Source organism: Flavobacterium sp. (assembly GCF_046073885.1).
Classification (GTDB): domain Bacteria; phylum Bacteroidota; class Bacteroidia; order Flavobacteriales; family Flavobacteriaceae; genus Flavobacterium.
Genome location: NZ_JBJTND010000027.1, coordinates 1 through 57671, shown reverse-complemented (window position 1 = coordinate 57671; position 57671 = coordinate 1). Strand labels below are relative to the sequence as shown.

Below are 57671 nucleotides of genomic sequence, written 5' to 3'. Positions count from 1 at the left end.
GCAATTTATGGGTTGTTAGTTGCATTTGCATTTATGTTTCCAATGGCAGAATTAGGAATTATGTTCATTCCAATTCCAATTAAAGCCAAATATTTTGTTCCCGGATTATTGGCAGTTGATTTGTTTTTAGGGTTTAATGGGCAATCAATATTTGGTGCTGGAAGTACAGGTGTTGCTCACTTCGCTCATATTGGTGGCGCAATTACCGGATTTATCATGATGTGGTATTGGAAGAAAAATCAGTTCAAACACAACCGTTGGGATTAATTGTATTTTAGAATATGAATATAATTGACGATATAAAATTACAATATAAAATAGGTGGGGTGGCCAATAGATTAATCTATTGGAACGTTGCCGTATTTTTAATTTCGTTGATTTTTTTCTTTCAATTTAACTTAGGTGTTTTTACCTATCCCAATTGGATTTTGTTGTCTTCCAATCCAGATGAGGTATTACATTTTCCTTATACTTTATTAACTTATGCCTTTCTTCACAGCGGGTTTTGGCATTTGTTTTTTAACATGTCGGTGTTGAATTTTTCTAGTCGGTTGTTTTTAACTTTTTTTACCCAGAAGCAATTTTTAGGATTGTATTTATTAAGCGCAATTTTTGCAGGAATGGCTTTTGTATTGGGTTATTATTTTCTCCATCTAAACGCTACTTTGGTTGGTGCTTCTGCAGCGGTAATGGCAATTTTGGTTGCAGCAACTACCTATCAACCGTTAATGCAAATACGATTGTTTTTAATAGGAACGATCAAACTTTGGCATTTAACTGCTGTTATATTATTGCTAGATGCCATGCAAGTACTAACCGAAAATACAGGCGGTCATATCGCGCATTTAGCGGGTGCATTTTTCGGATTTTTATATATTAAGCTATTGGTAAATGGTATTGATTTAAGTACCAATGTGACCAGGGTGTTGGATTTTTTTGTTAATTTGTTTCAGCCGAGCAAAAGAACGCCGTTTAAAAAAGTTCATGTTAATCCGAAAAAGCCAGCAACAAAAACGGCTAGTAAGATTGTAATGAAAGATAAACACCAGCAACAGATTGATGAAATTTTGGATAAAATTAGTCAATCGGGTTACGATGCGTTAACAGCCGAGGAAAAAGAATTCCTATTTAAAGCGGGAAAATAGAAAGATATACTGTTTAAAGTTGTCAAAAAGAAAAACCTAGAAACTAAGTGCTTAAGCACCTTAGCATCTTAAAAAAAAATGAAAAAACTATCGTGGTTTAATAAAGTAATGTTTTCGTTCAATATAGTACTTACTGTATTGACGTTTCTTGCTTATGTTTTACCTTTTTTGGCTCCTAAGTTTTTTCCTTTACTTTCGGTGCTGACATTAATTCTGCCTTTGTTTTTAATCATAAATGCATTGTTCTTTATTTATTGGTTATTCCAATTAAAACGACAAATGATTCTCTCAGGTATCGTTTTGATTATTGGAATTACATTCATTAATAAATTTTACAAATTTGCTTCCAATCCACAGCCCGAAGAGGATAAAGATTTTATTGTAATGAGTTACAATGTACGCTTGTTTAATTTATTCAATTGGATTCCACAAGAACATATTGGAGATACCATCCGCCAATTTATTAACGATCAAAACCCAGATATTCTTTGTATTCAAGAATATTCTAAAACGGCTAAAGTGGACCTTCGGGTATACAAACACCGATTTATTTTTATGCAAGGAAAAAATATTAAGACCGGTCAGGCGATATTTTCAAAATTTCCAATTGTAGACGAAGGAAATATTGAATTTCCTGAATCGGACAACTTAATTGTTTATGCCGATATTCGAAAAGGAAAAGATACCATTCGAGTTTACAACATGCACTTGCAGTCGATAAAAATATCTCCAGATGTCAATGAAATTCAGGACAATGTAGATTCAATCAGTCAGCACAAATCGCAATTGATGGTGAAGCGAATCAGTCAGGCTTTTAAAAAGCAGCAGTTGCAAGCCGAAATTTTGAGAAATCATAAAAAAGAATGCAATTACCCGATGATTATCTGTGGAGATATGAATAACAGTGCCTTCTCTTACGTGTATCGAAGTATAAAGGGGAATTTGAACGATTGTTTTGAAGAAGCCGGAAACGGATTTGGGGAAACCTATAATTTTAAATACTATCCAGCGCGTATCGATTACATTTTTGCAGATAAGAAAATGAAAGTGAAAAGCTTTCAAAACTTTCCTTTATTTAAAAATTCTGATCATTACCCCATTCTTACTAGGTTGATGATGGAATAATTAGAGTGTTTGCCTTTTCAAATAATCCTTAGCATAACGCCCTTCGTTAAATAACAAATCCAAAATACTTAGGTTATTGATGAATCCGTGTTTTTCTCCAAAAACTTGTGTGTAGTGCTCCAATTGGGTTGCGTCTTTCTTTCCGTTTATTAAATGTCTTAAATCCTCGTGATTGGGAACTTCATGGAAATATTCGGTGGTTGAAGTGTAGTTGAAATCCATTCCCAAACATTTTGAAACGAGTTCCATGGTTTGAAGATTTAAATCCATTAAAAAAGTATGCTTGGTAGTGAAAATTGGCATTAAATCATCTTCGAAATATTCAAAAAATGGAGAAGTTCTATAAGCCGCTTCCAAGGATTTAAAATGTTGTTTTTGCCAATCAAAGGCCGTTTCCAATTTTACATCCTGAATTCTTTGATGCGCCGCTTTTGAATGTTTAATAGGAATATTTAAAAGCTGTATTCCATTCGGACTATAAATATACATCCGATTTCGGTTGGTTTGTTTTTGGAAGTTATCTTCCATTTCCAAAGTCACTGCACCGGCATTAACCATAGCGATATAGTGACTTATGGAAGGAAAATAACTTGGATGAATTATAATGGATTTCATTCAATTATAGTTTGAAACTAAACTTTTTTATCCGCTTTGCGTTTTTTCCAAAAGTGCTCTCCAACAAAATAAATTCCTAGTAAGAATAAGAAATATTTAAAATACGATTGCGGTTGGCCTTCACCACTTACTGTAGTAAATAATCTATTCCAACGGATTTTATTCATGATTCCTTTTCCATTTGAATCCCAACTCATCCAAATAAAAATTGGTTTTCCTACAATGTGATCTTCTGGAACATATCCCCAAAAACGACTGTCTTCTGAGTTATGACGGTTGTCTCCCATCATCCAGTAATAGTTTTGTTGGAAGGTATATGTTTTTGTTTTTGCACCATTAATGTAAATATCGGAACCTTTGATTTCCAATTTGTTTTTTTCGTACTCGGTAATAATTCGGCTATAAAATGGTAAGGTTTCCATGTTAATAGCTACTGTTTTCCCGGCTTGTGGTATGTATATTGGTCCGAAATTATCTACATTCCAATCTTTTGTATGAGGGAAAGTAGATCGGTCTGCTTCTTTATGAATGATTCGGGTAACTGATTTAATTCCAGCAACACCTTTAAAACGTTCCACACTAGCTGCTGGTAAGGCACTAAAATAAATGGTGTCTTTTGTGTTGTTAATTCCATATCGATCGGTGATATCCAATTCTTTAAACAACGATTCAAAATCAATCGAAGCCGAAGGATCGATGGCCATTTTGTAGGAATACTGAGGTTTTGCTCTTTCAGGTAAAATCAATTCTTTTCCGTTTACAAAAATAATTCCATCTTTAATTGCTAATGAATCTCCCGGAATTCCCACACACCTTTTAACGTAATTTGATTTTTTATCTACCGGTTTATCAGCTTTTCTTCCTGAGGTGTCGAAGAATTTTTCAACGGTATCTACTGGCCAATTGAAAACTACAATATCATTATTTTTTATTTTTTCAAAACCAGGAAATCTAAAGTAAGGCAATTGTGGCCATTTGCAATAGGATTTAGTATGAATCAAAGGTAAAGTATCGTGAACCATAGGCGCTGCTACAGTAGTCATTGGAGTTCTTGCTCCATAGTTCATTTTGCTTACAAATAAAAAGTCACCAATAAGCAATGATTTTTCTAATGATGCCGTAGGAATGGTAAAAGGTTGAATGAAATAGGTATGCACAAAAGTCGCCACAATAATTGCAAATAATAAAGAGCTTACGGTGTCTCCAGTTTTAGAAGTAGCAGTAGTTTCTCTGTTGGCATTATAGGTTACTTCTTGTGTAAAATTAATGTAGTAAATATAAAGTCCGAAAGTCGCAATTACTAAAAAGGTGTCTAGTGAAGATCTTCTTCCAAAACTGCGTAAGGTTTCTACCCAAATAACCGGAAACATTATTAAGTTGATGATTGGAATAAACAATAGAAATGTCCACCAAGTAGGTCGATTGATGATTTTCATCAATACAATTGAATTATATACCGGAATCGCAGCTTCCCAAGATTTTCTTCCTGCTTTTACATATAATTTCCAAGTTCCAAAATAGTGAATTGCTTGTACTGCTCCGAAAAATAGTAACCATTGATAAATGTTCATAGTTTTTTAGTTTAAGATTTGAAGTTTAAAGTTGTTAAACTTAAATATTGTTTTTTTAATTGAGATCTAATACGTCTTTCATTGTAAATACTCCCTTTTTTCCAACCAGCCATTCCGCAGCTATTACAGATCCTAAAGCAAATCCTTCACGGCTATGTGCGGTATGTTTTATTTCTATTGTATCCACTTCCGAAGTGTAAAATATACTGTGTGTTCCCGGTACATTTTCAATTCGTAAGGCTTCAATTGGGAGTTCTTTTTCATTTGGATTTGCATCCAAGGTCCAACTAGTATAATCGGTGTTTTCAATTATTCCTTTTGCTAAACTTATTGCAGTTCCGCTTGGAGCATCCAATTTTTGTGTGTGGTGAATTTCTTCCATTGAAACCGAATAAGTTTTGAATTTCGACATCATTTTTGCCAAATAAGAATTCAATTCAAAAAACAAATTCACGCCCAAGCTAAAATTCGAACCATAGATGAAACTTCCATTTTTATTTTCACAAAGCGCTACCATTTTTGGATATTCATCAAGCCAACCAGTAGTTCCAGATACAACAGGAATCCCCTTATTTAAACACTCGCTAATATTTGCAACAGCAGAAGCAGGAACACTAAAATCAATTGCTACATCGGCATTTTCAAGTCCAAGGTAACTGTCACTGCTTGATTTTTTAAGCACAATTTCATGGCCACGATCTAAAGCAATTTTTTCAATTACTTTTCCCATTTTTCCGTATCCTAAAAGTGCTATTTTCATATGAGATTAGTTGGAGATTGAATTAATTTGTTACAAATTAAGAAAACTTTATAATTTCCAAGTTAAGCTAATTCCTAAATTTTGGTTTGTAGTAAAGTCATTTCTATAAAAATCGGGTTTAACCGTAAGATTATCATTTACATTAAACTGCATTAGATGTGCATCAACATTAGCATCAACAATATTTAATATGTAGAATAAACCAGTTAGTAATGCAGATAAATCTCTGTTATTTTGGTAAAATTTTTGGGCTGCAATTAATCGTGAATTATCTAGATAAGTAAACTCATCGTCATTGAAACCTTCTAATCTTCGTTTGTAAGCATCTCTGTAGGAATGGTATTTATTGTTGTTTGTGATGTAAAAATAAATTGTAGTTCCTAATGCTCCATAAACTAACGGGAGTTTCCAATATTTTTTATTGTATACTTGGCCAAGACCCGGTAAAACAGCTGAATAAAATGCTGCTTTAGAAGGAGCAAGCATGTTTATTTCATTTTTTTTAATGGTGTCTTTTACACGTAACTCAGGAGCCAATTCGGTTTGACAAAATCCCGAAAAGCTTCCTAAAAAGAAAATAAAAAGTAGTATGTATAAAGAGCGATTCACTAACCGTTGATTAGTTTTATAATTCGATTAAAATCTTCTTCAGAATGAAACGGAATTGCAATTTTACCTTTCCCATTACCTGAAACAGTAACATCTACTTTCGCACCAAAAAAGCTAGTGATGGCTTTCTTTTGTGTTTCAGAAATTGAAAAAGAAGCACTTGATTTGGTTTTAGTTGCAGGCTTTTGTCCGTCTTGGTATTTTTTTACTAACGCTTCTGTATCACGAACGGATAAGTTTTGGCTTACAATTTTTTGGTAAATATCAGTTTGAACATTTTGATCTTCAATAGTAATCATTGCTCTTCCATGTCCCATGCTGATGAAACCATCACGAATACCAGTTTGAATAATCGGATCAAGTTTTAATAAACGAAGATAATTGGTAATAGTAGATCTTTTTTTACCCACACGCTCACTCATTTGTTCTTGAGTCAGTTGAATTTCATCAATCAATCGTTGGTAAGAAAGTGCAATTTCAATTGGATCTAAATCATGACGCTGAATATTTTCAACCAAGGCCATTACTAAAGATTCGTTGTCGTTTGCAATGCGAATGTATGCGGGAACGGTTTGTAATCCAACTAATTTAGAAGCTCGCAAACGACGCTCCCCCGAAATTAATTGGTATTTATTGAAAGCTAATTTTCGAACAGTAATAGGCTGAATTACACCAAGTTCTTTAATAGAAGTGGCCAATTCTTTAATAGATTCTTCGTTAAAGTTGGTTCTAGGCTGAAATGGATTGATTTCAATTGAATCAATATCTACCTCTAAAATATTACCAACAACTTTATCTGCATTTTTATCTTCAACCGATTTAATATCGTTCTCTGGATCTTTTAATAATGCTGATAATCCGCGTCCTAATGCTTGTTTTTTTATTGCTTTTGCCATAAATTATATGCTATTTTTTTGAATCACCTCTTCTGCAAGACTAAGGTAATTACTTGCTCCTCTGCTAGTTGCATCAAATGCAATTATACTTTCTCCATAACTTGGAGCTTCACTTAATTTAACAGTTCTTTGGATAATGGTTTTGAAAACCATATCGCTAAAGTGCTTTTGAACTTCTTCAACAACTTGATTTGAAAGACGTAATCGGGTATCAAACATGGTTAGTAGCAACCCTTCAATATCTAATTCAGCGTTGTGAATTTTTTGTACACTCTTAATGGTGTTTAATAATTTACCTAATCCTTCCAAAGCAAAATACTCACACTGAATAGGAATAATTACACTGTCCGCAGCAGTTAATGCATTAAGTGTAAGTAATCCCAAAGAAGGAGCACAGTCAATTAAGATGTAATCGTATTGATCTTTAATGCTTTCTAAGGCTTGTTTTAACATGTATTCTCTATTTTCCTTGTCAACCAATTCAATTTCAATGGCAACAAGGTCAATATGAGCTGGGATAACATCTACGTTTGGAGAAGTTGATTTTACAATTGCTTCTTCAGGAGTGTTACTGTGCTCTAGAATTTGATAGGTACCAATTTCTACACTTTCAACTTCAATACCCAAACCCGAACTCGCATTGGCTTGCGGATCGGCATCAATTAGTAATACTTTTTTCTCTAAAACACCAAGAGATGCGGCTAAATTAACCGAAGTAGTTGTTTTTCCTACACCACCTTTTTGGTTGGCAATTGCAATGATTTTACCCATTTATTTTAATCAAATTTTGAGTCGTAAAAATACAATTTATTATGGTTTATAAAAGTGTTATTTGTTAACATTAGTGTAAAGTTTTGAACTTGAAAACTTCAATAAAATGTTATTTATTGCCTTTGCTTTTTATCATCGCTTCGAGCATATCCCACATTTCGGAAGGGATTTTCTCCAAAATATTAAATTGTCCTGCACCTTGTAACCATTCGCCTCCATCTATGGTTATGACTTCGCCATTTATGTAAGCAGAAAAATCGGAAACTAAATAAGCCGCGAGATTGGCTAACTCTTGATGGTCTCCAACACGTCGCAAAGGGACTTTTTTAGACATGTCAAATTTATCCGCCAAGTCTCCCGGAAGCAAGCGCTCCCATGCTCCTTTGGTAGGAAACGGTCCGGGTGCAATAGCATTCATTCGAATGCCGTATTTTGCCCATTCTACTGCTAAACTTCGTGTCATTGCCAAAACTCCAGCCTTGGCAGTTGCACTCGGAACTACATATCCAGAGCCCGTCCAGGCGTAAGTGGTAACAATATTCAATACATTACAATTGGTTTGTTTTTTTTCTATCCAATGTTTTCCAAATGCTAAAGTGCAATTTTTAGATCCTTTTAAAACAATATCAATTATAGTGTCAAATGCATTTGCCGAAAGGCGTTCAGTAGGGGATATGAAATTTCCAGCCGCATTATTTAATAACACATCTACTTTTCCGAATTCTTTTAATACTTCCGCTAACATGTTTTCCACTTGGTCGTAATGACGCACATCACATTGTAATGGCAAGCATTTGCCGCCCGTTGTAGTTTCTAATTCGCTTGCAGTAGTTTTTAATTTTTCAAGATCTCGTGAAGTGATGGCCACATTGGCACCCAACTCTAAAAAATATTTGGTCATGGCTTTACCCAGTCCACTTCCACCACCAGTTACTACAATTACTTTGCCTTTAAGGGCGTCATCACGAAGCATTTTTGCTGAAAAATCCATAATTAATTTATTTGTTTTTCAAATATAATAAAAAAAGCACCAACTAGTGTTGCTGCTTTTTTTAATTGCGTTGTTATTTTATTGAGGTTAATCCTTTAGTAAAACTTCTAAGATGCTAATGGCCGCCTCACTAATTTTTGTTCCTGGGCCAAAAACGGCAACCGCTCCCGCATCAAAAAGGAATTGATAATCTTGCGCCGGAATTACTCCACCAACAATAACCATAATGTCTTCGCGGCCGTATTTTTTTAACTCTTCAATTACTTGAGGAACCAACGTTTTGTGTCCGGCAGCCAGTGAGGAAACGCCCAAAATGTGTACGTCGTTTTCAACGGCTTGTTTGGCCGCTTCGGCAGGAGTTTGAAATAACGGACCAATATCCACATCAAAACCTACATCGGCATAACCCGTTGCAACCACCTTGGCACCACGATCGTGGCCGTCTTGTCCCATGTTGGCAATCATAATTCGAGGGCGTCGCCCTTCTTTTAGTGCAAAAGCATCGGCTAATTGTTTTGCCTTTTCAAAGCTTTCATCGTTTTTAATTTCTTTACTATACACGCCGCTAAATGATCTAATTTGTGCTTTATATCTTCCAAAAACCGCCTCGAGAGCATCGCTTATTTCTCCAAGCGTCGCTCTGTTGCGTGCAGCTTCTACGGCTAAAGATAATAAATTATCATTGGAGTTTTTTGCAGCCTCGGTTAATTTGGCCAAACATTCTTTAACTTTCTCCGAATTTCGAGTGGCTTTAATTTGTCGCAAGCGTTCAATTTGTTGCTTACGAACCATATCATTATCCACATCCAAAATTTGAAGAGGATCTTCTTTCTCTAAACGGAATTTATTGATACCCACAATAATATCTTGGCTACTGTCAATTCGTGCTTGTTTTCTTGCTGCAGCTTCTTCAATACGCAATTTAGGAATCCCCGATTCGATGGCTTTGGTCATGCCCCCCAATTCTTCAACCTCTTCAATTAATGCCCAAGCTTTATCTGCAATTTCTTTGGTTAAACTTTCAACATAATAACTACCTGCCCACGGATCTACCGTTTTACAAATTTTGGTTTCTTCTTGTAAAAATATTTGGGTATTTCTAGCTATTCGTGCCGAAAAATCGGTTGGTAATGCAATCGCTTCGTCTAATGCATTAGTATGAAGGGATTGGGTTCCCCCAAATGCTGCAGCGGCAGCTTCAATGCAGGTTCGCGCCACATTATTAAAAGGATCTTGCTCGGTTAAACTCCAACCCGATGTTTGACAATGGGTTCGTAATGCCAATGATTTTTCATCTTTTGGATTGAATTGTTTTAGCAATTTTGCCCACAACATTCTACCGGCACGCATTTTAGCAATTTCCATAAAATGATTCATTCCAATTGCCCAGAAAAAGGAAAGGCGTGGAGCAAATTCATCAATTTTCATACCGGTGGCCAAACCCGTTCGTATGTATTCTAATCCATCGGCTAGGGTGTAAGCCAACTCAATATCGGCAGTTGCACCCGCTTCTTGCATGTGATATCCCGAAATAGAAATCGAATTGAATTTCGGCATGTTTTTGCTGGTATATTCAAAAATATCCGCAATGATTTTCATAGAAGGAGTAGGGGGATAGATATAAGTATTACGAACCATAAATTCCTTCAGAATATCATTTTGTATCGTTCCCGAAAGTAATTCGGGTGCCACACCTTGTTCTTCAGCAGCTACAATGTAAAAAGCCATGATTGGCAAAACCGCTCCGTTCATGGTCATGGAAACCGACATTTCGCCTAGTGGAATTTGGTCGAATAATATTTTCATATCCTCAACCGAATCAATGGCAACACCCGCTTTTCCAACGTCTCCAAATACACGCTCGTGATCCGAATCATAGCCTCTGTGCGTTGCTAAGTCAAAAGCAACTGAAAGTCCTTTTTGTCCTGCCGCAAGGTTTCTTCTGTAAAAGGCATTACTTTCTTCTGCAGTTGAAAATCCGGCATATTGACGAATGGTCCATGGGCGACGGACGTACATTGTAGCATAAGGGCCTCTTAAATTTGGCGCAAAGCCAGCACCAAAACCAAGGTGTTCTAAATTTGAAATATCTTCTTTAGAATAAGTTGGTTTAACTTCAATTCCTTCAGCGGTAATAAAATTACTGGAAGATGGAAGTTGGGTGATGGAAGATTTTTTACTTTCACTAACCGTAATATGTTGTATGTTTTTTCTCATGTTATGATTCTTGAGATAAACGTTCTTGTTCAATTTTTTCAGCCAATCGCTTTTCAATAATTGGTGTGATGATTGTTTTTCTTGGATTTTGTTTCAAGAATGGATACAATTCCAAATCGTTTTTCATGCGATCGTTTTTGTTTGGATATTTGGTAGTTCCCAATAAAACTTCTTTTCCGCTATCCAATAAATCTTGTTCTTTTTGGGCGCTTTCGCTGATTTTTCTTTGGATTACACCTTCTTTTAATAGTTCCAAAAACCCTCCTTTTGCTTCAATTTCCTTGAATAAAACTAGTGCTTTTTCTGCCAATTGATTCGTAAGTGATTCAATATAATAAGCTCCATCTGCAGCATTGGTAACCTTGTCAAAAAAGCTTTCGTGTTTTAATATCAACAATTGATTACGAGCAATTCGATCACCAAATTCATTGTCTTTATGGTACAATGCATCATAAGGTAAATTAGCTACTGCATTGGCTCCACCCAAAATGGCACTCATGCATTCGGTAGTGGTGCGCAGCATATTTACATTGTAATCGTAAATGGTTTTATTTCGTTTGCTCGGAGTTGCTATGATGTTGCAATCCAATTCGTGGTTGTATTCTTTCGCCAAACTATTAAAAAGCAAGCGCAAAGCGCGAAGTTTTGCAATTTCAAAGAAATAATTGGTTCCTACTGCTACTTCAATTGAGATGGGGTGGTTAATATTTGGAATTCGATTAAAATACTCATTACAATGTGCCAAAGTATAAGCCAATTGTTGCACCATGGTAGCGCCAGCATTTTGATAAAAGCCTCCCTGAATGTTAATAATAGCAACGCTTGAATTAATTGTACTATTTTGAAGTATTTCAAAATCGTTTTCAAGTGAATCAAACCAATTTCCATCTTTTGCTAAATGACCGATAGGATCAATTTGAATAGCACAAGTTACTTTGTTTTTAGCAGCATAATCTTCAATTTTTGCAAGGTACTCTTTTGATAAAAAAGGCAAATTAAAATAATAAGTAACATTCTCAGTTGGCAAACCCTGCATTAATTCGTCTAAATCTATGGTTTCGTTTTCAATCGTAAAACGAATGATTTCGGCACCTCTGTTTAAGGTGTCTAGCGCTCTATGATTGGATGGTTTTACCTCATGTACAAAAATATTTTGTACAATAGAAAACGGTCTAGATGATGTGCTATTTTGAAAAGATTTTACCTCTTCATCGTTGTGGTAAAAAGGCTTTACCTTAATTCCTTCAAGGCTTTCCCAAACTAGGGTTTCATTATAGTCAGCTCCCTTTAATTCGTATTGAATTTGTTGTTTCCATTGCTTGGAATTCACGCTTTCAAAATCTGAAAAAAGTGTATTTTTTGTATTCAAAATGATTTGCTTTTAGTACTTCAAATTTAGGATAAAATAATATTCTAAAACAGAATTTGAATTGATTTTTTGTAAAATAGATATACACACGTGTTACGTGCAAAATATTTAAAGGAAATTAAGGAATGAGATAGGTAAGTTAAAACTAAAATGAAGTACAATTAGTGTTTTGCATTTTCAATGCTGTCTTTTATTTTATCGTCTTCAATATCAATGATGTAAACGTCTTCGCTGTCGCGTTTCATATAGTATTTTTCACGTCCGTATCGTTCAATCATCCCCGGACTTTTTAGATTCTTAATACGTTGTTCATCTTTTTTAATTTCCTTTTTATAGTACGATTTGTTGTCCTCTAGTTCATCAATTTGCTTGTTTAAAACGCGTTGGTCTAGGTACGATTGATTATCTAAAAAAAGCATCCAAATGGTAAAAAATAATAACACCAAAGTATATCTACTCCCTAAAAATTTTAGGTAAGGGTGATTAAGGAGTAAATTTTGATACCAATTTTTCATTTAGGGAAACTGATTTAATTCAAACGTTGGTTAATAACAGCTCGAACAACATCTATGGCAACTGTATTGTATTTATCGTTCGGGATGATGATATCAGCGAAGGCTTTAGTTGGTTCTATAAATTGTTGGTGCATTGGTTTAAGAGTTGTTTGGTAGCGGTTCAATACCTCTTCCATGTCTCTACCACGCTCGGCAATATCTCTTTTTAATCTTCGTATTAATCGTTCGTCAGAATCAGCATGAACAAATACTTTAATGTCAAACATTTCTCTAAGTTCTTGATTCGTTAAGATTAAAATACCTTCTACAATCATTACTTTTCTGGGATGGGTAATTACGGTATCATCGGTTCTGTTGTGCGTAACAAATGAATAGACAGGTTGACTTATAGTTTTGCCACTTTTTAAATCCTTTAAATGCTGAACTAATAAATCAAAATCAATTGCTCTTGGATGATCAAAATTGATATTGCATCGTTCTTCATAGGTCATGCCATTGGTTTCTTTGTAATAAGAATCTTGCGAAATGATTCCCACTTCAGTTTCAGGTAATTCGTTCATTATTTGTTGAACAACTGTAGTTTTTCCTGATCCTGTTCCGCCAGCAATTCCAATAATTAACATAGATGAAGTGTTTAGGTTTGTACAAAAATAGAATAATAATTGGAAATTCTGAATTTAAAATCGCGAATTATTTAGATTAAAATTTCTCAAATACTCCCAGTCCAAATAAAGCAAAATCATATTTAACAGGATCTTTAGGATCTAATAATCGAAGATTGGAGTCCAACTCTGAAAGAGCTTTTCCATCGTTTTGAGTTCTAGTCAGTAAACCCAATTTTCGTGCTACATTTCCGGAATGTATATCCAATGGACAGCTTAATTTAGCAGGTGAAATATTTTTCCAGATTCCTAAATCGACGCCTTTTGAATCTTGACGGCAGTTCCATCTAAGCCACATGTTGATGCGTTTACTTGAGGAGTTTTTACTCGGATCGGATACATGCTTTTCGGTTCGGATGGAATGATCGAGTTCAAAAAATATCTTTTTAAATTCAGTTATTGCGCTTTGCAATGAATCCGATTCTTGGTGCTTCGTGAATATGTTCTCGAGTCCGCCATGATTTAAATAAATGTTTTTAAGGCTTTTAATAAAATAGGTAAAATCTTGTCCGTTGAAGGTTCTATGAACAAATTTTTCTAAATTTTCAAGGTCATTTTCGTTGTGGTTTAGGATGAAATCATAAGGGGAGTTGCCTAATAAATCCATCATTTTAATCGAATTCTGAATAATCATTTTTCGGTTTCCCCATGCAATGGTTGCTGCCAGAAATCCGGCAATTTCTTTATCTTCTTTTAAGGTATACCGATGCGGAATTTGAATTGGGTCACTTTCAATAAATTTCGGTCGATTGTATAGTTCGACCTTTTCGTCTAAATAAGATTTGAGTTCTAATTGATTCATTTAGTCGACTTTTTTTGAGTAAAAACCGTCTTTAAGATTTTGGGTTCTTAGTTGCGGAATGTAATGAAATTGATCCTTAAAATATTCCAGTTGTAGCGCATTCACGCATGGAAGAGCGCCTTCACCAGTTCCCCAAAAAAATGAAGTATCCATAGGGGAATTGAATTCTAAATTTCCAATTTTAGCCTTATAATATTGGTTTTGTTTTTTAGTATTTGAATGTGGAAAAACAAGTTCCGATAATTTGAAAGTGCTGTTTTCCGAAAGTAATTTATTTGAAGTGAGTAACGAGAAATTTATCGGAACCAAAACCATAACTAAAACCAAACTCGTGCTTACAAAAAGTAAAAGCAAAACAGTTTTTTTAGAATTGATTAAACACGAAACAATTAAGAATCCAAAAAACAATAAAAAGTGTATGAAAAAACGAAATTGAGGTGAGGTGAAAAGTAAGACGCCAAATTGAATTAGCATAACCAAATAGAGCATCCAAAAGGCTTTTTTATTTTGGAATTTGTAAACAAAAAAAGAACTGAAAATCACCATGAATAAACTGGTCAAATTGAATAGTGTATTGATCTTGTTTTTTGTGAGCCATTTGATGAATATTTGAATTGAATTTAGGGAGTCAAACTCTTTTTGGGAGCTATAAAAACCATAAAGTTTGGTTTCATTAAAATAAAATCCAATCAAGTCATTCGGAACCTTATAATCCAACTGATTTCCGCTAAAAAACGAAGTTGGGAATAGTGGATAGCCTGTAATCAAGAGGTTTTTGATAATAAATAGTGATAAAACAAAAATGCTAATTATGATGCTTGGAGCGAGTTTGTATTTAAGTGAATGATAATTTACAATAAAATAGATAAAAGGAAGAAGTATTAGTGCTATTGCAGTGGGTTTAATAAACAAAATAAACAAAACCAATACCACAAGTAAAGTAAAACTTTCGTTTGATGGATTTTTATAATTGGTAAAAAAATAATAGAACGCAATAAAGGAGAACACATAAACGGGTAAATCAGGGGAGGGGGCGCTAATGAATTGAAACAACAACACATTTGCAAGGGGTAACAAACCAATAATGAGATCTGTTTTTTCTTTGTTTAAGAAATAATTATTCAGTCGGATGACTGAAAATAGAGTTCCTAAAAGCAAACAAAAACCACTTAGATCATTGAAATTAGCATATAAAAAAGAAAAGTTAAATGCGCTTTGTGTGATGTGCCATCCGCTGGTTTGCCCAAAGAAAATATGCAAGTTGGCTAATCCTTTAACTAATCCATATTCATTGAGCCATTTTATGGTTTGGATATAGTAACTTTCATTATCAATTATAAAGGGTTTTGCAGCACATTGATCAATAATAAGGACAGTTATTCCTAATAAATACCACTTTAGGTTGTTGTTTAGTGCTTTTAATTCGGTTGTAAATGAATAATAAATGGCACAAATTTCTTTTATGTAAAACCAAAACAAAAGTAGGTTTATAGCCAATAAAAAAAAGTGAAATTCAATGTTTATTCTACCAAAGATAGCCCAAATTGAACCTAGCATCGTAGCGTTGAAAAGACCTAAAATAGAAGTTACAACAAAGTTTGTTGCATTTATTTTTAAGCATTTTTCTATGCCATATCCAAGATTTATGGAAGTAAATAGTATATAAATCCAAGATAAAATTAGTAGCAGCATGGTAATTAGTTCTTTATTCCTTTGGGCTAATAGCTTCCAATTTTACTTCGAAATCAATCCGTCTACCATCACCAATTTTCGGTCGGCCATATTGGCAAGTTCTTCATTATGGGTAACAATAACAAAGGTTTGCCCAAATTCTTCTCGAAGTTTGAAAAATAATTGATGTAAATTTTCGGCAGAAGCTGTATCTAAATTTCCTGAAGGTTCATCGGCAAAAATCACCAAAGGCTTATTGATTAATGCTCTTGCAACAGCAACACGTTGTTGTTCTCCGCCAGAAAGCGCATTGGGTTTGTGATCTATTCTGTGGGAAAGGCCTAAGTAGTCTAATAGTCTTTTTGCCTCTTTTTCGGTTTCTGATTTTTCCTTTCCGGCAATAAATGCGGGAATGCAAACATTTTCTAAAGCTGTAAATTCCGGAAGTAATTGGTGAAATTGAAAAATAAATCCCAAATGCTGATTTCTGAATTTTGACAGCATTTTATCATTCATTTTTAAAATGTCCTCACCATTAATATATAAAGAAGTTTCATCCTCAATTGAAGGTTTGTCTAATGTGCCCAAGATTTGTAAAAGTGTTGTTTTTCCAGCTCCCGAAGCACCAACTATTGAAACGATCTCTCCTTTTTCAATTTGTAAATTTACTCCTTTAAGTACTTGTAAACTATCGTAATACTTATGAATGTTTTGGGCTTTAATCATGCTTCAATTTTTCACAAAGTAACAAAGTATTTTGCTATTTATTGATTATATAGAAAATATTTATAGTTCAATAAAAATAAAAAACAGATTGTTTTGTTTTTTGTTTAACTTATTTAATATATTTGTTAAACAAAAAAAATAAAACATCTATCCTTGAAAACAACATTAGAAAAAGAAATTTACGATTTAATAGGTGATAATCACCAAATGACTTCTGCCGAAACTCCTTTAAGAGCCGATGCTTTTCATAAATCGGATGCACAAAAAATGGCTGTAATTGAAAATCATTTTCAAAGTATCATGGAAGCTATGGGCTTGGATATGACCGATGATAGCCTTCAAGGGACACCACATAGAGTGGCGAAAATGTTTATCCAAGAGATATTTTCTGGATTGAATCCTGCCAATAAACCTAAAATTTCTGTTTTTGAAAACAGTTATAACTACGATAAAATGTTGGTTGAAGCGAATATTAGTTTTAATTCTACCTGTGAGCACCATTTTTTACCTATTATAGGTAAAGCGCATATTGGTTATGTTTCTAGCGGAAAAGTAATTGGATTATCAAAACTAAACCGAATAGTAGATTATTATTCGCGTCGTCCGCAAGTGCAGGAACGATTAATTATGCAAATTTTCAACGAATTAAAATCAGTTTTAGATACTGATAATGTAATTGTAGTTATGGAAGCTACGCATCTTTGTGTTTCAAGTAGAGGAATTAAAGACGAATCGAGTTACACTTCTACAATACAATATGGTGGTGTTTTTAATGATAAAGCAAATCGGGATGATTTTTTCAATATGATCAATAAAGAAAAATAAAATTAAAAGGAGCTATTTAGTTCCTTTTTTATTTTCAAATAATTGGATGATAAATCCTAATTTCAATGCACGAAGTAGTTTCTTTTCAAAATTCCAAAAGAATTGAAATTGTCCAAAAAGAAATCCAAAGGATACAAGTAGGATTTGATATATTGGAAAAATAATTACAAAATAAAGTAGTATATATAGAACTATGTGATGCGTTTCTTTTGAAATTCCGAGCCAATGTAAAATAGGTTTGGATAACATTGCAGCAGTCGATCCGGTAATTGCAAACACTAAAATAATGGCTACAATTTGCCAATTACTTTTAAGATTCCAACGCTGTTTTAGATTTCCCATTTGATTTAATAGACTACAAAATTACTTAATTATTATTCGGTCTAGTAAATTAGAGCCATAAAAAAAATCCAAATTGTAAAATTTGGATTTTTTTGTAATTGATTTAGAAACTATTATTTCAAGATTCCTATTATTTGCTCCGCTAATTCTGTTCCTATTCGGTCTTGCGCTTCAAGCGTAGCGGCACCAATATGTGGAGTTAACGAAATTTTAGGATGCATTAAAATTTTGATTTCTGGAGTAGGTTCGTTTTCGAAAACATCCAAACCTGCAAATAATACTTTGTTATTGTCTAATGCTTCAATTAGGGCTACTTCATTTATTACACCACCACGAGCACAATTTACAATTCCCACATTGTCTTTCATTAGAGCCAATTCGGCAGTATCAATAACATATCCATCTTGCGCTGGAACATGAAGAGTGATAAAATCAGAATTCTTAAATAAGGTTTCAAGTGGTTCTGTGACAATGTCAATTGTAATGGATTGGCCATTGAAAAAATCAACTTTAATTTCAGCTTTGCTAACAAATTTATCCGAAGCAATAACTTTCATTCCAAGTCCGAGCGCCATTTTAGCCACAGCTTGACCAATTCTTTCAAAACCAATAATTCCGATTGTTTTACCACGCAATTCAATTCCGTTGGCATAGGCTTTTTTCAGTCCTTCAAAATCAGAATCGCCTTCAAGTGGCATATTTCTATTAGAATCATGTAAAAAACGAACGCCACTAAATAAATGTGCAAAAACCAATTCAGCTACACTTTCAGATGAAGATGCTGGTGTGTTAATCACATGCTTTCCATTGGCACGAGCATATTCAACATCAATATTATCCATACCAACACCACCACGACCAATAACTTTTAGGCCAGGACATGCATCAATAATGTCTTTTCTAACTTTGGTTGCACTTCTTACTAACAATACGGTTACATCATTATTATTAATAAAATTGGCAACTTGTTCTTGCGCAACTTTAGTGGTGATTACTTCAAAACCTCCTTTTTCTAAAGCGGTAATTCCACTTTTTGAAATTCCGTCGTTTGCTAATACTTTCATATTTATAGTGATTGTGAGGTTCGAATCAATCGTACCTCAATTATTATATTTGTTATATTGCTTTTTCTAATGCTTGCATTACATCTACCAACACTTGAACGCTTTCCAAAGGCAAGGCATTGTACATCGAAGCGCGATATCCTCCAACAGATCGGTGTCCTGGCAACCCAGAAATTCCAGCTTCTTTCCACATTTTGTCAAAAATAGGAGCGTGGCTTTCATCATTTAATAAGAAAGTAGCATTCATGCTACTTCTATCTTCTACGGCAGCAGCACCTTTAAATAATGGATTTCTGTCGATTTCTGCATAAAGTAAAGCTGCTTTGGCCTCGTTTATTTTTTCAATTGCAGCAATTCCGCCTAAGTTTTTCAACCATTGAAGCGTTAACAAGGAAGCATAAACTGGAAAAACAGGCGGCGTATTGTACATGCTTTCCGCTTTAATATGTTTTTCGTAATCCAACATACTCGGAATGTATCTTCCCGATTTACCTAATATTTCTTCTTTAACAACTACTAATGTAGCTCCTGCAGGTCCCATATTTTTTTGAGCTCCCGCATAAATCAAATCAAATTTTGAAAAATCTAAAGTTCTAGAAAAAATATCCGAACTCATATCGCAAACCACAGGAACATTCGTTTCTGGAAACGATTTCATTTCTGTTCCAAAAATAGTATTGTTGCTGGTGCAGTGAAAATAAGAAGCCTCCGTTGGGATGGCATATCCTTTCGGAATGTGGTTGTAGTTTTCTTCTTTTGAAGAAGCTACAATTACCGTTTCACCAAAATGTTTAGCTTCTTTAATTGCATTGTTTGCCCATGTTCCGGTGTCTAAATAGGCTGCTTTGCCCTCCGTTTTCATTAAATTATAAGGAACCATTAAAAATTCCAAACTAGCACCACCTGCCAAAAATAACGCTTGGTATCCTTTTCCTTCTAATCCCAATAATTCTAAAACTAAGGCTCTTGCCTCATCCATAACCGCAACAAAATCTTTGCTTCGATGTGAAATTTCTAAAATTGATAAATCCGAATTATTGAAGTTTAAAATAGCTTGTGCCGATTTTTCGAATACTTCTTGTGGTAAAATGCAAGGTCCTGCGCTGTAGTTGTGTTTTTTCATGGTAGTAGTTCCAAATTTTAAAAGTGCAAATTTCGGAAATACCATTTGGAATTGTAGTTATAATTTATCAAAAATCAGGGTATGTTATTAACGAAATCGTAATAGTTTATAACATATTTTATCAATAATGTAATGGGTAAATTTAAGAAAGATGCAATAAAAATTCTAAGGTATTTACATTGTCAGCATAGTCCCATAGTTTTGGTTTTTGGGTTTCCCCAAATGGGATGCTGTTTTCAAAATAATCCTTGCAAACGATACACTGAATTTGATCAGCATCGGCTTCCAGTCGATTTTTTAGGACTTGAATATCATCATAATATTCATAAAACAAAGAAGAAATAGGAGAGGAGTAGCTCGTATCTTCTTTTATGGTTAGGAATTCGTTATCCAATAATTTGAAATTACTCATTAAAAAAACCGCCTTATTGTAATCATAATTATTAGCGTATTTTTCATAATAAATCACCTCTTTTTGCTTGTATATGGCTTGAAAAAAGGCATCAAAATTATAGTCTTTTGGTACAAATAATTTAGATACATTTCGGCAGCCCAATCCAAAATATCTAAAGATGTCTTCTCCTAAATTTTCCAAATCTTCAATGGTTTCATTTCCCGTTAATACGGCTACGGAATTTCGGTTTTTTCGAATGATACTTGGTTTGTCTTTGAAGTAATATTCAAAATAGCGTGCGGTATTATTGCTTCCGGTAGCAATTACGGCATCAAAATTTTCTAATTTTTCTTCAGTGAACGTAATGTAGTTTTTGATTTCAGGATTAATAGAAATTAAATAATTTGCTAAAAAAGGCAATAACTTTTGATCGTTTGAGGAGGTTTTTACTAAAACTTTATGCCCCGAAATTACCACCGATAAAAAATCATGAAACCCTACCAAAGGAATATTTCCAGCCAAAATTAACCCAACCGTTTTTGGTTTTAAATTACTAAAATCATATCCGGATAACCACTCGTCTAGATGCTCTTCGGTTAAGGCTTCTGCCCAAGATTGTATAGCAAAAAAGACTTGTTCTGGAGTAAACCAGCCGTTATGCGATTGCGATAATTCAATCAAATTTAAAAATGAATCATAATACAAATCGTTATTTTTTACGGCAGCGTTTTTAGTAGAATTATCTAATGAAAATTGACTTAAAAACTCACCTAAAGCAATAAAACACTTTTTTTTATCGATTTGTAACATTTGCGACTTGTATATGAATGGTTTTGATTGTAATTTTGCACAAAATTAAACAAATCATTTAGTAAAATAGATTTTTAAATCTAATATCTAAATTTTAATATCAAAATAGAAAAATGGCGATTATAATTACAGACGAATGTATTAATTGTGGAGCTTGCGAGCCAGAATGTCCGAATACTGCTATTTATGAAGGAGCTGATGATTGGCGATATAAAGACGGAACCAAATTAAAAGGAAAAGTGATTTTGCCTGATGGAACTGAAATTGATGCCGATGCCGCTCAAACTCCAATTTCTGATGATATCTATTATATTGTTCCAGGTAAATGTACCGAATGTAAAGGGTTTCACGAAGAGCCTCAATGTGCTGCAGTTTGTCCAGTGGATTGTTGTGTACCCGATGATAATCATGTGGAAAGCGAAGAAACCTTATTAAATCGTCAATCGTTTTTACATAACGAATAAGTATAAATTCAATTTAATCCCGGAGCTGACTTCGGGATTTTTTTTGCACTCCTATTATAATAGAATGTGTTTCAAAAACTTTTAAACTTTCAATTAATAGAAGTATATTTGCACACTTTTAAAACAAATTCATAATGAAAGCAGGAATTGTAGGCTTACCTAATGTAGGAAAATCAACTTTATTTAATTGTTTATCAAATGCAAAAGCGCAAAGTGCAAACTTTCCTTTTTGTACTATTGAACCAAATATTGGTGTAGTAAATGTACCCGATCCAAGAATTGTCCGTTTGGAAGAATTAGTGAAACCAGAACGTGTTCAAATGGCAACTGTAGATATCGTAGATATTGCAGGTTTGGTAAAAGGAGCAAGTAAAGGAGAAGGCCTTGGAAATCAATTCTTAGGAAACATTAGAGAGTGTAATGCCATTATTCATGTTTTACGTTGTTTTGATAACGATAATATTGTGCATGTTGACGGAAATGTAAATCCGGTGCGTGATAAAGAAACAATCGACATCGAATTGCAATTAAAAGACCTTGAAACAGTTGAAAAACGATTGGAAAAAGTCAATCGTGCAGCCAAAACGGGAAACAAAGAAGCGCAAGTTGAAAAAGCATTGTTAGATCGAATTCGTGAAGCATTATTACAAGCAAAATCGGCTAGAACTGTGGTGCCTCAAAATAATGATGAGGAAGAATTAATGAAAGATTTTCAGTTAATTACAAATAAACCAGTACTTTATGTTTGTAATGTAGATGAAGCAGCTGCAGTAAATGGAAATAAATATGTAGATCAAGTTCGTGAATTAGTAAAAGACGAGCAAGCAGAAGTGATTGTGCTTTCTGTGGGAGCTGAAGCAGATATTACCGAGTTAGAAAGCTATGAAGAGCGTCAAGTTTTTCTTGAAGATATGGGTCTTTCTGAGCCAGGATCGGCGGTATTAATTCGTGCAGCTTATAAATTATTAAAATTACAAACCTATTTCACTGCAGGGGTAAAAGAAGTTCGTGCTTGGACGATTAACATCGGTGATACCGCTCCAAAAGCGGCCGGAGTGATTCACACCGACTTCGAAAAAGGATTCATCCGCGCAGAAGTTATTGCCTACGAAGATTTCTCAAATTATGGCTCTGAGGCTAAGGTTAAAGAAGCCGGAAAATTGCGTGTTGAAGGAAAAGAATACATCGTGAAAGATGGTGATGTAATGCATTTCCGTTTTAACGTTTAGTCATTGCGAGGAACAAAGCAAACACATAAAATAAATCAAAAACCGCAAAAGAAATTTTGCGGTTTTTTTATGTTTTATTTCTTCAAATTTCTCCCTTCTAGCTTCAAAAATTGTCAAAAACATTCTTAATAACTTCTCAAAATCTACTTTTAAATAGCATCGAAATTGACTAAATTAGCACACCCGAGCTTACTAAACAATATTAGCTAAGCGAAACGAAGTTAAATTCGATTTATTTAAAAATGGCAGAACAAGATCAATATACCGAAGACAATATACGCTCACTCGATTGGAAAGAACACATTCGAATGCGTCCCGGAATGTACATTGGGAAGCTAGGTGATGGTTCTTCTCCTGATGACGGAATTTATATTCTTTTAAAAGAGGTAATCGATAACTGTATCGATGAGTTTGTGATGGGAGCGGGTAAAGTAATTGAAGTTACGATTAAAGATAAATTAGTAACCGTTCGTGATTATGGTCGTGGAATTCCGTTAGGGAAAGTGGTAGATGTAGTTTCCAGAATGAATACCGGAGGTAAATACGATTCGAAAGCCTTCAAAAAATCAGTTGGGTTAAATGGAGTTGGTACCAAAGCGGTTAATGCTTTATCGAACTATTTCCGTGTTGAATCGGTAAGAGATAACCAACAAAAAGCAGCCGAATTCTCTGAAGGTAATTTAGTTCAAGAAGAGGAAATTGTAGAGTCTACCAAAAGAAAAGGAACCAAAGTGGCTTTCATAGCCGATGAGGTTATTTTCAAAAAATACAAATACCGTAATGAGTATGTCGTTAAAATGCTCAAAAATTATTGTTATCTAAATCGTGGATTAACAATATATTATAACGGAGAAAAATATGTTTCAGAATATGGATTGAAAGATTTATTGGAAGAAACAATCACTGAAGAAGACATGCAATACCCAATCATTCACTTGGAAGGGGATGATATTGAAATTGCATTAACGCACAGTAAATCACAATATTCAGAGGAGTATCATTCGTTTGTAAACGGACAAAACACCACTCAAGGAGGAACGCACTTAAATGCCTTTCGTGAGGCAGTGGTGAAAACCATTCGTGAATATTACAATAAAGGTTTTGAGGCATCCGATATCAGAAAGTCGATTGTTTCTGCGGTTTCCATTAAAGTAGAAGAGCCGGTATTTGAATCGCAAACCAAAACCAAATTAGGATCGAATGATGTAGGACCGGATGGACCAACTGTTCGTACTTTCATTCATGATTTTATCACCACCAAATTAGATAACTTCTTACATAAAAATCCGGAGACGGCCGATTTGCTTTTACGTAAAATTTTGCAAGCAGAACGCGAAAGAAAAGAACTTTCTGGAATTCGAAAATTAGCAAAAGATCGTGCTAAAAAGTCGAGCTTGCACAACAAGAAATTGCGTGACTGCCGAGTGCATTTAACGGATGCTAAAAACCCAAGAAGTTTAGAAAGTACGCTATTCATTACCGAGGGGGATTCGGCTTCGGGTTCGATTACCAAAAGTAGGGATGTGAATACGCAAGCGGTTTTTAGTTTGCGTGGGAAGCCTTTGAATTCGTATGGAATGACCAAGAAAATTGTATACGAGAACGAAGAGTTTAATTTGCTTCAAGCGGCATTAGATATTGAAGAAAGCATTGAAGATTTGCGTTACAACAACATTGTAATCGCTACCGATGCCGATGTAGACGGGATGCACATTCGCTTGTTGTTGATTACCTTTTTCTTGCAATTTTTCCCTGAAATGATCAAAGAAGGGCATTTGTATATTTTGCAAACCCCTTTATTTAGAGTTCGAAATAAAAAAGAAACCATCTATTGCTACAGCGAAGAAGAGCGTGTAAATGCTATTGAAAAACTAAAACCAAAACCAGAAATCACGCGATTTAAAGGTTTGGGAGAGATATCTCCTGATGAGTTCAAGAATTTCATTGGCGAGAGCATCCGTTTGGATCCGGTGATGTTAGATAAAGCAACATCTATCGAGACTTTATTGGAATTCTATATGGGTAAAAATACACCAGATAGACAAAACTTTATCATTAATAATTTGAAGGTAGAATTAGATAAAGCAGAGGAATTAGCCTAGATAAAAGATACTTTAAAATACTGAAATAGTCAGCATAAATGAAAGACGAAGAAGATAATATTGAGGATATTAACGACGAGTTGGAAGATTCGACTCAAGATGAAAGTCTTGACGAAGGATTTGACGACATCGTTTCAACTGGAAATCATTTTTATGAAAATGATGAAAATCCTGAAGACACCATTACCAAAGTTACAGGAATGTACAAGGATTGGTTTTTGGATTATGCCTCATATGTAATTTTAGAGCGTGCCGTTCCTGCTATTGAAGACGGATTCAAACCGGTTCAACGTCGTATTATGCACTCGCTTAAAGAGTTGGATGACGGGCGTTACAATAAAGTTGCCAATGTTGTAGGGCATACCATGCAATACCATCCACATGGAGATGCGAGTATTGGAGATGCCATGGTGCAAATTGGTCAGAAAGAATTATTGATCGATTGTCAAGGAAACTGGGGAAATATTTTAACTGGTGATAGTGCAGCTGCTTCGCGATATATAGAAGCGCGTTTGTCAAAATTTGCTTTAGAAGTTTTGTATTCTCCAAAAATTACCGATTGGGGAGTTTCGTATGATGGGCGTCGTGCAGAGCCAAATAATTTACCGGTAAAATTCCCTTTACTATTAGCGCAAGGTGCCGAAGGAATTGCCGTTGGACTTTCTACCAAAGTGTTGCCACATAACTTTAATGAGTTAATTGACGCTTCAATTAAAGTATTAAAAGGCAGATCATTTACCTTATATCCCGACTTTCAAACTGCCGGAATCGCCGATGTTTCCAATTATAATGACGGAATGCGTGGTGGTCGTGTGCGGGTGCGTGCCAAAATAGCGCAGCTAGATAAACAAACTTTGGTGATTACTCAGATTCCGTTTTCAACCAATACTTCCTCATTAATTGATAGTATTTTGAAAGCTAATGAAAAGGGTAAAATCAAAATCAAAAAAATTGAAGACAATACTGCGGCAGAATTTGAAATTCTGATTCATTTATTCCCAGGGGTTTCTCCAGATAAAACCATTGATGCCTTGTATGCATTTACGGCATGCGAAACTTCTGTGGCGCCACTAGGCTGCGTAATTCAAGATAATAAACCGCTATTTATTGGTGTTTCCGATATGTTGAAAATTTCTACTAATAGAACAGTAGATTTACTCCGACAAGAATTGGAAATCCAATTGGAAGAGCTTAAAAATAAATGGCATTTTTCTACATTGGAGAAAATATTCATTCGCGAAGAGATGTATATTGATTTCAAATTGTATGCCGACAGAGAATCGCTTTATGAGTACATGTACAAACGATTTGAGCCTTTTGCCAAATCATTTGTTCGATCAATTACTGATGAAGATTTGCAAAAACTGACTCAAATTCCGATGATTCGTATTACGCGTTTCGACTCAGATAAGGCAGATGATTTTATTGCTAAGTTGGAAGACGAAATGAAAGAAGTGCAACATCATTTAGATAACCTAATTGATTTTGCAATTGATTATTTTACCAAATTAAAAGAAAAATACGGTAAAGGAAGAGAGCGTCAAACCGAGTTGCGAAGCTTTGAAAATATTGAAGCAACCAAAGTGGTTTTAAGAAACACCAAACTCTATGTAAACAAAGAGGAAGGCTTCTTCGGTACGGGTTTGAAAAAAGACGAATACGTTGCCGATTGCTCGGATATTGATGATGTGATTGTTTTCTTGCGTGATGGAAAAATGATGATCTCTAAAGTAGACGATAAAAAGTTTGTGGGTAAAGACATCATTCATATTGCGGTATTTGATAAAAACGACAAGCGTACCATTTATAACATGATTTATCGTGATGGTAAAAATGGTTCCACCTTTATAAAACGTTTCAATGTTTCGGGGGTTACGCGTGATAAATTCTATGATTTAACCCAAGAAACAGCTGGTTCGCAAGTGTTGTATTTCTCTGCTAATCCAAATGGGGAAGCTGAGGTAGTGACCATTTTATTGCGCCAAGTAGGAAGTGTGAAAAAACTGAAATGGGATGTCGATTTTACGGATATCGCTATTAAAGGTCGTGCGTCTCGAGGAAATACGGTTACTAAATATCCGATTAAGAAAATCGAATTAAAAGAAAAAGGGATTTCGACTTTACGTCCAAGAAAAATTTGGTTTGATGACACGGTTCAGCGTTTGAATGTGGACGGTAGAGGCGAATTATTAGGTGAATTCAGACCTAATGACCGCTTGTTGATTATCAATCAATCGGGTAAATTAAAAACAATTATTCCGGAGTTGACCACGCATTTTGATGAGGACTTGATTGTATTAGAAAAATGGAATCCGAAGAAACCAATTTCTACCATTTATTATGACGGAGAAAAAGAACGTTATTTTGTAAAACGCTTCTTAGTTGAAAATGAAAACAAAGAAGAGCTTTTCATTACCGAACACGAAAAATCCCAATTAGAAATTGTTTCTACCGATTGGAGACCCGTTGCTGAGCTTGTTTTTGCTAAAGTAAAAGGAAATCAAAAAGAGAATCAAACGATTGATTTAGAACAGTTTATTGCTGTAAAAGGAATAAAAGCGCTTGGAAATCAATTGACTACTGATAAATTGAAACAAGTTAATTTATTGGAATCACTTCCATATGAAGAGCCTGTTGAAGAAGAGCCTGAAGAGATTGAAACTTCTGGAGAAGATTCTATTACGGAAGATATTAAAACCGAATTAGATGATGACGGCCAAATAACATTAAGTTTAGAATAATAAAATCTGCAAGGAACACCCTTGCAGATTTTCTTTTATATCCTACCTCAAAATTAATATAAAATGTCAAATTTCCCATCCGATATTGAAATAGCGCAATGCGCAACTTTACAGCACATTCGTGCCATTGCAGAAAAAATAAACATTACTGAAGACGATTTAGAATATTACGGAAAGTATAAGGCCAAATTGCCTTTAGAACTTCAAGTTGAAAATCCAAAAGGGAAATTAATTTTGGTTTCGGCACTTTCACCAACTAAATATGGTGAAGGTAAAACCACCATGTCAATTGGTTTGACAGATGGTTTAAATTACATTGGAAAAAAAGCAATTGCCGCATTGCGCGAGCCTTCGTTAGGACCTGTTTTTGGATTGAAAGGGGGAGCTGCCGGTGGTGGTTATGCTCAAGTGGTTCCTATGGAAGATATTAATTTGCATTTTACGGGTGATTTTTCGGCTATTGAAAAAGCCAATAATTTATTGTCGGCGGTTATTGATAATAACTTACAAAATCCTAAATATTCGTTGAATTTAGATCCGAAATCTATTGCGTGGAAGCGTGTAATGGATATGAACGATCGTTCCTTGCGTCAAATCATTATTGGAGTTGGGGCTAAAGCCAACGGAACGATGCGTGAAGATGGTTTTAATATCACTCCTGCTTCTGAGGTGATGGCAATTTTATGTCTTTCTAAAGATATGGAAGATTTAAAATTACGATTGGGAGCTATTTTTGTGGGAAAAACCATTGAAGGAAAAGCAATTTTTGCACGCGATTTGAATGTGGTTGGTGCCATGGCTGTATTACTAAAAGATGCCTTGAAGCCTAATTTAGTGCAAACTCTAGAAGGGAATCCGGCTATTTTGCACGGAGGTCCTTTTGCAAGTATTGCTCAAGGAACCAATACCGCAATAGCAACCAAAATGGGACTTTCTCTTGGGGATTACGTAGTTACCGAGGCAGGTTTTGGAGCTGATTTGGGTGCGGAGAAGTTTTTACATATTAAATGTGGTCAATCGGGGTTGAAGCCGGATGCGGCGGTTTTAGTAGCTACAATTCGAGCGATTAAACACCATGCGGGTTTGAGTGCCGATGAGTTTAAAACTGAAAATGTTCCGGCTATTGCTAAAGGATTTTGCAACCTTGAAAAGCATATTGAAAACATGCAAAAATTTGGATTGAATCCAGTGGTTTGTATCAATGCATTTCCAGATGATACCGAAGCCGAATATGAAGCATTGAAAGCGTTATGTTTGACAAAAGGGGTAACTGCTATTGTGAGTACCGCATTTTCTCAAGGTGGAAAAGGATCGGCGGAGTTGGCAACACAAGTAATTGCTGAAATAGAAAGTGGTAAAGCCAATTTTGAACCTTTGTATCAAAAGGAAGATTCAATAGAGCATAAAATAATAACAGTTGCAAAAGAGATTTATGGTGCTTCGGGGGTGGAGTTTTCGCCTAAATCAAAAACGCAATTGAAGATGATTAACGAATTGGGATTTGGGGATTTTTCGGTTTGTATGGCTAAAACACCAGCTAGTTTTTCGGATAATGAGAAATTAATTGGTCGCCCAACCGATTTTTCAATTACTGTTCGAGAATTTGAAATTGCGAGTGGTGCCCGTTTCATCGTGCCTTTACTTGGTGATGTGATGCGTATGCCTGGTTTGCCGGCGGTTCCTAATGCTGAGCGTATTGATATTGATGCAGACGGTAAAATTATTGGGTTGTCTTAAATTTTTATATAGAAACAATAGGTTAATTTACTAGCCCCGATAGTAATGAAAACAAAAATGTCCCGATTGTTTCGGGACATTTTTTGTTGTAATGTATAGCGGGAATTGCCATTGGTAATGAGCCCAATGATTCGCTGCTAATTATTAATATTGGTATCTTTTAGATTTTCATCTTTGATTTCGTTGTTGTGTAGCTTAACCGGTTTGCTGTTTTTGCGCACTTTGATGTTGAGGAATTCCACAAACAAAGAGAAGAAAATGGCAAAATACAAATAGCCTTTTGGGATACTTGAAACTTCTATATCGTTGCCAAAACGGAAGTGGGCCAAGTGCGACCCTTCGGCAAGCAACATCACTCCAATAAGGATTAAAAAGGATAAACCTAGAATTTGAATAGTAGGGTGGTCATTTACAAATTTTGATACCGGGCCAGCGAAAATCATCATAATCCCAATTGAAATTACCACTGCTAGAATCATGATTTCTATGGCGCCTGCAGGTCCAAAACCACCTTCGGCTGGGCTTTTCATGCTTATCATTCCGATAGCTGTTAAAATACTATCAAATGAAAATACAATGTTTAATAAAGCAATCTGAAGAATCGCTGCCGACAAGCTGTTGCTGGCTTTTCCGCTTGTGCCTTCTTCTTCGCCTTCCATTTTGTGATGAATTTCGGAAACCGATTTATATAAAAGGAATAAGCCTCCGCCAAAAATTATTAAGCTTTGACCGGTTACATGGGCTTCAAAAAAATCAAAATTGATATGAAATAAAGTTTCTTGTAAGCTTAATACCCAAGTGATTCCGAATAACAAAATAATTCGGAAAATCATTGCTAAAATTAAACCGATTCTGCGTGCTTTGGGTTGTTCTTTTTCTGGAAGTTTGCCTGAAACGATGGATAAAAAAACAATATTATCTATGCCTAAAATGATTTCTAGGAAGGTAAGAGTAAGTAATGCTACCCAAGCATTTGGGTTGGAAATTAATTCGATCATAATTAATTAATTTTTGTTACAGTTCCGATTTGTTTTTTGTTTTCTCCAACAAACGAATATTCGAAAGTGTAGGTTTTATCTTTGGTAGAAATAATTCGCATGCTGATGGCTTTTTTTTCTGCGCTATTTCTTGGTTTTAGTTTTTGTAGGATAAATTCGTAGTCGTTTACCCATCGTACCGAAGCAGTGTCTGTTCTTTCGTGATAGGTTTCGATTTGAAGGTTTTCCGTTCTTGTAAACGTAGTAATTTCTTTTCTGCCATTTACAACTTGTTCAAATACAAATTTTCCTGTTTTAAAATCTTTAGGGTTGCATTCTACTTGTTTTTGGCATGATAAAAATGCAAAAGGAATAAGAAAACACTTGAGTTTGATAATTGAAATGGTCATATTATTTATCATTAAATAAGGCATCGGTCATTGTTTTTAATCCTTTGAATGCAAGAAATACCGAGGTAATGCAAATGGCACAACCAATGGCTAAAACCAAATAATGCCAATTTGTATGTTTGTTCATAAATGCATTATAAATCACACTCGGCCCAAGAAACATAAGCGGTAAGGCGCCAAAAAGGTATTTAACTCCTTTTGCTAGTAACTCATTATTTGTTGCCATATAATTGTATTAAATTGAATTATAACTGTCTACTGCTTTTCTTACACTCCCAAATTCTTGTAACAATTCGCTTGCTTTTTCATAGCTAACAGGAATCTCACTCATAATCATTTTTACTCCGCGATCAACTAGTTTATCATTACTTAGTTGCATATCTACCATTTTGTTTCCTTTCACTTTTCCGAGTTGGATCATGGTGGCAGTAGAAATCATATTCAAAACTAATTTTTGAGCGGTACCTGCTTTCATTCGGGAACTTCCGGTTACAAACTCCGGTCCAACAACCACTACAATAGGTAGGTTTGCTAACAGTGCCAACGGACTTCCTTCATTACAGGTGATGCATCCGGTAAGAATGTTGTTTTCATTGCATTTGGTTAATCCACCAAGGACATAAGGAGTAGTACCAGAAGCCGCTATACCAATAACAACGTCATTAACTCCAATATTTTGCTCTTGTAAATCAATCCACGCTTGGGTGGTATTGTCTTCGGCATTTTCAACGGCACGACGAATGGCAGTGTCGCCACCAGCAATTATTCCATTTACCAAATCAAAAGGCACTCCAAAAGTAGGGGGACATTCTGAGGCATCTACAATTCCAAGTCTGCCCGAAGTTCCAGCGCCAATGTAGAAGATGCGTCCGCCCAATTTCATTTTCTCCACAATTTTTGTGACTAAAGCTTCAATTTGTGGTAACGCTTTTTCAACGGCTAAGGGAACCGTTTTATCTTCGTTATTGATGTTATGCAACAATTCGGAAACCGACATTTTTTCTAAATGTTCGTATTTGGAGGATTGTTCGGTGGTTTTAGTAAAATTCATTTTTTAAGTCTAAGATTCGGTGGTACTAAGATAACTAGTTTTTGGTTATTAATTAAACAAAACAAGCCAATACAATTCCGAGTACAATCATTGATATTTTGGCAATATTAAATTTGTGCCCTTCGCTGCTTTCAAAAATAATCGTGGATGAAATATGGAATAAAATTCCAATTACCACTGCTGTTAGTTCGGTGTAATAATCATTTAATACCGGTAAAGTATCTGAAATTAATGTTCCCATAGGCGTCATCACTGCAAACGATAACATAAACAAAAACAAAGCGGTTCTATTAAGTTCGGCCTGAATAAAAAAGGTAGTTAAGATAATAGCAATTGGCAGGTGGTGTATAGCAATTCCAATGGCAAGATTGTGATGGTGCCCAACAGGAAAACCTTCCAATAAAGCATGAATACACAAACTAATAAATAGGAGCCAAGGCATTTGAGTTAGTTTATCATGTCCGTGAACATGACCGTGTTCGGCTCCTTTAGAGAAAAATTCAAGAATGATTTGAAACAAAATCCCAACCATAATAAAAATACCCACTTTTACATTTCCGCTTTCATAAACATCGGGTAATAAATGCATCACCGTTAGCGAAAGCAAAAATGAACCACTAAATGCCAAGAGCAGTTTCAAATTCTTTTTTGCTTGTGGTTTTAACCAAATAGCAATAGAGAATCCAAGTAAAACAGATAATAAAGGTAAAATATAATTCATATTTTTTATAGTCTTTATTCTAAAGTCATCCTGAGCTTGTCGAAGGACTTATTTAAAAATCATTATTAATCGTTCGCTGTCTTTTTTATGGTATTTTTTTAATTTATAATCTCCAAAAGTATCCAATAAATAAATTCCGGCTTGCTCCATCATTTGTTTGAAATCATCAAGAGTCAATGCTCGAACCTTTTCGGTATAATGAAAATCTTGGCCTTTATCAGTAAAATTAATTTCCTTAATGATATAACCGTCTAATAAATAGCGCTTTAAATGAAAGTCTATTCCGTCAACCGATTTGGTTTCTTCGGCAACTAATTGATCTAATACATACGGTACATTCATAAAATCAATCACCGCAAACCCATATTCGGAAAGGTTTTCTTTGATTGAAACCAGTGTTTTTAGGTTGTCTTCATCATTTTCGAAATAACCAAAACTCGTAAACAAATTAAAAACTGCATCAAATTGCTTTTTGATTGGCTCGCGCATGTCGTGAACCTTGAAATTCAAAGTATCATTTGCATTTTTGTTCGCTATTTCAATGCTGTTTTCTGACAAATCAACTCCTAAAACTTTGAATCCCAATTGGTTTAAATAAATCGAATGACGCCCTTTGCCACAGGCTAAATCCAATACTTTGGCGTGTTCTGGTAGGTTGAGATAATGCGTTAAATTATCCATGAAAATTTGTGCTTCACGGTAATTTCGGTCTTTGTAAAGTATGTGGTAATACGGCGTATCAAACCAAGAGGCAAACCAAGACGATTCTGGATTGCTGATTTGAGCTTGCTGATTTGTGATTTTTGACATTAATTCTTGTACATAAAATTCGTAACGCACAAATTTAGTGTATTTTTGCAGAAATTGTCTCAAGTTTGCAATTCATATTGCATTAGACATTGAATTTTGATAGTGAAAAATGGAAAATTTTAAAATGGTAGCCAAAACCTTTTTTGGTTTTGAAGAAATATTAGCAAAAGAGTTGCAACAATTAGGAGCCCAAGAAGTAGAAATTGGAACCCGAATGGTGAGTTTTAAAGGGGATAAAGGGTTTATGTACAAGGCAAATCTTTCTTTGCGTACTGCCTTGAAAATTTTGAAACCGATATATTATTTCCGAGCTAAATCGGATGCTTTGTTGTATAAAGGAATTCAGGGGATTGATTGGAGTAAGTTTATGAATGCCAATCAAACTTTTGTGGTGGACACAACCATTCATTCCGAGCATTTTAAGCATTCACAATTTGTTTCTCAAAAAGCAAAGGATGCGATTGTAGATCAATTTAGAGAAAAAACAGGGCAACGACCAAGTATCGATAAAGATTTTCCAGACCTTCGAATTAACATCCATATCGATCGCGATCAAGTTTCGGTTGCTTTGGACACTTCCGGAGCCTCTTTGCATCATCGTGGGTATAGAACGGCCACCAATATTGCGCCAATAAACGAAGTGTTGGCTGCGGGAATGTTGTTATTGGCAGGTTGGGAAGGGAAAACCGATTTTCTTGACCCAATGTGCGGTTCAGGAACTATTTTAGTTGAAGCCGCTATGATTGCTTGTAATATTCCGGCTAACATCAACCGAAAAGAATTTGCTTTCGAAAAATGGAACGATTGGGATAATGACCTTTTTGATCAAATTATTGATGCCTTGATGAAGCGCACGCGCGAATTTCATTATTCGATAAAAGGCTATGATAAAGCACCAAGTGCTGTAGAAAAGGCCAAAGCCAATGTTATTAATGCCAATTTAGACGATTATATTACTGTAGAACTAAAGAACTTTTTTGACACCGAAAAAGCAACCGAAGGGCCGCTACAAATGGTTTTTAATCCGCCTTATGGAGAACGATTGGATATCGATTTAGAGCGTTTTTACAGAGAAATGGGTGATACCATGAAGCAACATTATCCAGGTACGCATGCTTGGTTTATAACGGCTAATTTGGAAGCGTTGAAATTTGTAGGATTGAAACCATCCCGAAAAATTAAATTATTTAACGGAAGTTTGGAGGCTCGTTTGGTTAAATACGAAATGTATGAAGGCAGTAAAAGAGCTAAATTTCAGGTAGATAGAACTTAAATTATTGAATTATTATGTCAAAAAGAACAAAATCATTCGTTTACAATCTTATCGGATTTGCCTTAGTTTTCATTCCGATGCAAGCTTTGCTTATTCGTTTTTCAAATCTTTCTGGAATATGGATTCCGATGACAGCTTTTGTAATTGGAACTATATTAGCACCTAAATTTCAGGCTGTTCGAACCAAAGACGGGGATAAGCTATTTATGAAATGGCTTTTCGTTAAAGGTGTAAAGGAGATTAAGTAATAATTAATCGAATTAATTATTCCAATATTTTATAAAAAATTCTACTATCAATTTTGATATTAATTTTATTGTCACCCGTTGGCTTGTTGAGCTCAAAATTTGCTGATTGAGGTGATGATTTTATTTTTTTGGATATTAATTTTTCACTGTCAATAGCCCATGAATCTGATAGAGTTGTAGTTAAGCTTCTTTCAATTTTGTTGCCAACTAATTCTGTTATTGCATGTGGATAAAATATTATTTTATCATTTTTTATTTTAAAATTTCCTGAAATTTTTACAATTCTATTTAAACCATTATATCCTGTTGGTTCAAATTCAAATTTATTATTAGATAGAAACCGATAAATATCGTGATAATTGGAGCTAATTTCACTGGTTTCTGCTTGCCAAACACCAATTATTTCATCATTATTATTTTTATTAGATGTTTGACAAATTGAGTTTATTGAAAATAATAAAATCAATAAAATTGCTATTTTTTTCATAACATTATTTGTGTTTAGTTATTAGTAGATAAGTAATAAATAACTAATTAATTAAATTCCTTTCAATCCATCAATTAAAGCATCAATATCTTCTTTAGTATTGTAATGACTAAAAGAGATGCGTAAACTCGGTTTTTTCAAATCTTCTTCGGCTAGAATCTCTGCTAATACGTGGGATGGTTTAACGCTTCCGCTTTGGCAAGCACTTCCGCGAGAAACGGCAATGCCTTTCATGTCTAAATTAAACAATATCATCGCTGTTTTTTCTTCCGAAAAGGGCAGTAAAACATTTAAAATATTGTAAAAAGTTACTTCTCCATTAATTTTGATTTCTGGAAAATGAGTTTGAAGCTCCGTAATACAATAGTTTTTTAATTCTGTGATGTAATTTCTCTCCGATTCTAAGTTTGTGGAAGCAAGTTCTAAAGCCTTAGCCATTCCGGCTACTTGATGCACCGCTTCGGTTCCTGCTCGTAATCCTTTTTCTTGTTCGCCTCCAAACAATAAGGGTTGAAGCACAATTCCCTTTTTTACATAAGCAAAACCAATCCCTTTTGGACCATGAAATTTATGCGCACTGGCTACAATAAAATCAACTGGAATATCTTGAAGATTATATTCGGTTTTACCAACCGCTTGCACGGTATCGCAATGGAAAAGCGCATGATGTTGGTGGCAAATTCTACCTATTTTTTCAATATCTAAAACGGTTCCAATTTCATTATTCACTTGCATCAAACTCACCAATGTATTCGGGCTTTTAGATAGTAAGTCTACTAAATGGGTAGCATCTACCGCCCCCGAAGGTAATATTTTCACATAGTCTACCTCAATACCGTACTGCTGCTGTAGGTTTTTTACAGTGTATAGCGTTGCATGATGCTCGATTTTACTGGTAATGATTCGTTGTATTTTTAAATCTTTAACAGCGCTGGTTAGAATCCAGTTGGAAGCCTCGGTTGCATTGGCAGTAAAAATAAGCTCTTGCGCAGCACAACCTAAAATTTTCGCAATAGATTTTCGGGATGACTCCAAGATGTTTTTAGCGCTTCTTCCAAAGCTGTGGGTAGAGGAGGGGTTGCCAAAATCATTTTGCAATACTTGAGTCATTTCGGCAATTACTTCATGACGAAGTGGAGTAGTTGCTGCGTTATCGAGATATATTTTTTTCATTTAGTTTTTGTTCTGTTTGAAATAAACTTCGGTGGCGCCCATTCCATATTTTTGATAATTGGCATCTTGAAAGGTAATTCCTTCTGTTCGATTGAGCATAAAATCGAGTTCTGCTTTTAATACTCCCTCTCCAACTCCGTGTATAAAAACGATCTTCGGAATGCGATTTCGAATCGCAAAATCAAGGTGTCTTTTGGCGGTTTCAGTTTGGAGATTTAGGATGTCAAAATTACTCATTCCTCTGAAATTTTTTACTAATTTTTCAATGTGTAAATCAAATTCTGGAATGCCACGTTCTACTTTATCTGTTTTAAAAGTTGGAATATTTTGCTTTTTTCTCGGCTGAATATCACTGCTTTTATGAACTAAAGTTTCACTTTTTATGATTTTATTTAAATTATTGGTATTGTTTATTTTAACTAATTCATTGACAAAATAAGTCAACACAAAATCATCGCTTGTTTTTATTGTGATTTCATTGTTTTTCACCGCAACAACTATTCCGTCGATTGCCTCATCAAGTACCGAAACACTATCGCCAATATCAAATTTCTTCGTGGTCATCTTCTGAATCTTTTGGAGGGATTTTGGCAGATAATTTTATCATACCATACATGAAAATCAGTAAAGCAATACAAGTAATAAAAATATTTGGTTCGGGAGTGTTTTGCTCATAGAATGCTACAAAAATTGCAGCAACCATAATTAGGAAAAATAACTTCTTCATCGGAATCGTTTTAAGTATCAAAAATAGAAAACTAAAATTAGAATGCCGACTTTTAAATAAATATTTGTAAAATTGTGCTTATTATTTTTGCGATGGAACACTACATGTTGCCTTGTTTGTTTAAGAAGTATTTTGGTATCGATTGTATCGGTTGCGGATTTCAACGTGCTTTAAATTTGATTTTGCATGGAGAATTTACGCAAGCTTTTCAAATGTTTCCGGCAATATACACTTCGCTTTTATTTTTCTTATTTGGAGCGATTTACTTTATTTTTCCTACTTCAAAAAATTCTAAAATAGTACTATTTTTCGCTATTAGTAATGCAATTATCATGATTGCTTCGTATGTTTACAAAATGAAATTTCTTTTTTAATTTAAATACTATAACCCATGGAAAACCATAAATTACCTAACGCTACCGCTGTTCTTGTTCTGGGAATCTTGTCAATACTAACTTGTTGTTGCTATGGTATCTTCGGATTAATATTAGCAATCGTAGGATTGTATTTAACGCATAAAGATTTGATTCTTTACAATGGATCGCCAGAAAAATTCATGAATTTCAGTCAATTAAATACCGGTAAAATACTTTGTATAATTGGGGTGGTACTGAATGCTATTTCAATTTTGTATTTTATTTGGGTGATTAAAATGATAGGATTGGATGCTTTTCAAGATCCTGCGTTGCTGCAAGAGCGACTGCAACATTTGCAAGATATGGCTCGATAACAAATAAAAAAAAACCGTCTCACGAGACGGTTTTTTTATTATGATCAATTGAAATTAATTTTCAAATTGCTTTAAGGTTTTGATAATGATATCCACGCAATCAAATAATTGCTCTTCAGTCATTACTAAAGGTGGTGCAAATCGAATGATATTGCCGTGTGTAGGTTTGGCTAATAAACCGTTATCTCGCAAAGCCATGCAAATATTCCATGCTGTATCGCTTTCTTCGGTATCGTTAATTACAATGGCATTTAATAAGCCTTTTCCTCGAACTAGCGTTGCAATGTTCGATGTTTGGATGTATTCCCCAAGTTTTTCTCTAAACAACCTACCTAAAACACGTGCGTTTTGAGATAATTTTTCTTTTTTCACGACTTCCAGCGCGGCTATGGCTACAGCTCCTGCAATTGGATTTCCTCCAAATGTTGAGCCATGTTGCCCGGGCTTAATTACGTTCATTATAGGATCGTTAGCTAAAACTGCCGAAACCGGATAGGCGCCTCCTGAAAGGGCTTTTCCTAGAATTAAAATATCTGGAGCTACATAAGTGCTTTGTTTTTCGCACGAATTTTCGCAAGTACAATTCCCGCAAACGGCTAATATAGAACCTGTTCTTGCGATACCTGTTTGTACTTCATCGGCAATGAATAAAACATTATTGGCTCCACAAAGTGCTTTTGCTTTCGCTAAATAATCTGAAGCAGGTACGTATACTCCAGCTTCCCCTTGAATAGGTTCAACAAGGAAGCCTGCGATGTTTTTGCTTGATTGAAGTGCTTTTTCTAACGCTTCAATGTCATCGTAAGGTATTTTGATAAATCCGGCCGTATACGGTCCGAAATTTTTTCTGGCGTTATCATCATTTGAAAACGAGATAATAGTAGTTGTTCTTCCATGGAAATTGCCGTCGCAAACAATAATTTGGGCTTCATTTTCTGAGATTCCTTTTTTCTCATAAGCCCATTTTCTACACAATTTCAAAGCGGTTTCAACCGCTTCAGCGCCTGTATTCATGGGTAAAACTTTATCAAACCCAAAATAGTTGGTTACATATTCTTCATACACCCCTAATTTATCATTGTAAAAAGCACGAGAAGTTAGCGTAAGTGTTTGAGCTTGTTCAATCATGGCATTTACAATGTCTGGATGACAATGTCCTTGATTTACAGCAGAGTAAGCAGATAGGAAATCATAATACTTTTTTCCTTCCACATCCCATACAAATACTCCATTTCCTTTGCTTAAAACTACTGGAAGTGGGTGGTAGTTGTGTGCTCCATATTTATCTTCTAAAGCAATTGCTTCTGCAGAGCTGATTTTTTCTAAAACTGACATATTTTTTCTGTTAAACTGCAAATTCGCAGCTATTTCTTAAAAAGCCATTCCTTCTTAATTGGGAGAGAAATCATCCTAGGATAGCAAAAATAGAAAAATATATTGCGAAAATCGAAAAAATACTGACTAATTTTTGGTGATTTATTAATAATTTCAATGTTGATTTATTCCGTTATTTGAAGGTAAATCAAAGTAACTGCTGCGGCAGTCATGATTACTAATGAGGCGAATCCGAGAATGTTGGTTTTCTTGGAGTTTGTGAATTCACCCATTACTTTTTTGTTGTTTGAAATATGCAAAATAATAGCAATTAAAACGGGTGCAGTCAGTCCATAAAGTATTGCTGTGTAAATTAAAGCTTTAACAGGAGAGATTCCGATGTAATTAATTGAAAGCCCCAAAATTAAAGAGAAGGCCATCACAATGTAGAACGCTTTTGCTTCGTGAAATTTTTTATCTAATCCTTGTTCCCAGCCAAATGTTTCGGCGATGATGTACGATAACGATCCGCTTAATACCGGAATTGCTAATAAGCCCGTTCCAATAACCCCGATTGCAAAAAGAAGGTAAGCAAAGTTCCCTGCTAGAGGTTTTAAGGCTGCCGCAGCTTGTTCAACCGTATCGATTTGGTGTATTCCAGCTTTGTATAAAACGGTACCAGTAGTAAGAATGATGAAAAACATTACAACCCCTGAAAATGACATTCCAAAATCAACATCCTGTTGCATGTTGTGAATTATTTTTTTGTTTACCATCAGGTGTCTTTTTTTATGTTTCATTTCTTCTACTTCCATTGAAGCTTGCCAAAAAAATAAGTACGGCGAAATAGTTGTGCCTAAAATCCCAACCAAAACACTAATGAAGTCTTTATTTAAATGAATTGTTGGAATAAACGTATTTTCAGCAACATCCATCCAATTTTGTTTGAATAAAAAAGGAACTATTAAATAAACTAAGAGCACAATGCATAAATATTTTAGTATGGCAGCAATTCTTTGGTAGGGTAAATAAATAATTAAAATTAACAGCATTAAAGTGAAAAATACACTAAAATAAATAGCATCAATTTTAGGAAATAATAAATTGCCCACAGCTCCCATTCCTGCAATATCGGCTCCAATATTCATAACAATAGCTGGAAAACTAAACAAAAGCATAACATATAAAAGTGGTCTGGGATAATTGGATTTTAAAGCTCCGGTTAATCCTTGCGAAGTAACGAGTCCGATTTTGGCACACATTTGTTGGATGGAAGCCATTAATGGAAACGCAACAATAGAGGTCCATAAAGTAGATAATCCAAAAGCAGCGCCTGCTTGCGAATAGGTCGCTATTCCGGATGGATCATCGTCACTTGCCCCTGTAATTAAGCCGGGACCCAGAATTTTCCAAAATTTTAGAAGGGGATTTGTCTTTTTCAATTCCAATTGATTTAGAAAATAAATTTAATCATTTGTTTCAAATAATTCAAATAATTTATTGACGGTATTCCAGTTTCGAATGGTAGAAATTACATTCAGATTTTTCTCAATGTAATTGTTGTCTAATCTCGTTTTAGCTGGTGATATGTCGTATTTGATGTAAATTCTACTTTGGTCGATGTGAACTTGATCGGGTTTAATTTTGCTGATTTTTAAATCATGAATGCGTTCGTTTTTTAATTCCATGGAAACAAACGAAACATACAATTTTTTGGTATCCACATCTTTTTCTTTTAGAAACGGATTATTTATAAGGCAAACTTCCAAATCAACTTTGCCAATTACTACAACCGGAACATCATGCCCGAAGGTTTTATAAATTTCTTGCTTAATTAAAAATCCCACTTTGGTAGGGCTTTCTTCGGGAGTTGTTACAAAAACATTACCCGATTGAATGTAGGTGCTAACATTTAAAAAACCAATTTGTTCTAATGCCGTTTTCAAGGCATCCATTTTTATCATGTTATGCCCTGAAACATTGATGCCGCGAAGTAAGGCAAGGTGTGTGGTCATGGAAGTTATTTTTTCAAATATACCATTTTCAAGACGAATAAATTATCGCATTAAAAAGATTTCTTATTTTTTTGCTAAACCAATATGAAAAACAAAGCAATAGTTTATTTTTGCGCTATGGGAAAAAAGAAAACAGATAAAGTTATTTTTGAAAATGTTACCGTGCTTGATGCGGGTGCAAAAGGAGTTTCGGTTGCTAAAGCACCAGAAGGTCAAGTTATTTTTCTTCCAAATGTGGTACCTGGCGATGTGGTTGATGTGCAAACATTAAAAAAGCGTAAGTCGTATTTTGAAGGAAGAGCTATAAAATTCCATTCTTTTTCAGAACATCGAATTGAACCTGTTTGCCAACATTTTGGAGCCTGTGGTGGTTGCAAATGGCAAAACATGAATTACGAGCGACAGTTGTTTTATAAAAATCAAGAGGTTTATAATAATTTAAAACGAATTGCGAAGGTAGACTTGCCCGAATTTGAGCCTATTTTAGGTTCTGAAAAACAATTCTTTTATAGAAACAAAATGGAATTTGGTTTTTCTGACACGAGATGGTTAACGGAAACCGAAATACAATCGGAGGATTCCAATTTGAGTAAAAATCCTGCATTGGGATTTCATATTCCAAGAATGTGGGATAAGATTTTAAATATTGATGAATGTCATTTGCAGGAAGATCCCTCTAATGCCATTCGGAATTCCATTCGAGAATTTGCTGTTCAAAACGGAATGACTTTTTTTAATGCCAGAAACCACGAAGGATTATTAAGGACTTTAATGATTCGTACTGCTTCTACAGGTGAAATTATGGTATTAATTCAGTTTTTTGAAAACGATAAAGAAAAAAGAGAATTACTATTAGATCATATTCAAGAGAAATTTCCACAAATAACTTCCTTGCAGTATGTAATTAATAGTAAAGCTAACGATACATTATACGATCAAGATATCAAATTGTATAAAGGAAGAGATTATATTTTGGAAGAAATGGAAGGCTTGCATTTTAGCATTAATGCCAAATCATTTTACCAAACCAATTCCGACCAAGCTTATGAATTGTATAAAATTACCCGAGATTTTGCTGGTTTAACCGGTAACGAAGTTGTTTATGATTTATATACTGGAACGGGAACCATTGCGCAATTTGTTTCAATAAAAGCCAAAAAAGTAATTGGTGTAGAAGCAGTGCCTGAAGCCATTGCCGATGCAAAAGAAAATGCCAAACGAAACGAAATTTTCAATTGTGAGTTTTTTGTGGGAGATATGAAAAATGTTTTCAATGAGGAATTTATTGCCCAACATGGAAAGCCCGATGTAATTATTACAGATCCTCCGCGTGATGGAATGCATAAAGATGTGGTGGAGCAAATAATGAAAATTGAACCACAAAGAGTGGTTTATGTTAGCTGTAATTCGGCGACACAAGCTAGAGATCTTGCTTTGATGGATGAAAAATACAAGGTAATTCGAGTGCGACCGGTTGATATGTTTCCGCAAACGCATCATGTGGAAAATGTTGTACTTTTGGAACTGCGATAGTTATTGCAATCTGTATCAAGTAAAAAGGAACTAAAATTTATGAAAAAAATAATTCTATTACTGCTTATTTCATTGTCATTTTTTTCTTGTGAAAAGGATGATATTTGTGATGCATCGACTGCTACCACTCCAAGATTGGTAATTGAGTTTTATGATAATTCAGTCGCAACACCAACATTAAAAAGTGTAACGAATTTAAAAGCGGTGGCTTCGGGAATGCAAGAGGGAGTAGTTTTTAATAATTCTTTGCCTGTTACAAATCCGTTACGTTATTTAACCAACAGTAACAAAATCTATTTACCTTTAAATCCATCGGGTACCACAACAACCTATTCGCTAAAATATGATTTTGGTGGTGCTTCCGAAAATGAAGATATTGTAACTTACAATTATGCTACCCAAGCAGTATATGTTTCTAGAGCTTGTGGCTATAAATACCTATTTAATCTTACCAATACAAATACCAATATTCTAACGGTAGATAGTAATAATTGGATTAAAAATATAATGATTGCAAAACCTAATCTAGAATCTGAAAATGAAGTACATATTAAAATGTTTTTTTAGTTTATTCTTGGTTTTGTGTTCGTTTTTTGCATCAGCACAAAAAGCTACGGTAAAAGACTCAACGTTAACGAAGAAAGATAGTGTGAAGCCTAAAACCGAGCGTTATGGCTTGCGAGTGGGGGTTGATTTGTCTAAATTAACTCGATCATTTTATGAGAAAGATTATAAAGGATTGGAATTGGTTGGAGATTTTAAATTTACTCGCAAACATTATTTGGCTGCCGAAATTGGAAACGAAAATAAAACGGTTGCCGACGATCAATTAAATTTTACAACTAACGGCACCTATTTAAAAGTAGGATTTGATTACAATTCTTATGAAAATTGGATTGGAATGAATAACATGATCTATGTGGGTATGCGTTATGGTGTAAGTGCTTTTAGTCAAACCTTAAACAGTTATTCTGTTTATTATGCGAATACTTATTTTCCAAAACCAATAATTGAATCGGGACAAAAATTTGATGGATTATCGGCTCAATGGCTTGAAGTAGTTGCAGGAGTTAAGGCAGAAATGTTTCAAAATTTATACGTTGGATTTAGCGTTCGTTTAAACCATTTGATAACCAATAAAACCCCTGACAATTTTGATAATTTGTACATTCCGGGTTTTAATAGAACCTATGGCGGAAACTTTGGTGCCGGATTTAATTACACCGTTTCTTATTTTTTGCCATTGTATAAAAAAACACTTAAAAACAAGGAGAATAAAACTAAATAATATTCTTCAGAGGCCTAGTTTATATCTTTGGTGAAATCCAAATCTTGAAAATCATAGCTAAAATCGGTTAGCGGAGAGATTGCTTCCATTTTAAAATGGGTAGCAATTCCATCTTCAGAGATGTCAAAATGGATGAAGGCATCTGCTTGGAAACTTCTAATATCCCATTTCACCGCATAGGTGTTGTCTTTGTAATAAAAAATATAGCCTTTTAATCGGGAAGATCGTTCCGATTGAAAGCGCAATGCTCCATTGCTTTGAAAAATCTTTATTTTGCCAAACCAATTATCGGTGTACGTTCCGATTAATTTTTTGGGCTCTAATTGGGTATTTGCAGCAATATTTTGATTTACTTTAATCCAAACTTCATCGGTAACTTTGTCAGCATCATCTTCAAATTGCTTTCTGCTGGCACTTAATGTAACCACATGATCAGGAAAATGAAAGCCCAAATAACTATCCTTTATTGTATTGGAAATTGCATTAAATGCTACTCCAACTTGTTGGTTGGTTAATACAATAATTCCTAATTGTATATCTGGGATCATTAAAGTTTGAGTAACAATTCCGTCCAAACCTCCTGTATGAGATACTTGAAGATGCCCATTAATATCTGTTAATTGCCACCCTAATCCATACGCCTTAAAATTACAACTGTACGGTTTCATATTGTTTAAAGGCAAAATTGTTTGTGATGTCCACATGTCTTTATGAACCGCTTCGCTAAACAATCTGTTTTCATTATTTGCTCCATATTTTCCATGATTTAATTGGGCAATAACCCATTTGCTTAAATCATTGGTACTTGTGTAAATTCCGGCAGCCGCATCAAAAATTGGGTTTGTGTATCGCTTAATTACTTCCAACTTACCATTTGTTGGTACATGCGGAACAATAGTATTGGTGGTGTCTTTTAATCTTCTCCAGGATGCCGCACTGTTGTTCATTTGAAGTGGCGCTAATATTCTCGTTTCCACAAAATCACACCAACTTTTACCTGAAACTCGTTCAATAACTTCACCTACAATAACATATAATAAATTATCGTAATCGTATTTTGTTCTAAACGCCGAAACCGGTTTTAAAAAGTGGATGTTTTTAATAATATCTTTTGGTGTAAAATTATGCCCGTCAGGCCAAATCATAAGATCTCCGGCACCTAAACCGAGTCCGCTTCTGTGGGTAAGTAAATCTCGAATAGTGAATTCTTTTGTCACATAATCGTTATACATTTTAAATTCAGGAAGGTATTGAATTACTTTGTCGTCCCAATTGATTTTCTTTTCGTCAACTAACATTGCAAGTGCAGCCGCAGTGAAGGCTTTACTATTGGAAGCAATTCCGAAAAGGGTATTTCCGTCTACTTTTTGTTGGGTTTTAATATTGGTTACACCATAGCCTTTAGAAACAACTACTTTTCCATCTTTCACAATAGCAACCGCAATTCCTGGCACGTTAAAGGTTTTCATAGTTCGTTGTACCAAATCATCAAGTTTGGCTTCGGTAATTTGGGCGTTACTAAAAATAGTGGTTAGTAATAGTGCAATAAGTAAGTTACTTTTCATAATTTATATTTATTTGGTTTCAAAACCGCGTTGTCTTCTTGCTTCAAATACTAGTATGGCAGCGGCAACCGATACATTCATGGAGTCGATTTGACCTTGCATCGGAATAATAATATTTTGAGTGGCATGGTCACGCCAGATTTGGGTAAGTCCTGTTGCTTCTGTTCCTACAGCAATTGCTGTGGCTTTGGTGTAATTTTGAGTATGATATGAATTTGAATTTTGTAAAGTGGCACTGAAGATTTCGATTTTTTTATTTTTCAAAAATGCGATAACTTCTTCGTTACTTCCGGTTGCAATTTGATTGGTAAAAATACAACCAACACTCGATCGAATTAAATTTGGGTTATATAAATCGGTTTTTGGATTGGTGAGAATTACAGCGTCAATATTGGCTGCATCACATGTGCGCAGCATGGCACCAATATTTCCTGGTTTTTCTATCGATTCCATAACTAAAATTAGCGGATTTTCAGGTAAAATCAAATCTTCTAAAGCAACCGACTTAGTTTTAGCTACAGCAATAATGCCTTCAGTAGAGTCACGGTAAGCGAGTTTCTGATAGACTTCTTTATTGATTTCGATGCAATCAATGTCATTTTTTTGACACAGATTTTTCAGTTCTTTTTCTGAAATTAATTCGGGAAGAAAAAGTAGTGTATTGAGTTCGTAACCTCCTTTTAATGCCAGCTCAATTTCACGTTTGCCTTCAATTAAAAAAGTTCCGGTTTGTTTACGTGCTTTGGCTTTTTCTTGCAATTGCACTAACGATTTTATGAATGGATTTTGTATGGAGGTAATTTGTTTCAAGGGAAATATTTTTTGCGAAGTTACTGAGATTTTTATAAAGAATCGAGTTACTTTCTAAAATACAACCACCCTGTAATAGGTTCAGGATAGTCTTTATCGTTTAAGTTAAGAATGTAATAATAAGTCCCTTCTGGTACCGCCGAATTATCTACACGAATTCCTTTGGTAGCCATTCCATCCCAATCGGGCGTGTTATTATTTCCGGTCCAAATTAATTTTCCCCAGCGGTTGTATATTTCCAATTCAAAATTTACAAACACATTTCTCAAGCCATCAATAAAGAAAGTGTCATTAGCTTGGTCATTATTACTTGAAACATAATTGTAAACGGTTGGAGGACAGTTTTTTGTATACAGCCAAAACGAACTAATAGAGTAACAATTTTGATTTTCGATACGGATAAAAATTTCTTTTGGTGTTGAAGTAGCAATGTAATTGGTTGTATTGGCTATGGCATTCGTCTCCGCTGAAGCATCTGCTGCCGATTCATAAAAACCAACAAAAGTATCTCCAGAATTCGTAAGTGACAAAGTACTGTAATCAAAGAAATTAAATGTTCCTTGTGTAAGGCCTTGATTGCAGGTATTTAAGGGTTGCATGGTGTTAAATAAAGGGGTGAACCACAAGGTAAGTTGGTTGCTAGATACTTGATTGTTGTTTTCAGATAATTCACTAACCGTGCCATTTCCTGTTCCATTATCATCTACAACAATTGTTATTATAAAGCTATTAGGGATACTACTCGGTAAAGAGATTGTGATTTGTTTATTTTCACTACCGTCTATAGGAATAAGAACTGAGGTTTGTGTTTGGCCAATTAATTGTCCGTTTGCGTAGATAGCTATTGGAGTTCCTGCAGGAAGTGAATTAGTGCAATTGTAATTGGTTACAGTAAAGTTGATTTGGATATCTCTAGAATCGCAGGTTTGATTCAATGAATTTAGTACTACACCTGCATCCGGTAATTGGCTGTTTAATTTAGTTACAATGGCATTAATTAACACCACATCTTGCCCGGATGAAAGTTGGATTTGCGCTGTAGTATCTCCAATGTTAATATTATTTTGAATGTTGTAAATATCCAAATCCATATTATAAAGATTGTTGGCTCCAGTGATACTGTTGGTGCCATTAAAAGCATTATTAGCAGGGTTTAATGGTGGGTTACTCAAAGTGTTGCCATTAATCTTTAAAGTTTCGTTTACAGCAAGATTGGAATCACCCTCCCAAGCAATAAATCCTATTTGAGCATTATTGTTATCTACAACATTTAGACTATTTAATGTAATGTTTAATGCACTTGGAATACTTTGTAATCCATCATAAATATTGATTTGATTTAGCGGTAAGCTCATGTCTTTAAATACAATAATTAGTGCCCAACCAGCAAAATTTGTTCGGTTGGTGCAATATCCAGAAATATCAATTAATGTTTGGGAAACATCTAAATCGGATAGCGTATAGTTGCCATTTCCTGTACTCATTACTTGAGAAGTAATATCCGAAAATGCACTAAAATAGGTAAGTCCTGAAGAGGAAGAAATATTTGAAAAAGTTCGCTGCGCCGAAATTTGAATATTATTTAATTTCACATCAAAATCACCAGAACCCGAACCCGCCCAATACAGGTATGCACTTTGAATAATTTGATTGGAGTTTAAATTTAGGCTGGCCGAAGAGGAGTTAATTAATAGATTTTCACAACCTGCAGTAATGTTGTTTTCACCCAAATTCATAGTATTTCCTATAAACGTAAAGTCATATCGACCATTAAATTGTTGATATAATGCTACGCTTTGTCCTTGAATTGAACAAGAAATGCTGAAGATTAATCCTAAAATAAGTATTTGAATCTTGATTTTCACCAGAATTAATTAATTTGGATGGTCTAAATTAGGTATTTATTTTTAGATAATTACATTTGTAATTGGAATTGCTAATAAATATTGTGTAATTTTCCAAAGTTTTAATACATCTCGTGAAACACTATCAAGTTAGATTATACCAACCGCAAGATTCTTCAATCTGGAATGCTTTTATAAGTGTTGCTAAAAATGCTACCTTTTTATTTGATCGAAATTTCATGGATTACCATTCCGATCGCTTTCAAGATTATTCTTTGATGGTTTTTGATGGTGAGAAATTGGTTGCTGTTTTGCCGGCTAATAGGGTAGATGACACCGTATTTTCTCATCAAGGCCTAACATATGGTGGATTGGTTTTAAGTAACAAAGCCAAGTTAAGTGCGGTGATTGCAATATTTAAAAGTATTTTGCAATTTCTTCATGAAAATGCAATTGAAAAATTAATAGTAAAATCCATACCTACAATTTATTCGGATTATTTTTCTGAGGAATTGGAGTATTGTTTATTTATTGTTCAAGCCAAATTAACACGAAGAGATGCCTTGTCTGTATTGGATTTAGTAAAAAAGAATGCGATTGATAGCAACCGAATGGAAGGCGTGAAGCGGGGAATCAAAAATGAATTAGTTGTAAAAGAAGAATCTAGTTTTGATTTATTTTGGAATACAATTTTGGTTCCCAATTTAGCTCAAAAGCACAATGCAAAACCAGTACATACTTTAGCTGAGATTACTAAATTGAAGCATTTATTTCCAAATAATATCCGTCAATTTAATGTCTATAAAAATGAAGAATTACTGGGCGGTACAACCGTTTTTGTAAATAAAAAAGTGGTGCATTCGCAATATATTTCAGGAAATGAAACCAAAAATGTGAGTGGAAGTTTAGATTATTTACACCACCATTTAATTAAAGAAGTTTTTAAGGATTATCATTTTCATGATTTCGGAATATGCAATGAATATGATGGTAGAATGATAAACAAAGGGTTGCTGTTTTGGAAAGAAAGTTTTGGAGCCAAAACCGTTATTCAAAACTTTTATGAAGTGGAAACTAGAAATTTTTCAATCTTAGATACTGTTTTTAAATAGTTATTAAATGGGAACATTAAAACATTTCATCTTTGTCACTCTACGCGTTTGGAAATACCAATTTCTTTCTAATTGCAGTAAGGTTATTGGTTCGCCAAAACGCTTTCATCCTTTATTGTTAAGAGGGAAAGGAACCATTTCTTTTGGGAAAAATGTTCAAATAGGAGTAGTTGATTCACCTAATTTTTTCTCGCATTATTCTTATTTAGAAGCTCGAAATGAAACTAGTTCGATTCAAATAGGAGATTCTGTAACCATAAACAATGCTTTTTCGGCTGTAGCCTTCTCTAAAATAGTCATAGGAGCCAACACATTAATAGGTGTAAATTGCTCAATTATGGACAATGACGGGCACAATCTTAATCCTCTGGAACGAAATTCAGAGGTAATTTCCACCAACGATGTTACTATTGGAACCAATGTTTTTATTGGAGATAATGTAATCATTTTGAAAGGGGTAACTATTGGTGCAAATTCAGTTATTGGAAGTGGCTCTGTAGTTACCAAAAACATTCTCGAAAATAGTATTGCAGCAGGTGTTCCTGCTAAAGTTATTAGAAATTTATAGTGATAAATAAACTCAAAAACAACACTTTAATTAAGGTGCTTTCGCTGAATTCTTTTTCAGTTGGAATAAGTTTTGTTTTGGGTATGCTTTCTTCTAAAATTGTTTCTGTCTTTTTAGGTCCTTCCGGAATGGCATTAATGGGGAGTTTTAGAAATTTTACCACAATGATTAAATCAATTGCAACTCTCGGAATCAATACTTCGGTGGTGAAATTGATCGTTGAAAACAAAAATGATCGGGAAGAAGTTTCCATAATTTATTCTACTTTTTTTGGGGTATTCCTCGGGCTGGCAATTGGTATCGGAATTTCCGTTGCATTATTTGCAGGATCAATTTCAAACCTTATATTTTATAGTTATCACTATGCAATTCCAATTCAGTTTTTCGGATTGATGTTGCCCTTAATAGTTATTAATGTATTTTGGACTTCGGTTTACAATGCGTTCGAAAAATTCAAACACATCATAAGCATTCAAATAATTTCCAATCTGATTTTGTTTTTCCTTACGGCCTATTTAGTATGGCATAATAACATTCAAGGCGGGTTACTTTCAGTTGGAATAGGTGAAGTGTTGATGTTTTTTGTAACCTATTTGTTTATCAGAAAATCGTTCACGCATTTCAAATTTGATTACCATCAAATAAACTATAAAAAATACTTAAATGTCATGCAGCGCTATTCAATTATGGCTCTGCTTAGTGCTGTTTTGGTGCCGCTAACCCTAATCTTAATTCGGGATCAAATAGTTTCAGTTCATTCCATTCAAGAAGCAGGAATATGGGATGGTGTAAACCGACTTTCTGGATTTTATATGATGTTTTTTAATACAGGAATCACCTTGTATTACATGCCAAAATTAGCTTCTCTAAAAACCAATTCCGAGTTCAAACTTGAAATCATAAATTACTTTAAAACCTTGGTTCCATTGTTTATAGTGATGCTTATTCTGGTTTTTATTTTGAAAAATTATATTATTCAATTGGCTTTCACTAAAGAGTTTAATAAGATAAATTCAATATTAATTTGGCAATTATTGGGGGATTTTTTCAAAATAATGACACTCGCCTTCGGATTTCAAATCCTAGTAAAATCAATGCTCAAAAAGTATTTTATTATTGAAATTGTGTTTAACGTTTGTTTTTTAATACTATCTTATGTATTAATTCCGCAACGTGCTTCAGAAGGGGTGGTTCAAGCTTATTTTGCAGCCAATTTAGTGACTTTCCTGATTATCATTTTTATGTTTAGAAAAACACTAAAAAATTAATTAGTCCATTTTGAGAGATAATCTTCTGCGCAATTTTTGTAATTGTGATGTTCTTCGATAAATGTTCTAGCACGTTTACCTATTGCGCTAATCTCAGTTGGATTTTCAATTAAATGGCTAAGATTTTTCACTAATGAATCCACATCGGGTAAGGCATTTACAGCCACTTTTTCGGTCAAGTTGTAATATTTCTCAAATTCAATTTCAGCTCCTGTAAATACAACCTTTCCTTTAGCCATAGCTTCTAAGGCATTGTAGCCTTGATCAAAACTATATACCTGATCTAAAATTATGTGCGCTCTCTTGTATTGATTGATGTAGGTTTGGTAAGGCAAATTTTCGGCAATGATAATTTCAATTCGATCGCCCATTTTCTCTTTTACTATTTCCAATGCTTTTTCAAAAAAAGTAATTCCTTTAGTGAAATAAGTACCTCGATTGATTCCTAGGAATAATATTATTTTATCATCAATTTTTAATTCTGAAAAATCTATTGCAGCCGTGTTAATTGGATTCGGAATTAACCCTAAAAATTTGGGATGCCCCTGCAAGGGCAACAAATAATCAATATCGGAAGATATAACTCCGTGGATATTTTGATAAATTAATTGGTGTGTTTTAATATGGCTTTTGGATAGAAAATCTAATAGGAATTGGTATTCCTTTTTGGATTTTGGATTTTCAAAAAAAGGATTCATAATAGAATACCGATCTTTTTTTTCTATTAAATGTTGGGCTACCAAATAATCCACGCCACAACAAAGCAGGAATGTTTTTTTATTTTGATGAATTAATTTCTTCAAAAGAAAGCGCTCCAAACCTGGTATAGTTTGAATAGGTGCTTCATTTATGAATTGAACTACATCAAAATCTTTTAATTTATTTAAATGAAAATAAAACCGAATTCCGAATTCTATTTTTGCAATATCAAATCGGGTTAGTCTGAAGATAATTTGACGTGGAATATTGCCCAATTTTGTTTCACACCATTTGGCTTTTGTAGATAAATCGGTAGGGTAGTTCTTGAAACCATCACCGTTGGCAATGATAACAACTTCGTGTCCAAGAGCAGTCAGGCCTTCTTTTAAGGAATTGTGTAACCTACTAAATTCACCTACTAATAATATTCTCACTTATTGTATATTTGTTGCTAAAATAGTTAAAAATTTGAACCCTTCCGAAAAAAAGCAAACCAGAATTTGTATTGTTTCCGATCAACTTGCAACGGGAGGAGCAGAGCGTTGCGCTGCGACATTGTCTATTTATTTTGAGAAAAATAACTGTAAAGTTCATCACATTATTGTGGTTGATAAAATTGAATATGAGTTTGCTGGCGAAGTTTTAAATCTCGGTAAACTAAAAAACAGAACCAATGGACTTTTAAACCGTTGGAAGCGTTTTAGGGCTTTGAAACATTTTTTCAATAAGAATCAATTTGATTTTATTATTGATTTCCGAGTGAAACGCCATGCTTTGCAAGAATATATCATTGCAAAATATATTTTCAATTCCCCATTAATTGTTACCGTTCATAGTTTTATGACGGAGTTGTATTTTCCAAAAAATAGAACTTTAGCAAATTCAATTTATTCGCATGCAAATAAAATTGTTTCTGTTTCCAAAGCAATCCAAGAAAAGATAACTTCAGAATATACGTATTCAAATGTTGAGACGATTTATAATCCTATTGATTTTGAGGCTATACAAAAAGCTACAGAGGAAAATTTGTCAATAGATTACAAATATATTTTGGCTGTGGGAAGGATGAATGATGCTGTGAAGCAATTTGATATTTTAATTGATAGTTATGCAAAATCCAATTTGTCAAAAAACAACATAAAGCTAATATTGTTAGGTGATGGGTTATTAAAAGCTGACTTAGAGCGCCAAGTTGCCCAACTAGAATTACAGGATTTTGTTTTATTTAAAGGCAAAGTTGCTAATCCTTTTCCTTATTATAAGCAGGCTTTATTTACTGTCTTAACGAGTAAAAACGAAGGCTTTCCAACCGTATTAATTGAATCACTTGCTTGTGAAACTCCGGTTGTTGCCTTTGATTGTTTTTCTGGTCCGAGTGAAATTATTTTTGATCAAGAAAACGGACTTTTAGTTGACAATCAAAATCAAGAAAATTTGATTGAAGCAATGAATGAATTGGCTTCAAATGAAAAAATGTACAACCATTGTAAGAATAATGCTAAAGAAAGCGTTCATAGATTTTCGATTGATTCAATTGGAAAACATTGGCTTGAATTGATGAAAATTCACTAGTTAGTAGCTTGTAAATTTCACACCTTTTTTAATAAGCAATTCCTTTATCGTTTTTATTAGTTTCAAAATAAAAGCAGGCAATTTCAAAAGAATTTGTTGCTTCCAATTGAGGTAATTGTGGTCTATTTTGGAACTAATTTTCTTATACTGTGTATAACCTCCGTCTGTTTTTATGTGTTTTGCTAAAACATATCTTTCAAATGCTAAATATTTAGCAATACCAGAGTCTTCTTTTGCAAAAGCATCGTACTTATCAAAATCGGGAAGTCGTTTATTTACTATAGAACTGCGCGTGAGTTGCGTTTCAGTTTCCATGAAATACTGCATTTGAATGGTATTGGAATACGCCAGTTTAAAGTAATAATTTGCTCGAATATTAAAATCAATATCCTCAGCAAAATCAATTGTTTCATCATAAAGGCCAGCTTTTTCATAAACGGATTTGTGAAAACAAACGCTACCGTGATTGTATATTCCTTGTCCTAAATTGTGTTCGAAAAAATCGATTATTTGATTTTCTTTTGGTGCAATTCCTTTCGGAAAATTATTCGGTGTGGTTATTTTGTTTGAATAAATCTCCTCATAATTGGTTCCAAATATTTTTGCCTCTGGAAATTCAGTTATTAGATTATGAATTGTTTTTAAAAAGTTGGGTTTCCAGGTGTCATCGGCATCTAGAAAAGTAATATAATTTGAAGTTGTATTTGCGATTCCGGTGTTTCGTGCTGCCGATAATCCTTTGTTTTGCGAATGCTCAATTAATCGAATGGATTCTGATAAAAAGGGTTTGATTTTTTCAACGCTTAAATCAGTCGAACAGTCGTTTACAATAAGAATTTCATAATCCGTAAAGGTTTGATTGAGAATACTTTTAAGGGTATTTTCAACAAATTTTTCTTTGTTATATAGCGGAATGATGACTGAAAAAAATGGCATTTTTAATTTTTTAACATGAAATCAAATAGTGCATTCCAATCTTTTAATTGATCGTTGTGGTCAAATGTAATTCTATTTCCCTGAAATTGAATTGAATTATTTACAAAATCAGTTAGTTGTTTCGCTAATTCCTTTGGATTTTTAACATCAAAAAACGAAACGTGGTCATAATCTCCAATCGCTTCTTTAGCATAAGGTAAATTGGCCGCCAATATTGGTTTTCCAAATGCTTTGGCTTCGGATAATGGCAATCCCCAAGTTTCTAATTTGGAAGGAAAAACAATGCAATCCACCGAATTATATAATTTCAATACTTCTTCTCTAGAAATCCATCCTTTAAAATCTACTTCAGGCATGGAATGAAACTTGTTGTAAATATATTGTGCAAATTTATTTTGATTGTCTTTTATGGTTGTAAAATGAAATCTGACTTTATTTCTTGTGTCTTTGTCCAATAAATTGATTGCTTTAAAAATAAGCTCAAAATTTTTATAGGTTCTAGGGAAACTAGGGTAAAAGAAGTGTATTTTGTCTTTTTCTAAAATGGTTTTTTGTGTGGTAAGTTCTTCGGTATATTCTGGGTAACAAACCTTAATATTTTGGATTTTATATAATTTTTCAAATTCGTTTTTAATCCAATTTTGTTGCACAAAAACAGCAACGTTTTTTTTGATATTGATTCGGGTTAAATATTGGTATAAAATTGAAAAAACTCCAATTTTATAATCGAATTTCCAATCTTTGAATGTTGGTTTGTAAAAAATTGTAGGATGATGAAAATACACAAATCGCTTATTTGCAATCACATTTGGAGTAACATCATGAAGCGAAAGCCAAACGGAAGCATTAAGGCTTTTGGATAACTTTTTTAAGTAAAAGAATTCGTAATAAATTCGGGTAAACCAAGAGCTGTTTTTTTTTGAAAACGAGAGGTATTCAATATTGGGATAAGAAAAAAATGTCTTGTCATAAACCAATGCGATTACTCTATACTCATTATTGGCGTTGTAATCGGATATTTTTTGCAAACAATTATCTAGGATGGTTAGCAAACCACCTTCTTTCATGTTAATTCCTGAAATTACAATTGTTTTTTTTGTCAAATTGTGAATGTTACAATTTTAGGGAGATTAACCCACTTTTTGAACTACTTCAAAAATAGATCCGTCTTCACATTTTAAAGTTTTAGAAGGGAATTTCATAAGCAATGCATAATCGTGGGTTGCCATAATTATGGTTTTTCCTAATGCATTGATGTTTTTTAATACTTCCAATACTTCAACACTGGTTTGTGGATCTAGGTTTCCTGTTGGTTCGTCAGCAAGAATTAATTCAGGGTCATTTAGCAAAGCTCTTGCAATGGCAACACGTTGTTGTTCCCCGCCAGAAAGTTGGTGTGGCATTTTTGAAGCAAATCCTCTCATACCTACTTTATCCAATACTTCGTCTATTTTATCTTGCATTCTTTGCGCATCAGTCCATCCAGTAGCTTTAAGAACGAAAATCATATTGTCATTAACCGTTCTGTCTGGTAATAATTTGAAATCTTGAAAAACAATTCCAATTTTTCTTCTCAAATACGGAATATCTTTTTCCTCAAGAGTTGCCAAATCAAATTCTACTATATGCCCTTCTCCTTGAGTTAAAGGTAAGTCGGCATACAAAGTTTTCATTAAACTACTTTTACCCGTTCCGGTTTTTCCAATGATGTATAGAAATTCACCATGATTTACTTCCAAATTAATTTGGGATAAAATCACTTTATTCTCTTGGTAAATGGTTACGTCTTTTAACGCTAGTACAGGATTTGACATATTTGAAATTGTTTATTTGGTAAAAGTAATAAGATAACGCTGTTTTTCAAAATAAATTTTAAGATTAGTTATTAAATACTTTCAAGTAGCAACTTCTATCTAGCTGCTTTTTCTATTGTTAAAAAATATGTTTATAATAAAAAACAATCAACTCTCGTTATAGCTTGTATAATCCTACATTTGAAGTACTTTTAAATTCCAAACCATGCGAAAAACAGCTGCTTTTTTACTTTTAAATTTATTAGTTTCTGGGGCTACACTTACGGCACAGCAATCTATTGTGCATTCAAATACTTTATCTGAATATGATAATGCACTAGCCTTGTATCAGGGAAAACAATATTTAGCTGCTCAAATTCTATTTGATAAAGTTCGGCAATTTGTTAGAAACCAAGAGGTTCAAGCAGATTGTTCTTATTGCATTGCCAATTGTGCAATTCAATTAAATCAATCGGATGCAAATACATTGATGGAGAATTTCATTTCCAGTTTTCCAACAAGTACTAAAATTAATCATGCGATATTGGAACTAGCAACTTATTATTTTGAAAGCTCGAATTACCCTCAAGCAATTCAAAATTTTGATAAAGTAGATGAGCGAACATTAACTTTTGATGAATTGGAAAAATATAATTTCCAAAAAGGATATGCTTATTTCTCTGAAAAAAATAAAAATGTCGCAACTACGTATTTGAGTAAAGTTACAAATTCGAAAACTTTTGGCTCGCAGGCCAAATATTATTTAGGGTTTATGGCTTATGAAGGAGAAGATTACAAAGAAGCAAATAAATTTTTTGATCAAGTTTCGGGTGAGGAGAAGTACAAGGAAAAGTTATCCTATTTTCAAGCCGATATGAATTTTAAATCCGGTAATTTCCAAAAAGCGATCGATTTAGGTTTATTGGCTATGCCAAATTCTAATGCTTCTGAAAAATCGGAGTTGAATAAAATCATTGGTGAAAGTTATTTCAATTTGAAAAAATACGACACAGCGCTGCCTTATTTAAAGGAGTATAAAGGAAAAAAAGGAAAATGGAGTAATACCGATTTTTACCAATTGGGCTATGCGTATTACCAACAAAAAGACTATGAAAATGCCATATCGCAATTCAATAAAATCATTGATGGTAAGGATGGTGTAGCTCAAAATGCCTATTATCATTTGGGTGAATGCTATATGAACACCGATAAAAAGCAGCAGGCGCTTAATGCATTTAAGATTGCTTCCGAAATGGATTTTGATGCTAAAATTCAGGAAGATGCTCATTTGAATTATGCTAAAATCAGTTATGAAATTGGGAATTCGTATCAATCGGTTCCGGATGTATTGTCGTCGTTTTTGAACAAATATCCCAATTCGCCAAGCAAAGGTGAGATTGAAAGTTTATTGATCAATTCGTACATCACGTCTAAAAACTACAAAGAAGCCTTAACGTTATTAGAGAAAAAT

The 57671-nt window shown here is 34.2% G+C and carries 59 protein-coding genes (1 of these 59 running past the window's edge); 21 read left to right on the top strand and 38 right to left on the bottom strand.

Annotated features, from left to right (window positions below; genetic code table 11):
• The 3 genes from ACKOWY_RS04285 to ACKOWY_RS04275 form a co-directional block, all read left to right on the top strand.
• Window positions 1-267, top strand: partial view of a rhomboid family intramembrane serine protease gene (locus tag ACKOWY_RS04285; RefSeq protein ID WP_408940206.1) — the 3' portion only. It extends 537 nt beyond the left edge of the window; 267 of the gene's 804 nt are visible here — the last part of the coding sequence; its start codon lies off the left edge, out of view; it ends in the stop codon at window positions 265-267.
• A gap of 14 nt (window positions 268-281) precedes the next feature.
• Window positions 282-1145, top strand: coding sequence for a rhomboid family intramembrane serine protease (locus tag ACKOWY_RS04280; protein ID WP_408940205.1), 864 nt, complete (start codon window positions 282-284; stop codon window positions 1143-1145).
• Between the two features lie 78 nt (window positions 1146-1223).
• Complete coding sequence (locus ACKOWY_RS04275) at window positions 1224-2270, top strand: endonuclease/exonuclease/phosphatase family protein (RefSeq protein ID WP_408940204.1); 1047 nt, start codon at window positions 1224-1226, stop codon at window positions 2268-2270.
• Here the strand turns inward: ACKOWY_RS04275 and ACKOWY_RS04270 are convergent, their stop codons facing one another.
• From ACKOWY_RS04270 to ACKOWY_RS04205, 14 genes are all read right to left on the bottom strand, one after another.
• Entirely contained in the window at window positions 2271-2885 is a 615-nt protein-coding gene (locus ACKOWY_RS04270) for a WbqC family protein (RefSeq protein ID WP_408940203.1), read from the bottom strand.
• Window positions 2886-2902: 17 nt separating this feature from the next.
• Entirely contained in the window at window positions 2903-4456 is a 1554-nt protein-coding gene (gene lepB / locus ACKOWY_RS04265) for a signal peptidase I (protein WP_408940202.1), read from the bottom strand.
• A 55-nt stretch (window positions 4457-4511) separates the two neighbouring features.
• On the bottom strand, window positions 4512-5216 hold the full coding sequence (gene dapB, locus ACKOWY_RS04260; RefSeq protein WP_408940201.1) for a 4-hydroxy-tetrahydrodipicolinate reductase: 705 nt from the start codon (window positions 5214-5216) through the stop codon (window positions 4512-4514).
• A 48-nt stretch (window positions 5217-5264) separates the two neighbouring features.
• Window positions 5265-5825 (bottom strand): DUF5683 domain-containing protein, encoded by a 561-nt coding sequence (locus ACKOWY_RS04255; protein WP_408940200.1) that lies wholly within the window; start codon window positions 5823-5825, stop codon window positions 5265-5267.
• A complete protein-coding gene (locus tag ACKOWY_RS04250; RefSeq protein WP_408940199.1) occupies window positions 5825-6721 on the bottom strand; it encodes a ParB/RepB/Spo0J family partition protein in 897 nt (298 codons plus the stop codon). Before ACKOWY_RS04250 ends, ACKOWY_RS04255 begins: the two co-directional genes overlap by 1 nt.
• 3 nt (window positions 6722-6724) lie before the next feature.
• Window positions 6725-7492, bottom strand: coding sequence for a ParA family protein (locus tag ACKOWY_RS04245; RefSeq protein WP_408940198.1), 768 nt, complete (start codon window positions 7490-7492; stop codon window positions 6725-6727).
• Window positions 7493-7601: 109 nt separating this feature from the next.
• Complete coding sequence (locus ACKOWY_RS04240; protein ID WP_408940197.1) at window positions 7602-8483, bottom strand: SDR family oxidoreductase; 882 nt, start codon at window positions 8481-8483, stop codon at window positions 7602-7604.
• An 87-nt stretch (window positions 8484-8570) separates the two neighbouring features.
• On the bottom strand, window positions 8571-10700 hold the full coding sequence (gene scpA, locus ACKOWY_RS04235; protein WP_408940196.1) for a methylmalonyl-CoA mutase: 2130 nt from the start codon (window positions 10698-10700) through the stop codon (window positions 8571-8573).
• 1 nt (window position 10701) lies between these two features.
• Window positions 10702-12069, bottom strand: coding sequence for a methylmalonyl-CoA mutase subunit beta (locus ACKOWY_RS04230; RefSeq protein WP_408940195.1), 1368 nt, complete (start codon window positions 12067-12069; stop codon window positions 10702-10704).
• A gap of 161 nt (window positions 12070-12230) precedes the next feature.
• Window positions 12231-12584 carry an FtsB family cell division protein gene (locus ACKOWY_RS04225; RefSeq protein ID WP_408940194.1) on the bottom strand — a complete coding sequence of 118 codons (354 nt, stop codon included), beginning with the start codon at window positions 12582-12584 and terminating at the stop codon, window positions 12231-12233.
• 14 nt (window positions 12585-12598) lie between these two features.
• Window positions 12599-13207 (bottom strand): uridine kinase, encoded by a 609-nt coding sequence (gene udk / locus ACKOWY_RS04220; protein WP_408940193.1) that lies wholly within the window; start codon window positions 13205-13207, stop codon window positions 12599-12601.
• 76 nt (window positions 13208-13283) lie between these two features.
• Window positions 13284-14048 carry a TIGR02757 family protein gene (locus ACKOWY_RS04215; protein ID WP_408940192.1) on the bottom strand — a complete coding sequence of 255 codons (765 nt, stop codon included), beginning with the start codon at window positions 14046-14048 and terminating at the stop codon, window positions 13284-13286.
• Window positions 14049-15740 (bottom strand): LIC_10190 family membrane protein, encoded by a 1692-nt coding sequence (locus ACKOWY_RS04210; RefSeq protein WP_408940191.1) that lies wholly within the window; start codon window positions 15738-15740, stop codon window positions 14049-14051.
• A 42-nt stretch (window positions 15741-15782) separates the two neighbouring features.
• Window positions 15783-16445: an ABC transporter ATP-binding protein gene (locus tag ACKOWY_RS04205; RefSeq protein WP_408940190.1), complete on the bottom strand. Its 663-nt coding sequence runs from the start codon at window positions 16443-16445 to the stop codon at window positions 15783-15785.
• A gap of 207 nt (window positions 16446-16652) precedes the next feature.
• Here ACKOWY_RS04205 and folE point away from each other — a divergent pair, with 207 nt between their 5' ends.
• On the top strand, window positions 16653-17270 hold the full coding sequence (gene folE, locus ACKOWY_RS04200) for a GTP cyclohydrolase I FolE (protein ID WP_408940216.1): 618 nt from the start codon (window positions 16653-16655) through the stop codon (window positions 17268-17270).
• A 12-nt stretch (window positions 17271-17282) separates the two neighbouring features.
• Here the strand turns inward: folE and ACKOWY_RS04195 are convergent, their stop codons facing one another.
• The 4 genes from ACKOWY_RS04195 to ACKOWY_RS04180 form a co-directional block, all read right to left on the bottom strand.
• A complete protein-coding gene (locus ACKOWY_RS04195; RefSeq protein WP_408940189.1) occupies window positions 17283-17612 on the bottom strand; it encodes a DUF6787 family protein in 330 nt (109 codons plus the stop codon).
• Between the two features lie 113 nt (window positions 17613-17725).
• Entirely contained in the window at window positions 17726-18676 is a 951-nt protein-coding gene (locus ACKOWY_RS04190; protein ID WP_408940188.1) for a D-2-hydroxyacid dehydrogenase, read from the bottom strand.
• Window positions 18677-18728: 52 nt separating this feature from the next.
• Window positions 18729-19799 (bottom strand): 3-phosphoserine/phosphohydroxythreonine transaminase, encoded by a 1071-nt coding sequence (serC, locus tag ACKOWY_RS04185; protein ID WP_408940187.1) that lies wholly within the window; start codon window positions 19797-19799, stop codon window positions 18729-18731.
• Between the two features lie 142 nt (window positions 19800-19941).
• Complete coding sequence (locus ACKOWY_RS04180; RefSeq protein WP_408940186.1) at window positions 19942-21003, bottom strand: acyl-CoA reductase; 1062 nt, start codon at window positions 21001-21003, stop codon at window positions 19942-19944.
• Window positions 21004-21116: 113 nt separating this feature from the next.
• Here ACKOWY_RS04180 and ACKOWY_RS04175 point away from each other — a divergent pair, with 113 nt between their 5' ends.
• From ACKOWY_RS04175 to ACKOWY_RS04155, 5 genes are all read left to right on the top strand, one after another.
• Window positions 21117-21467: a 4Fe-4S dicluster domain-containing protein gene (locus ACKOWY_RS04175; protein ID WP_353085307.1), complete on the top strand. Its 351-nt coding sequence runs from the start codon at window positions 21117-21119 to the stop codon at window positions 21465-21467.
• Between the two features lie 134 nt (window positions 21468-21601).
• Window positions 21602-22696 (top strand): redox-regulated ATPase YchF, encoded by a 1095-nt coding sequence (ychF, locus tag ACKOWY_RS04170; RefSeq protein ID WP_408940185.1) that lies wholly within the window; start codon window positions 21602-21604, stop codon window positions 22694-22696.
• A 242-nt stretch (window positions 22697-22938) separates the two neighbouring features.
• Window positions 22939-24798, top strand: a complete 1860-nt coding sequence (locus ACKOWY_RS04165; protein ID WP_408940184.1) for a DNA topoisomerase IV subunit B — start codon at window positions 22939-22941, stop codon at window positions 24796-24798.
• A 38-nt stretch (window positions 24799-24836) separates the two neighbouring features.
• Entirely contained in the window at window positions 24837-27539 is a 2703-nt protein-coding gene (locus ACKOWY_RS04160) for a DNA gyrase/topoisomerase IV subunit A (protein ID WP_408940183.1), read from the top strand.
• Window positions 27540-27602: 63 nt separating this feature from the next.
• Entirely contained in the window at window positions 27603-29276 is a 1674-nt protein-coding gene (locus ACKOWY_RS04155; protein WP_408940182.1) for a formate--tetrahydrofolate ligase, read from the top strand.
• Window positions 29277-29413: 137 nt separating this feature from the next.
• On the opposite strand, the gene ACKOWY_RS04150 is transcribed toward ACKOWY_RS04155, so the two are convergent.
• From ACKOWY_RS04150 to ACKOWY_RS04125, 6 genes are read right to left on the bottom strand one after another with little or no spacing between them, the layout of a single operon-like run.
• Complete coding sequence (locus ACKOWY_RS04150) at window positions 29414-30274, bottom strand: TerC family protein (protein ID WP_408940181.1); 861 nt, start codon at window positions 30272-30274, stop codon at window positions 29414-29416.
• A gap of 2 nt (window positions 30275-30276) precedes the next feature.
• On the bottom strand, window positions 30277-30663 hold the full coding sequence (locus ACKOWY_RS04145) for a DNA topoisomerase IV (RefSeq protein ID WP_408940180.1): 387 nt from the start codon (window positions 30661-30663) through the stop codon (window positions 30277-30279).
• 1 nt (window position 30664) lies between these two features.
• Complete coding sequence (locus ACKOWY_RS04140; protein WP_408940179.1) at window positions 30665-30889, bottom strand: DUF6095 family protein; 225 nt, start codon at window positions 30887-30889, stop codon at window positions 30665-30667.
• Window positions 30890-30898: 9 nt separating this feature from the next.
• Window positions 30899-31714: an N-acetylmuramic acid 6-phosphate etherase gene (gene murQ / locus ACKOWY_RS04135; protein ID WP_408940178.1), complete on the bottom strand. Its 816-nt coding sequence runs from the start codon at window positions 31712-31714 to the stop codon at window positions 30899-30901.
• A 52-nt stretch (window positions 31715-31766) separates the two neighbouring features.
• Complete coding sequence (locus ACKOWY_RS04130; RefSeq protein ID WP_408940177.1) at window positions 31767-32435, bottom strand: ZIP family metal transporter; 669 nt, start codon at window positions 32433-32435, stop codon at window positions 31767-31769.
• Between the two features lie 48 nt (window positions 32436-32483).
• The gene (locus ACKOWY_RS04125) at window positions 32484-33245 is read right to left on the bottom strand and encodes a class I SAM-dependent methyltransferase (protein WP_408940176.1); all 762 of its coding nucleotides are present in this window, start codon (window positions 33243-33245) and stop codon (window positions 32484-32486) included.
• Window positions 33246-33354: 109 nt separating this feature from the next.
• On the opposite strand from ACKOWY_RS04125, the gene ACKOWY_RS04120 reads away from it, so the two are divergent.
• Both ACKOWY_RS04120 and ACKOWY_RS04115 read left to right on the top strand, forming a co-directional pair.
• A complete protein-coding gene (locus tag ACKOWY_RS04120) occupies window positions 33355-34518 on the top strand; it encodes a class I SAM-dependent RNA methyltransferase (protein WP_408940175.1) in 1164 nt (387 codons plus the stop codon).
• Between the two features lie 14 nt (window positions 34519-34532).
• Window positions 34533-34766, top strand: coding sequence for a hypothetical protein (locus ACKOWY_RS04115; RefSeq protein WP_408940174.1), 234 nt, complete (start codon window positions 34533-34535; stop codon window positions 34764-34766).
• 16 nt (window positions 34767-34782) lie between these two features.
• On the opposite strand, the gene ACKOWY_RS04110 is transcribed toward ACKOWY_RS04115, so the two are convergent.
• Genes ACKOWY_RS04110 through ACKOWY_RS04095 form a run of 4 tightly spaced genes read right to left on the bottom strand, consistent with a single transcriptional unit; the run spans window position 34783 to window position 37153 of the window.
• Window positions 34783-35253 carry a hypothetical protein gene (locus ACKOWY_RS04110; protein ID WP_408940173.1) on the bottom strand — a complete coding sequence of 157 codons (471 nt, stop codon included), beginning with the start codon at window positions 35251-35253 and terminating at the stop codon, window positions 34783-34785.
• Window positions 35254-35304: 51 nt separating this feature from the next.
• Entirely contained in the window at window positions 35305-36426 is a 1122-nt protein-coding gene (locus tag ACKOWY_RS04105; RefSeq protein WP_408940172.1) for a cysteine desulfurase family protein, read from the bottom strand.
• Window positions 36427-36990 (bottom strand): Smr/MutS family protein, encoded by a 564-nt coding sequence (locus ACKOWY_RS04100; protein WP_408940171.1) that lies wholly within the window; start codon window positions 36988-36990, stop codon window positions 36427-36429.
• Entirely contained in the window at window positions 36971-37153 is a 183-nt protein-coding gene (locus tag ACKOWY_RS04095) for a hypothetical protein (RefSeq protein ID WP_408940170.1), read from the bottom strand. Before ACKOWY_RS04095 ends, ACKOWY_RS04100 begins: the two co-directional genes overlap by 20 nt.
• A 92-nt stretch (window positions 37154-37245) precedes the next feature.
• Here ACKOWY_RS04095 and ACKOWY_RS04090 point away from each other — a divergent pair, with 92 nt between their 5' ends.
• Together ACKOWY_RS04090 and ACKOWY_RS04085 are read left to right on the top strand one after the other, a co-directional pair.
• Window positions 37246-37527: a DUF2752 domain-containing protein gene (locus ACKOWY_RS04090; RefSeq protein WP_408940169.1), complete on the top strand. Its 282-nt coding sequence runs from the start codon at window positions 37246-37248 to the stop codon at window positions 37525-37527.
• A 17-nt stretch (window positions 37528-37544) separates the two neighbouring features.
• Complete coding sequence (locus ACKOWY_RS04085) at window positions 37545-37883, top strand: CCC motif membrane protein (RefSeq protein ID WP_408940168.1); 339 nt, start codon at window positions 37545-37547, stop codon at window positions 37881-37883.
• A gap of 54 nt (window positions 37884-37937) precedes the next feature.
• Here the strand turns inward: ACKOWY_RS04085 and rocD are convergent, their stop codons facing one another.
• From rocD to ACKOWY_RS04070, 3 genes are all read right to left on the bottom strand, one after another.
• Window positions 37938-39218 (bottom strand): ornithine--oxo-acid transaminase, encoded by a 1281-nt coding sequence (gene rocD / locus ACKOWY_RS04080; protein WP_408940167.1) that lies wholly within the window; start codon window positions 39216-39218, stop codon window positions 37938-37940.
• 164 nt (window positions 39219-39382) lie between these two features.
• Window positions 39383-40639, bottom strand: a complete 1257-nt coding sequence (locus tag ACKOWY_RS04075; RefSeq protein ID WP_408940166.1) for an NRAMP family divalent metal transporter — start codon at window positions 40637-40639, stop codon at window positions 39383-39385.
• 24 nt (window positions 40640-40663) lie between these two features.
• On the bottom strand, window positions 40664-41212 hold the full coding sequence (locus ACKOWY_RS04070) for a DUF1697 domain-containing protein (RefSeq protein WP_408940165.1): 549 nt from the start codon (window positions 41210-41212) through the stop codon (window positions 40664-40666).
• Window positions 41213-41329: 117 nt separating this feature from the next.
• Between ACKOWY_RS04070 and rlmD the strand changes: the two genes are divergently transcribed.
• Genes rlmD through ACKOWY_RS04055 form a run of 3 tightly spaced genes read left to right on the top strand, consistent with a single transcriptional unit; the run spans window position 41330 to window position 44033 of the window.
• The gene (gene rlmD, locus ACKOWY_RS04065; RefSeq protein ID WP_408940215.1) at window positions 41330-42745 is read left to right on the top strand and encodes a 23S rRNA (uracil(1939)-C(5))-methyltransferase RlmD; all 1416 of its coding nucleotides are present in this window, start codon (window positions 41330-41332) and stop codon (window positions 42743-42745) included.
• 39 nt (window positions 42746-42784) lie between these two features.
• The gene (locus tag ACKOWY_RS04060; RefSeq protein WP_408940164.1) at window positions 42785-43312 is read left to right on the top strand and encodes a DUF6452 family protein; all 528 of its coding nucleotides are present in this window, start codon (window positions 42785-42787) and stop codon (window positions 43310-43312) included.
• Entirely contained in the window at window positions 43284-44033 is a 750-nt protein-coding gene (locus ACKOWY_RS04055) for a DUF6048 family protein (RefSeq protein WP_408940163.1), read from the top strand. The genes ACKOWY_RS04060 and ACKOWY_RS04055 overlap by 29 nt, the downstream gene beginning before the upstream one ends.
• A gap of 14 nt (window positions 44034-44047) precedes the next feature.
• On the opposite strand, the gene ACKOWY_RS04050 is transcribed toward ACKOWY_RS04055, so the two are convergent.
• Genes ACKOWY_RS04050 through ACKOWY_RS04040 form a run of 3 tightly spaced genes read right to left on the bottom strand, consistent with a single transcriptional unit; the run spans window position 44048 to window position 48273 of the window.
• Entirely contained in the window at window positions 44048-45598 is a 1551-nt protein-coding gene (locus ACKOWY_RS04050; protein WP_408940162.1) for a serine hydrolase, read from the bottom strand.
• 9 nt (window positions 45599-45607) lie between these two features.
• Window positions 45608-46408, bottom strand: coding sequence for a TrmH family RNA methyltransferase (locus ACKOWY_RS04045; protein WP_408940161.1), 801 nt, complete (start codon window positions 46406-46408; stop codon window positions 45608-45610).
• A 47-nt stretch (window positions 46409-46455) separates the two neighbouring features.
• Window positions 46456-48273 carry a gliding motility-associated C-terminal domain-containing protein gene (locus ACKOWY_RS04040; RefSeq protein ID WP_408940160.1) on the bottom strand — a complete coding sequence of 606 codons (1818 nt, stop codon included), beginning with the start codon at window positions 48271-48273 and terminating at the stop codon, window positions 46456-46458.
• Between the two features lie 113 nt (window positions 48274-48386).
• Between ACKOWY_RS04040 and ACKOWY_RS04035 the strand changes: the two genes are divergently transcribed.
• Genes ACKOWY_RS04035 through ACKOWY_RS04025 form a run of 3 tightly spaced genes read left to right on the top strand, consistent with a single transcriptional unit; the run spans window position 48387 to window position 51200 of the window.
• Window positions 48387-49364 carry a GNAT family N-acetyltransferase gene (locus tag ACKOWY_RS04035; RefSeq protein ID WP_408940159.1) on the top strand — a complete coding sequence of 326 codons (978 nt, stop codon included), beginning with the start codon at window positions 48387-48389 and terminating at the stop codon, window positions 49362-49364.
• Between the two features lie 7 nt (window positions 49365-49371).
• Window positions 49372-49932, top strand: a complete 561-nt coding sequence (locus ACKOWY_RS04030; RefSeq protein WP_408940158.1) for an acyltransferase — start codon at window positions 49372-49374, stop codon at window positions 49930-49932.
• Complete coding sequence (locus tag ACKOWY_RS04025; protein WP_408940157.1) at window positions 49932-51200, top strand: O-antigen translocase; 1269 nt, start codon at window positions 49932-49934, stop codon at window positions 51198-51200. The genes ACKOWY_RS04030 and ACKOWY_RS04025 overlap by 1 nt, the downstream gene beginning before the upstream one ends.
• On the opposite strand, the gene ACKOWY_RS04020 is transcribed toward ACKOWY_RS04025, so the two are convergent.
• On the bottom strand, window positions 51197-52333 hold the full coding sequence (locus ACKOWY_RS04020; RefSeq protein ID WP_408940156.1) for a glycosyltransferase: 1137 nt from the start codon (window positions 52331-52333) through the stop codon (window positions 51197-51199). The two genes, ACKOWY_RS04025 and ACKOWY_RS04020, sit on opposite strands and share 4 nt — an antisense overlap.
• 34 nt (window positions 52334-52367) lie before the next feature.
• On the opposite strand from ACKOWY_RS04020, the gene ACKOWY_RS04015 reads away from it, so the two are divergent.
• A complete protein-coding gene (locus tag ACKOWY_RS04015; protein WP_408940155.1) occupies window positions 52368-53471 on the top strand; it encodes a glycosyltransferase in 1104 nt (367 codons plus the stop codon).
• Here the strand turns inward: ACKOWY_RS04015 and ACKOWY_RS04010 are convergent, their stop codons facing one another.
• Genes ACKOWY_RS04010 through ACKOWY_RS04000 form a run of 3 tightly spaced genes read right to left on the bottom strand, consistent with a single transcriptional unit; the run spans window position 53472 to window position 56221 of the window.
• Complete coding sequence (locus tag ACKOWY_RS04010; RefSeq protein ID WP_408940154.1) at window positions 53472-54407, bottom strand: glycosyltransferase family 2 protein; 936 nt, start codon at window positions 54405-54407, stop codon at window positions 53472-53474.
• 2 nt (window positions 54408-54409) lie between these two features.
• Window positions 54410-55510 (bottom strand): glycosyltransferase, encoded by a 1101-nt coding sequence (locus ACKOWY_RS04005; protein WP_408940153.1) that lies wholly within the window; start codon window positions 55508-55510, stop codon window positions 54410-54412.
• A 27-nt stretch (window positions 55511-55537) separates the two neighbouring features.
• The gene (locus tag ACKOWY_RS04000) at window positions 55538-56221 is read right to left on the bottom strand and encodes a cell division ATP-binding protein FtsE (RefSeq protein WP_408940152.1); all 684 of its coding nucleotides are present in this window, start codon (window positions 56219-56221) and stop codon (window positions 55538-55540) included.
• Between the two features lie 205 nt (window positions 56222-56426).
• Between ACKOWY_RS04000 and ACKOWY_RS03995 the strand changes: the two genes are divergently transcribed.
• Window positions 56427-57671: tetratricopeptide repeat protein (locus ACKOWY_RS03995; protein ID WP_408940151.1), on the top strand; the 1245-nt coding region annotated here is incomplete at its 3' end.

What these genes read in the sequence shown, in the direction of transcription:
- ACKOWY_RS04280 (WP_408940205.1), top strand. Translation starts at nt 282, where the DNA reads ATGAATATAATTGACGATATAAAATTACAATATAAAATAGGTGGGGTG.
- ACKOWY_RS04275 (WP_408940204.1), top strand. Translation starts at nt 1,224, where the DNA reads ATGAAAAAACTATCGTGGTTTAATAAAGTAATGTTTTCGTTCAATATA.
- ACKOWY_RS04270 (WP_408940203.1), bottom strand. Translation starts at nt 2,885, where the DNA reads ATGAAATCCATTATAATTCATCCAAGTTATTTTCCTTCCATAAGTCAC.
- lepB (WP_408940202.1), bottom strand. Translation starts at nt 4,456, where the DNA reads ATGAACATTTATCAATGGTTACTATTTTTCGGAGCAGTACAAGCAATT.
- dapB (WP_408940201.1), bottom strand. Translation starts at nt 5,216, where the DNA reads ATGAAAATAGCACTTTTAGGATACGGAAAAATGGGAAAAGTAATTGAA.
- ACKOWY_RS04250 (WP_408940199.1), bottom strand. Translation starts at nt 6,721, where the DNA reads ATGGCAAAAGCAATAAAAAAACAAGCATTAGGACGCGGATTATCAGCA.
- ACKOWY_RS04245 (WP_408940198.1), bottom strand. Translation starts at nt 7,492, where the DNA reads ATGGGTAAAATCATTGCAATTGCCAACCAAAAAGGTGGTGTAGGAAAA.
- ACKOWY_RS04240 (WP_408940197.1), bottom strand. Translation starts at nt 8,483, where the DNA reads ATGGATTTTTCAGCAAAAATGCTTCGTGATGACGCCCTTAAAGGCAAA.
- scpA (WP_408940196.1), bottom strand. Translation starts at nt 10,700, where the DNA reads ATGAGAAAAAACATACAACATATTACGGTTAGTGAAAGTAAAAAATCT.
- ACKOWY_RS04225 (WP_408940194.1), bottom strand. Translation starts at nt 12,584, where the DNA reads ATGAAAAATTGGTATCAAAATTTACTCCTTAATCACCCTTACCTAAAA.
- udk (WP_408940193.1), bottom strand. Translation starts at nt 13,207, where the DNA reads ATGTTAATTATTGGAATTGCTGGCGGAACAGGATCAGGAAAAACTACA.
- ACKOWY_RS04215 (WP_408940192.1), bottom strand. Translation starts at nt 14,048, where the DNA reads ATGAATCAATTAGAACTCAAATCTTATTTAGACGAAAAGGTCGAACTA.
- ACKOWY_RS04210 (WP_408940191.1), bottom strand. Translation starts at nt 15,740, where the DNA reads ATGCTGCTACTAATTTTATCTTGGATTTATATACTATTTACTTCCATA.
- ACKOWY_RS04205 (WP_408940190.1), bottom strand. Translation starts at nt 16,445, where the DNA reads ATGATTAAAGCCCAAAACATTCATAAGTATTACGATAGTTTACAAGTA.
- folE (WP_408940216.1), top strand. Translation starts at nt 16,653, where the DNA reads ATGACTTCTGCCGAAACTCCTTTAAGAGCCGATGCTTTTCATAAATCG.
- ACKOWY_RS04195 (WP_408940189.1), bottom strand. Translation starts at nt 17,612, where the DNA reads ATGGGAAATCTAAAACAGCGTTGGAATCTTAAAAGTAATTGGCAAATT.
- ACKOWY_RS04190 (WP_408940188.1), bottom strand. Translation starts at nt 18,676, where the DNA reads ATGAAAGTATTAGCAAACGACGGAATTTCAAAAAGTGGAATTACCGCT.
- serC (WP_408940187.1), bottom strand. Translation starts at nt 19,799, where the DNA reads ATGAAAAAACACAACTACAGCGCAGGACCTTGCATTTTACCACAAGAA.
- ACKOWY_RS04180 (WP_408940186.1), bottom strand. Translation starts at nt 21,003, where the DNA reads ATGTTACAAATCGATAAAAAAAAGTGTTTTATTGCTTTAGGTGAGTTT.
- ACKOWY_RS04175 (WP_353085307.1), top strand. Translation starts at nt 21,117, where the DNA reads ATGGCGATTATAATTACAGACGAATGTATTAATTGTGGAGCTTGCGAG.
- ychF (WP_408940185.1), top strand. Translation starts at nt 21,602, where the DNA reads ATGAAAGCAGGAATTGTAGGCTTACCTAATGTAGGAAAATCAACTTTA.
- ACKOWY_RS04165 (WP_408940184.1), top strand. Translation starts at nt 22,939, where the DNA reads ATGGCAGAACAAGATCAATATACCGAAGACAATATACGCTCACTCGAT.
- ACKOWY_RS04160 (WP_408940183.1), top strand. Translation starts at nt 24,837, where the DNA reads ATGAAAGACGAAGAAGATAATATTGAGGATATTAACGACGAGTTGGAA.
- ACKOWY_RS04155 (WP_408940182.1), top strand. Translation starts at nt 27,603, where the DNA reads ATGTCAAATTTCCCATCCGATATTGAAATAGCGCAATGCGCAACTTTA.
- ACKOWY_RS04150 (WP_408940181.1), bottom strand. Translation starts at nt 30,274, where the DNA reads ATGATCGAATTAATTTCCAACCCAAATGCTTGGGTAGCATTACTTACT.
- ACKOWY_RS04145 (WP_408940180.1), bottom strand. Translation starts at nt 30,663, where the DNA reads ATGACCATTTCAATTATCAAACTCAAGTGTTTTCTTATTCCTTTTGCA.
- ACKOWY_RS04140 (WP_408940179.1), bottom strand. Translation starts at nt 30,889, where the DNA reads ATGGCAACAAATAATGAGTTACTAGCAAAAGGAGTTAAATACCTTTTT.
- murQ (WP_408940178.1), bottom strand. Translation starts at nt 31,714, where the DNA reads ATGAATTTTACTAAAACCACCGAACAATCCTCCAAATACGAACATTTA.
- ACKOWY_RS04130 (WP_408940177.1), bottom strand. Translation starts at nt 32,435, where the DNA reads ATGAATTATATTTTACCTTTATTATCTGTTTTACTTGGATTCTCTATT.
- ACKOWY_RS04125 (WP_408940176.1), bottom strand. Translation starts at nt 33,245, where the DNA reads ATGTCAAAAATCACAAATCAGCAAGCTCAAATCAGCAATCCAGAATCG.
- ACKOWY_RS04120 (WP_408940175.1), top strand. Translation starts at nt 33,355, where the DNA reads ATGGAAAATTTTAAAATGGTAGCCAAAACCTTTTTTGGTTTTGAAGAA.
- ACKOWY_RS04115 (WP_408940174.1), top strand. Translation starts at nt 34,533, where the DNA reads ATGTCAAAAAGAACAAAATCATTCGTTTACAATCTTATCGGATTTGCC.
- ACKOWY_RS04110 (WP_408940173.1), bottom strand. Translation starts at nt 35,253, where the DNA reads ATGAAAAAAATAGCAATTTTATTGATTTTATTATTTTCAATAAACTCA.
- ACKOWY_RS04105 (WP_408940172.1), bottom strand. Translation starts at nt 36,426, where the DNA reads ATGAAAAAAATATATCTCGATAACGCAGCAACTACTCCACTTCGTCAT.
- ACKOWY_RS04100 (WP_408940171.1), bottom strand. Translation starts at nt 36,990, where the DNA reads ATGACCACGAAGAAATTTGATATTGGCGATAGTGTTTCGGTACTTGAT.
- ACKOWY_RS04095 (WP_408940170.1), bottom strand. Translation starts at nt 37,153, where the DNA reads ATGAAGAAGTTATTTTTCCTAATTATGGTTGCTGCAATTTTTGTAGCA.
- ACKOWY_RS04090 (WP_408940169.1), top strand. Translation starts at nt 37,246, where the DNA reads ATGGAACACTACATGTTGCCTTGTTTGTTTAAGAAGTATTTTGGTATC.
- ACKOWY_RS04085 (WP_408940168.1), top strand. Translation starts at nt 37,545, where the DNA reads ATGGAAAACCATAAATTACCTAACGCTACCGCTGTTCTTGTTCTGGGA.
- rocD (WP_408940167.1), bottom strand. Translation starts at nt 39,218, where the DNA reads ATGTCAGTTTTAGAAAAAATCAGCTCTGCAGAAGCAATTGCTTTAGAA.
- ACKOWY_RS04070 (WP_408940165.1), bottom strand. Translation starts at nt 41,212, where the DNA reads ATGACCACACACCTTGCCTTACTTCGCGGCATCAATGTTTCAGGGCAT.
- rlmD (WP_408940215.1), top strand. Translation starts at nt 41,330, where the DNA reads ATGGGAAAAAAGAAAACAGATAAAGTTATTTTTGAAAATGTTACCGTG.
- ACKOWY_RS04060 (WP_408940164.1), top strand. Translation starts at nt 42,785, where the DNA reads ATGAAAAAAATAATTCTATTACTGCTTATTTCATTGTCATTTTTTTCT.
- ACKOWY_RS04055 (WP_408940163.1), top strand. Translation starts at nt 43,284, where the DNA reads ATGAAGTACATATTAAAATGTTTTTTTAGTTTATTCTTGGTTTTGTGT.
- ACKOWY_RS04050 (WP_408940162.1), bottom strand. Translation starts at nt 45,598, where the DNA reads ATGAAAAGTAACTTACTTATTGCACTATTACTAACCACTATTTTTAGT.
- ACKOWY_RS04030 (WP_408940158.1), top strand. Translation starts at nt 49,372, where the DNA reads ATGGGAACATTAAAACATTTCATCTTTGTCACTCTACGCGTTTGGAAA.
- ACKOWY_RS04010 (WP_408940154.1), bottom strand. Translation starts at nt 54,407, where the DNA reads ATGCCATTTTTTTCAGTCATCATTCCGCTATATAACAAAGAAAAATTT.
- ACKOWY_RS04000 (WP_408940152.1), bottom strand. Translation starts at nt 56,221, where the DNA reads ATGTCAAATCCTGTACTAGCGTTAAAAGACGTAACCATTTACCAAGAG.